We start from the raw sequence: 57,395 nt of genomic DNA on the forward strand, positions 1-57,395 counted from the left end.
ATACAGTTATGCTTCTGCATGGTCTTGCAGTGCGTGCAGCACTCCGGTATGTTCACGCCGCTTTTCTCCTTTCGCCCTTCCTCATTGCCCGAATCTTACAGCGGGCCCTCCTGCGCTCCCGGCGCTCACATATCCAGGCCACAAGGGCCATCAGTGCAAACACCGCAGAGAATATGTACAAGGTGATTAGAAAGTTCATCGCTTGTCCTCTCCTTGATTGAACATTGGGCCTCTGCCGAACATCCCTAAAATTTGCTCATCGGAGAATTTTAGAGCCTCAATGATATGCCGTAAGTCAGCTGTTTTTATGTTGGCTGGATTTGAAAGGTGTTTACTTACAGTTTCTTCTTTAACTCCAAATATGGGGCACAAATCAGCTTTGCGACGGTAGCCGTATAATTCCCGGTTTCCATTAACAGCAGCCCGAAAAATACTGTTGGCAAGCTCGTACTTGTTTTGACGTAGCTTAGGCATTACAATCGCCTCCTCTCAAACAATCATTTTGAAATAAAACGCAATCATGGCGGCAACAAGCGCCAGCAGCAATATGCGGAAGCTCCATTCAAAGACAGCTTCGATGTGTTGTTTCATCGCTTTCCCTCCATCATTCTTCGTATTCCACGCCTTTGCGCGCAAAGTAATCTCTCGCTTGCTGTTTTGTTTTGCATTTCTTTAAGAGCTTACCTCCAACTAGCACTCCTGTTGGAGTGCGCCTTTCATAACTCCTCGCTTCGTAGTGCGATTCCATACTTCCGCCTCCGAATTCACACCTGCGTTCCACTGTATAGATCACTTTTCTCTCACCTCCCTCCTAAAATTTTTTCCCCATTCCTCATAAAGTCCTGTTTAATGGACAGATAGGGTGGTATTATTTAATTGGGGGGTGAACGGTTTTCCGGGTTGATTCAAAATATTCGATATCTCTGTCGCTAACCCTATAATCGCGTCCAATTTTAATAGCTGGTAATTTCTTTTTGCGAATCCAATCCCATACGGTAATGACTTCAACTCTGTATCGCTCTGCAATTTCTTGACAGGTGTATAACTGTAACACTGCCCCACCTCCATTCACGTGATATATCTGGATTTTCTTCCTTATACAATCTGTCTATACATCACCTCTATTCTTTGTGTGGTTTGATAGTTGTGTTTTGTTTGGTATTGTGATATTATCTGATTACAAGACAAACGATCTGTGTGTTCAAGTCCTAATAGTTACACATCTACTCTTTTTGAAATGTGTGTTTTGTTTGGTATATGTATACTATAACACACTAAACACACAAAATCAATAGTTTCAGTTGTGTTTTATTTGATTTGTATGCATGCACAAAAAAGAGGTTATTTTATGGATGAAGTGTTAGAAAGAATTGTAAAGTGTATCGGCCCAAGACATGGAGCTAAAAAAGAACTTGCAGAATATTTGAATATCCACCCCAATGTGATAACCAACTGGCTTAATGGGCGGAATAAATCTTACCGTAAATACCTACCACAAATAGCTTATTATTACAATACTTCTATTGACTATCTTCAATTTGGCAATGAACGAAAAGAAGAGCCCACTGCCGATAGCAGTGAGCTTGATAAAGAATTGAAAGGAATTGATTTTGCGTTATACGGCGAGGTCAAGGAATTAACCGACGGTCAAAAGCAGGATGTTTTGGACTTTATTAGATTTAAGAAAGCGCAGGATCAAAATAGAGGGAAGTAAGATATGACCCTTTTACAGATTTATCAATTTGCAGAAAAACAAGGAATTTCTATTGATGAGCTTAATATGGGACACTCTGTTGCTATATCCCTTCCTCAAGGTTGGATTGCAATAGATCTAAAACGCTTGCCAACACAGGTTGAGAAAAAAGAATGTCTTGCCCACGAACTAGGACACGTGGAAACAGGGGCGTTTTACAACGTCGATAGTCCGTGCGATATAAGGGGAAAACATGAAAATAAGGCTAACAAGTGGGCAATCCAGCATTTAATCTCTGAATCAGAGCTTGATGAAGCAATAGCTAATGGTTATACGGAAATATGGTCCTTAGCCGAATACTTTGATGTCACCGAAGATTTTATGAAAAAGGTGGTGTGCTGGTATACATACGGAAATTTAGATACGGAATTGTATTTTTAGGAAAGTATATGGAGTTGATTTTATGGGTTTTCTCAAAAGAAAAAGGCATGTCAATTCATACAAAGACGGGGACTATTGTTTGCAAATGATTATTGATAACTACGATGTGGGTAATTCTGAAAGACATGCTATTTTAGAAAGAGTGTTAACCGAGGCTCAGAAATACAATGATTCTTTACACATATTGGCTTGTGCTTATGCATGTCATTTTTCAACAGCAGAGTATAGAAAAAAAGCTATAAATTATTTCGAGCTTTATTTGCAAAATCCTCAAGCAGTTAATTTCCCTCAATTTAGCTTAAGTCAGATCTATAGCGATTTAGGAAAGGATTATGAAGCGGAGCATAATTTTATAGATGCGGAAAGAAGTTACAGTCTTTCAATCCAAAATCATGAACCTAGGCATTACAGTTCTCTTACTGAACAATGGGACATATTCCCTCAAGAAATTATGCTCGGAAGATTATATTTAAAAATAAGCACTCAAAAGGCAGTTGATTACTGGAAGGGGCTTATGGAGCGAGAGGAATACAAAACAGGAGATCCGGATAGCGCAGGATTTAGACGGAGTGTAGATGTAGAATATAAAAATGCTTCAGTAAAACATGAAAAAGGCTATGTTTTCAGGCCTCGTAAAACAGCAAAACAGGAGGAAAAACAGTGATTGATTTTCAAAATGCAAGCTTCATGAAATTGAAACCAGTTCCTCAATCAGATTTTGAGGGAATGGTATCTCCGATGTTCGTGGCTGGAGAAACCATTCTTGGAACATTTCGCGGAATCCGTGATGGCGTAGTGTTCACTGACAAAAGGATTATTGCAATCAATGTACAGGGGATGACTGGGAAAAAGAAAGACTTTACGTCTTTACCCTATAGCAAGATTCAAGCTTTTTCAGTTGAGACAGCTGGAGTTCTGGACATGGACAGTGAACTTGAATTATGGTTTAGTGGACTAGGCAAAGTCAAATTCGAGTTCGTTTCACAAGCGAATGTCTCACAGATTTGTAAGATGATCTCCGAAAGAGTTCTTTAATAAAAAGCCGCCCCTCCCGGCTGCAACCAGGAAGGACGGCTCGAAATAAAGCGGCTTACTCCGAAGGAATAGGCACACCCCACACAGTGTGATTATACCACCTTCAGGGCAGGCTTTGCAAGTCATATCTTTAGGAGGTAATAATCATGGCAAAAGCGAAAAAATTACCCAGCGGGAACTGGAACGTCAAGGTATTTTCTCACATTGAGAACGGCAAACGGAAATATGAATCCTTTACCGCCGAAAGCAAAGCTGAGGCCGAGTATTTGGCAAGCCAATTCAAACATGAAAAAGAGGAGCGCCAATCCGGCAACATCACCGTAAAGGAAGCGATGGACCGCTACATAGAAAGCCGCAAAAATATTCTCTCCCCTTCCACATATCGAGAGTATAGTAAATCTGTGGAAAGAGATTTAACAGCCCTTCACAACGTCAGAATACGAGCTTTGACCAAGGAGCAGGTACAAAAAGCAATCGACCAGGAAGCAAAAGAGCACAGCCCAAAAACGGTGCGCAACATGTATGCGCTATTTGCTGCCTCGGTTAAAATGTTTGACAGCAAGGTTGATATAAGCGCAAAGCTGCCCAAAAAGCAGCGAATCTCAAGATATATCCCTACCGACGCAGATATTAAGAAGCTGCTTGAATACGTTGCAGGAAAGCCAATAGAGGCCCCTGTCCTTCTGGCTGCAACCGGGAGCTTACGCCGCTCGGAAATCGCCGCCCTAAAACCTGATGATTTAACAGATTTGGGCGTTATTGTTAATAAGGCGATGGTTGAGGACATTAATAAGCAGTGGGTGATTAAGCCGCCTAAAACAAATGCCGGTTATCGTTTTTCTCCCCTACCGCCGAACGTAGTTGAGCGGGTACGGAAAGGCTTGCCGACCCCTAACCCTACGATCATTTACCATCAGTTTTCAAACGCATTAAAAGCTTGTGGCCTGCCTCATTTTCGTTTTCATGATCTGAGACATTATTACGCCTCGACACTCCATGCATTAAATGTACCCGATAAATACATTATGCAAAACGGCGGATGGGAGTCTGAGCAGGTGCTGCATAATGTTTACCAACACACATTATCCAACCGGGCAGAACAGGAAAACGAGAAGGTTATAAACTACTTCGAGGCGATAGCCGGGAAAGACAAAACGCCAAAAATGCAACACGAAATGCAACACAAAGAGAAATCAATATAGTATTAATGGGCGTTTAACCGTTTTTCTTAAAGGTTCAAGTCCTGTATCGTCCACCAAACCGGAGCAAAGTTCGCTTTGCTTCGGTTTTTTTGTGTATAAAAAACCCCGATTGCTTCAGAAATTCAGAGAAGCAGCCGGGGGAATTTTTATATTGCCGTTTACGGTTTCAAAATTTTTGCCGAGGCTCATTTCGCGGCCTGTTGCAGCACCGCGCCTGCTACGCCTCCGGCAGCCTGAATGCCCGATCCGCCCTCCTCAACGACCACGACAAAGGCATAGGGCGTGTCCTGCCGCTGAGAAAAACCGACTATCCAAGCGCTGGGCTCCTTTTCCCCACCGACCTCCGCGGTACCGGTTTTCGCGCAAATTTCAAGGCCCGGAAAAAGGCTTTCACCATAGTAGCTGGTTACATTGTTGCGCATATACCCCTTCAGCCGTTCGGCGGTCTGCGCCGTCATCAGAGAATCCCCCTGAATAGCATGCCCACTTTGGGTAACCAGGCCGAAGCTGGTGGTAACCGACTTTATAAAATAGGGCTCTACCGGCGTGCCGCCGTTGGCAATTGCCCCCATCAGGCGCGCCATATGGTAGGGGTTCGCCAGGTCCGTGTATTGTCCAATACCGCTCCAGGCCAGCCCGTCGCTTGTGGCGTCCTCCACATCGTAGACACTGGCGGCTGTTGTTATGCCATCGATGCTGTACCGCTTGCCGAAGCCGAGCTGTTCAGCCGTCTTTTGCATAGCCTCGCTGCCCAGCTCCACCGACAGCTCACCAAAGGCTACATTACAGGAACGCGCCAGCGCCGTTTTAAAATCAATCTGGCCATGTGTGCCTGTACAATTGATCTTGTTGCCGTTAATCACTACACTGCCGTTGCAGACAAAGGTCTTTTCATCCAGATTGCTGATGTTTTCAATCGCCGCGGCAGCGGTGACGATTTTAAAGGTAGAACCCGGCGTATAAAGGCCGGAAAGCACATTATTCAAATAGACGCCGTCATACTTTCCCGTCTCATCCGTATCCAGATCCGCCGGCGGGGAAGCGGGATCAAAGGTCGGGGAGCTTACCATACAGACGATCTCTCCGGTCTTGTAATTATAGACCAGCACGGATCCTTTACGCCCATTCATGGCATTATAGGCTGTTTTGCACAGCTCTGCATCCAGCGTGAGCTGGATTTTGCTGCCGTTCCCGCCCCCGGTGGGCGAATACAGCCCGGTTACCAGGTTGTAGCCGGAAAGCGGGGCACGATATACATACTGTACAGAGGTAGAAATATAACCGCGCGTGTCGCCTACCGTCTGAAGCATTGCGCACCGCACCGCCGGGTCCTCGTTATAGATGCGCTCCCCGTTGCTGCTTTGCGCCAGGACGGTATTGTCCCGGTCCGTAATAGTGCCGGACACTCCACCCTGCGTAATATGCTTGTTAAACGGCTGTATCGCCCATTCCCCGCCCTGAAAGGCAAATTCGGCCAAAAAAAAGCCTAAGCCTGCTACAAACAGCGCGATTAAAAAATATAGGACCAGCGAACGCTTTCCTGTCGTCTTCAACGCAACCGCACCCCTTTCATCAGCTTAAAAATATCATCGGTTCTTTTTACTTCTGCGCGCCGCATAGGTCCGCTCATCGCTCGCCTTGATAAACGCGAGCAGCCCCCATACCGCGGCCATGCTGGAGCCGCCGGCGCTAATAAAGGGCAGCGTCACACCCGTAAGCGGCAGCACGTCGGTGGCGCCGAAGATATTCAGGCAGGTCTGGAATAGCAGCAGCCCCGCGGCCGAACACGCCGAGATGGAGTAGAACGTCGAGCGGCTCTTGGTCGCATCCGATCTGGCATAGAAAACCAGCAGCGCAATGGCCGCCACGATGATCACTGCCATCAGCAACCCCAGCTCCTCCCAGGCCATACCAAACACCAGGTCGCTCGTCGCCGCAAAGACAGGTTTTCCGCTTTTTCCGCCGGCCAGGGCGCCCTCGCCCAGGCCCACGCCAAAAAGCCCGCCGCTTGAGCCATAGCTGAGCACGCGCGTCTGCTGGTAGCCCTGGCTGTCGTTGGTATATTCCCAAACATGGCGCCAGCCCTCAAAGCGGCTGACTACATGCGGCCGGAATGTCAAAATTAGAAACAGCCCCAGCACCGCCGCGGCAATTGCCAGCGCCACAGTACGAACACTACCCGAGCGCATAAAAGCCACGAGCAGAAAGGTGACAAAAAAGATACAGGCAGTGCCGAAGTCGTTCATTAAAAACAGGCACCCGAGGCAGGCGGCGGAGAACAGGATAAATCCGGTAAGGTTGCGCGCTGTTTGCAGCCTGTCCAGCGTAGAGGCACCCACAAAAACAAACGCAATTTTAATAAATTCCGACGGCTGAATACTAATAGGCCCGATATAAATCCAGTTTCCCGCACCGTGGCTGGCATTGCCGCGCGCAAGCGCCAGGTTGGCTGCAAAAAGCAGGATTGCGCCGATGGCGATGAAGGTGCGGAACTTCATGACACGTTCCAGGTCGTTCATAAACCAAATCAAAAAGCAAAAGATCAAAACACCCAGCAGCAGCGTAATCACCTGCATATAGGTGGTTTTCATCAGGGAAAAATTAAAAATGTCCATTGGCCCAGGCGCTTCCGCACCCTCGGGCAGCGCCGCCCGCGTTCCGGAAAGCAGCATAATGCCAATGCCAGACAGCAGAAATCCAATGGTTTCCAGCTCAAAGCTGACATGGTTCAGGCCACGCGTGGAGTAAAAAAACATCCCCCACTCAATAACCGTCACCAGCACAAAGGGCAAAACCGGCAGCGCGGAAAATTGGCCTCCAGAAAAACAGGATTGTACCAGCAGCAGCAGGTGGATGAAGGTTGTCAGCAGCAAAAGGCCTGTAGGGTTAGCGGCCCGGCGCACACGGCGCTTAGGGGTACGGATGGGCGCATCGGTAACGCGCTTGAGCATAAGCGATGTAGAACCCATATTCAGCACATCACCGGGAAAAACCGGCGCATCCTTTGTAACCTTTTTGCCATTGATCCGCGTCCCGGATTTGCTGTCGGTATCGGTCACCACCCAGCCGCTCTCCCGGCGCATGAGCACCGCATGGTCCCGGCTGGCGGTATTGTCCGGCAGAACGATATCGCAGCTTTTGCTGCGTCCAAGCGAGTTTTCCCAATACAGGACGGGAATCCGCGTTTTGCTGACGACATCCTCCAGCACAATGACCGGCTCCTCTTTTCTCTGGCCGGCCTTGAACGATAAAAAGCAGCGTGCCACAACAACCAGGGAGAGCAGCGGTGTAATGATACGCAAAATAAACAGGACTCCGGTGATAACACCTTGTACTGCGGGTGAATCCATTTTATTCCGTCCTCCTCTTCTCCACTTATTCTTTCTAAAACAGAGCGCGCCATACTGTACACGGCACGGCTTCTCATAATTAACCGGGTATGCTGAACCATTATTTTAATTATTATAACGTCTTTTCAAAAAGAATGCAAAAGGTCTTTTTCCGTCGCCGAATCCAAATACGCAAGCCTTACAGAATCCTGAGTTTTATTACGATATTGTAAGGTTTTATCTCTTGAAATTCCGGCCGGAAACCATTATGATAAAAGTATTGGAAGATCTTTATTTTATATTAAAAGCAAGGATTATTCCTAAACAAAATGGGTAAAATAGAAAGTGGGGTTATGAATTATGAAAAAATTATTGGCTGTTCTCGTTTGTCTCGCCGGCATTGGCGCTTTGGTATATACCCTGGCCCAGCATTTCCTGCCCTTCACCTGTTACTCCTGGTGCAGTAAAATAACCCCGGCCCTGAAGCCAAAGCAGTCAAAATAAGAAAAGGGGGCCGCGTTCCATATGAAGCGTTTTTTCGCCATAACCGCCGCCTTGGCAGGCGTCATTGCACTGGCCTGCGCCGTTCTTCGCAGGAATGGGGCGCTGCAGCAGCCCGGCCGTTCGGGGGTGGAGCTTGAGGTAAGAACCCCCTCCTCTGTCACCGTAGCAGGGCGCGCTACGCCCTTGTTCCTGCTGGAGCTTTGGAGCAAGCTGTCCGAATCCCTGTGTACATTCGCCACAGCAGCCGCGCTTCTGTGGCGGAATAAAAAGCACGGTTAAACCCTCCGCTATTAATTCTATGCAACGAAAAACGCATTCCGGTTCAGAACAACCCGGAATGCGTTTTTTATTGCCCCTGGGCAATCATTCACCGGCGGGGAGGAGCATGGAAATGCCCTTTTCCAAATTGCTCTGGGTGAGCATCCCCTTGGCCCCAGTGACGATGTAGCCGTCTGCATCAATAAAATAAGTGGTGGGAAAGGCCTGTATGCCGTAAGCCATAACGGCCTCCTGGTCCACGTCAAAGCACGCTGGGAATGTGTACTTCTGCTCCTCAAGATATTGACGGCCGCTTTCCTCGGTTTCGCCAAAGGCGCCGATAGAATTTACCATGACAAAGTGGATCTGATCCCCATATTCTTGGTAGGCCTCCTGAAAGTCCGGCATCTCCTGCCGGCATGGCCCGCATTTGCTGGACCAAAAATTGAGGACTACCGGCTTGCCGCTTAACGCTGAAAGCCGCACGGGATTCCCGTCCAGGCCAACAGCCTCAAAATCAGGCGCCTTTATCCGGCTGGCACTGCTTGCGCTTTCGCTCTTACTGCTCTGAGCCTCCAGCAGCTCCGGCGTATATTGCGCGCTGAACAGCTGATATACAACAGCCGCACCCGCCAACACTACCACCGTCGCCACAAGGGCGAAGACCCATTTCATTTTTGAAGACATATTCGTCCCTCCTCAGCTGAGTAATGCCAGCAGCTGCCCGAGCATGCCGGTCATCATAAAAATTCCTACCACAATCAGCAGCACACCCGAAACCACATTGATTACCCGGTAATGCGCTTTAATCCAAGCAAACGTAGACTTCAGCTTCTGAATCAAAATAGAGCTGAGCAAAAACGGAACGCCCAAGCCCGCTGAATAGCACAGCAGCAGTCCTATTCCCTGCCAAACGGACGCCTGCTGAGAGGCCAGCATTAGGGCGGAACCCAGAAAAGCGCCCACGCATGGGGTCCAGCCGACAGAGAAGACCATGCCGAAGACTACCGCGGACCAAAACCCCATTGCTTTCCCTTGGCTCCAGCGCATGCTGCCCTTGAACAAGGCGAGCTGGAACACCCCAAGAAAATGTAAGCCAAAGAAGATGACAATCAGCCCGCTGACAATATTCACCACAAGCTGATATTGCTGCAAAAGCAGGCCGACCGAGCCCGCGAACGCACCTAGAACCAAAAAGACCAAGGTGAAGCCCAACACAAAGCCCAAAGCGTTTTTCAGCGCTGCATGCTTTTTTTCCGGCTCCTTACCGCCGGCAAAATAAGAGATATAAATGGGCAGCATCGGCAGCAGGCACGGGGATACAAAGGTGATGAGCCCCTCTAAAAAAGTAATCAAATAAGTCATCTGTCGTTTTCGCTCCTTCCATTTCGATACCCCGCACGGCAGCATAGAGCCGTGTTATTACGCCTGTAAAGGCAGCTTAGATGCCTTTGGGGATATTAAGACTTTCGGCACTAAAACTGCCAGGGCAGGCGGTTTATATTTTTCGCCTTCAAAATACCACTTAACTATGTAAAATTTCAAAGCCAAATACTGCCCGCCTGGACGATTTTTTCCTTAAAATCACACAATACTATCCGCGGCAGCGAGAGAGATTTTTGATTGCTGGGCACATCCCAAACCCCCGGCATAGATTAGCGTTCATTTGCTTATAAAGCATATTCAGAATGAAATATAATTTCTTTTCCATTTTCTTTGGCGTATTTTATTTCTTCTCTTGTCATACTTCCTATATGTCCTCCAATATCCACTACATATATAGCATCTGAAAGATCTATTCTTTTTAGGTGCGCCTCCTCAAGGATATCCAAATCAGCCGGTGTTAATTCACTCTTTTTCAATCCGTAAACGCATTGCAATACATTAAATCTGTGCTTTACCTCCAGTTCAAATGCTATCCTCTGCATTTCCTTTTCAAATCTCATACTCCCGCAAATTGTAATCGTTTGCATATCATACCCCGCACATTCATTAATTTCAAATATACTCGTATTATAGCACATCCAGATATAAATTTTCTATTATTGCCCGGTTCATGCGGCGAGCGAAAACAAGCGCTTTCGCGCTTTTATAACAGGTGTCCCCTTATAGCCGGCCGTGTCGTTTTATTTTACCATCGGAAAGCCGGGCGCCATTTAAGCACCAAAGCACCAAAAACGCTGCTATTTTAGGGTCTGTAACAGAGAACGAAGGGAGTCCGTATTTTCAAGGAGCTTCACGGTTTCAGCCTTTGTAGCGCCGTAAATTCAAGTTTTTTATAGTATATCCTCTTTTATACTGGTTTTCTGTGACCATGTTACATTTATTTCCCCGCATATACAAAACAGCGTGCCGGATTGTTTTTCAATCCGGCACGCTGTGCTTAACGCACCTCTGTCCTGTCCCCTACCTTAGACTCCGAACTGGAAGCGCTGCTGATTTTTCCCGCCAAAAAGCTGTCAATCTCTTTATTCCAGCTTTGACGAAGGAGCTCCAGCGCCACTGAGTCCGTGCTTTCTCCCTGTGCCAGCTCCCCGAAGCCGGAGAGGTCATTGGGCGATTGCATGCTGACAACCTCATAATCACGGTCCCACTCGTCCAGATGCCCCGCCAGATAGGAGAGGATTTCGTCCGTACTCATGTCTAAATTATGATACCCGTCGCCAAGCAGGCTCTGTAATACGCCGAACTGGGCGTCCATATCCATGTCCTGGGCTCCCTGGAGTATTTTGCGAATAAACGCCGTGATCGTTTTTTCCTGCTGGCCGCAGAGGATGCGGTAATCATTGAGCTGTTCCTCCAATGTCACCTTTCTGGATGGCGAGATAAAAAGATAGTCCATCAGTTCATAGGGCTCCAGCGTCCCTGAAAAATAGCCGGTGATTTCCGACATCAGGCTGTATTCCTCCTCACTGACCACGATATCAAGCGGATAAAGCATGTTAGCCGTTGCCAGCAAACTGGATTGGGGAATAAGGAAAACGCCGCTTAGCTTTTGCCCCGTATAACTTTCCCATTGCTGCTGGGTTACATCCAGGAACCCTTCTATTTCCTCAGGGGCCCCTTGGCCCCCGAAAGGATACAGCGGGCTAACAGCACTCATCATTACCTCACGGACAAAGGAAATCTCCTTAATCTGCCTATTCTCTTCATCCATAGCAACCAGGCAGGCCGCAGGCAGATATTCCTGCCATACATCTGTATCCGGCACCAAAAGCACCATAAATTTAGGCATATCCTCTGTTTGAGCAGAGGACTGGACCAGGGCCGGATTCCGCTCCGGCTCAACCGGAACCAGCAGCTTATCCAGCAATTTGGGCCCGTACACCACCGCTGCCGCCAGCAGCACCAAGGCTGCGGCAGCCCGCAGCATATGCTTCAGCACCGGATGCCGCCCCTGGGAACGCCCATTCTGCCCGCCGTTCTCCGCGGCCCGCATGACCTTAGCCCTCAATGCAGGCTCCGGCTCTATACGGTTTACTACGTCCTTGAGCATTTTTTCTCTGGGTTTCACCGGGCTCCCTCCTTCTCTTCTTCCAGCTCCAGCTTCAACAATTTTCTTCCTCGGAACAAGTGAACCTTCACATTATTTTCCGACATCTTTGTCATCTGGGCGATTTCCTTAATTTTATACCCCTCTATATAATGGAGATGCAACACAATTTTATATTTATCCGGCAGGCGCAGCAGGCCCTCGAGCAAGTCCCGCTCCTCCGGCGTCTGAGCCACTTTTTCCGCCTCTTCCAGGTCTGCACGCCTTCTCCAGAACAAGGATCTCCGCAGGTCCCTGCTTTTGTTGGTCGCAACCCGAATCAGCCAGGCCTTCTCATGCTCGCCGCTCTCGAACACCGGCTTGGCCCTGAGGTAGGAGCAGAATGTTTCCTGAACCGCATCCTCCGCATCTTCCCGGTTGCACAGGAGCACCATGCAAAGCCGGTACAGCATGGCGCCGTAGCAGCCGTATACCCGGGATAGCTCCTCTTGCGCCCCCTCGTTTACCACTCTTATCCCTCATTTCCCTGATCCTGTTTTTAGGGCGCCGCCGGCGCCCCCGCCAGCTTATCCCCGGAAGAGCCCGCCCCAGGCTCTATACTGACCGCCTGGCAGTATAACGCCTCATAGCGCTGTTCAAATAAAGCGCGGTTATAGACCATTTCCCCCTCAAGGGGGTCGCAGACCGAGACGGTTGCCGGCGTGTAGCCTGTCAGCACATAACAGTGCTCACCAGTAACCCAATGAAACCACTTTCCGCTTTCTTTGTCAATCCATCCATACTGTGTAAGGCTCTCGGGATCTGCCAGGCCAATGGTCGCCCATACCAAAACCGGCTCCCCGCGCGCCACCTTTTCATAGCACGCTTCTATACCGGCGCCGGTTAAGTCAACCGCTTGCAAACCGCTCCCCTGTTCCGCCAAAAAGCGGTTTGCTGTTTTTACAACCACCGGCGCATAGCACCCAAAGCGCTGTGTGTGCGGTTCCCCGACGAAGGTCCGCCATGGGTTTGCCGCATAACGGGTTCCGTTTACATAATAGATATCATTATCATAGGGCAGGTAGTCGCTGGCCAGCACCTCCTTGCTGACGGAGAAGCCCCTGTAATTCAGCAGCATCGTCAACGCTGTAACCTCACAGCCGGAGGGCAGTTCCGGGTTTTGCAGAATAGGATTTACGCCGGAAACGGATGCCGCAGCAGGCAGCGGGTCCATGTCCTCACGGACTCCCGCGGCCGGGGCAGGCGCCTGCTTCGCGGCGGACACCTGGCTGTAATATGCCAGTACACACCAGCCAACGCCGATGAACAGCGCCGCCAGCAACAGGCCGCGCCCCCTTTTTCTGTTTCTTTTTTTCTGCCGTGGCATAACGACTCACTCTCCCTTACCTATTCCGCGCTCATTTCTTACCCGCTTGGCGCCTTTTAGACGGCGCCCGGTTCATCCCGCCAGCCGGCAAGCCTCCACCCGCTGCAGGGCCGGCCCTGCAGCAGATTGCTCCGTTTTTGTCTGCTCCGCCTCAATAGGGCCGGGCGCCGCCGGGCAATGGCGCTCTTCTTCCTGAACCAGCACTACGAGTACTGTTTTGTTTTCCAGGATTGCCTGAAGTGCAACAGCTTGCGTTTCTTCTCTGTTTCTGATTCCCAGCCGCGCCGGCTTCTCCGGGGAGAAAAAATGTTCTCTTCCTATTTCGTCCCGGTTCACCGAGTGGAACTGCTGCACTCCAATAAAAACGGCTAAAAGCAGCAGTCCGCCGGCTGCAACCACCGCTGCCGTAAAGCGGCGCTTAACATGCATATCAACAGCTCCTTTCAAGGAATAACCGTGTTTTTCTGAAATTCATTTCACCAATAAAACGTCCATTAACACAAAAAGGTTACAGCGTTATTTATATTTTTGGGGGACACCCGGCTCTCAGCGCCGGGCAGGCTCTTCTTTTTATGAAAAATCTATTTCGAGCAAAGGCACCTGTCTTTTTGATTCCTCTGTAAAGCCGGTATCCTCTGCTGTAAAGCTGGTACAGTCCGGGCCGGAGCACCAGGTCAAATTCCCCAATATATTCAACCACAAAGCCGCCGAAACCTCTTTTAAATTCATAGACGCCATAGTTGGGAGAATCTTTTCTGAAGTCGCCGCTGATGCCGCCAAAATCGTAAAGGCTCAACTTTTTCTCCATCGAAAACATAATCATATCCATCTGTAGCTTATATTGCGCCATGAGCGGCATATAGTGAGCGTAGGCGCCGCCGTATACATAATTCATTCTGTCCGCATCCAGAATAAACACTCCTGCCGACAGAGGAACCCGCGCGCTGTTTTCCCTTTTTACCTGTTCATAAAGCTTGTCCTGCACATGGCCCTCTAAATACTGTTTTCGGTCAAGATACACCATGACCATCTTTACCCGGTCCCCTAAATGGCGTTTCAGGCTCAGATAATACTGCTTGGAACGATCAAAGCGATTTTGCCGGGCGGCTGTGTGCGCCATAATGGCCTTAAAATCGTCAATATTAGACGCATCCACATCTACCGTCGTCAAGGGGTATTTCTCCGCCTTGCGGATGCACCGCCTGCACCGTTGATCCATTCCAGCCAACACCTCTTCCCGCGATTTTCTAATATCCAGGCAGTAGCTCCACCGGAATTGAGCCTCGGGAGAATAACCGACCGTAAAGCCCTGATGCCTGTAGCCCAGGTTTATCAGCTGAAGGCAGATGCCCTTGCCTGCGCTTTTTTCCGGGCCCATACACTCCCTGTATGCAACCAGGGGATCTATCTTCAGCAGGATTCCCCGCCCCCTGCCCTTTAAAAATTTTCCGAGCTCGCCTGTGAAAAAGGACAGCAGCTCCTCGTCCCAACAATCCAGCAGCGGGCCGCGGGGAGCATAATACATTTTCCTTCCCATAAAAAGTTCCTTTGACAGTATCAAAGCACAGGCCGCCAGCTTTTCACCCCGCAGGACGCCTACATAAAAACAACTCCAGCCGTTTTCTGCCTTGACCCCGGCCCACCCCACCGTTTGGTAAAAAGAGCTGCCCGGCATTCTATCCTGGACGCTCTTAAATTCTTCTTCTGACAGACAAATAAATTTCATAATCCATCCTTCTTCTTTTTTAATTGAATGTTTAGGCAGCAATTACCTGCCGCCATCAGCCGGGCTCGTTTTCTCCTATTGTCTATACGTTCGGACGGGTAAAAAGGTTACAGCGGCCTTTCCGATTTTTTGCAGGCGGATAAAAAAGGCACCCGGCCGTCTGTCACACGCCGGATGCCCTATAAGCGGCTTTTAAAGTAACGCCTTACTTCTGTGCATTTAAATAGTCTATGTACTCCTCCAAGCACATGCCCAGACGATTCATCTCCTTAGCATGCTCTACCCCCACATAGCGGTAATGCCACGGTTCAAAGCGAATACCGGTAACGGACTCCTTATCCGCGGGGAACCGGAGAATAAAACCAAAATCTTCCGCATTTTCTTGCAGCCAGCGGTACTCCGCCGTCGTGTCAAAATCCTCCGTAACGCCGTTCAGATCCACCGCCAGCCCGGTATTGTGCTCACTTCTTCCCGGACGCGCTATAGACTTGGCGGCGGTTGCATCCGCCAGCTCCCAGTCCATACCTTTTGCAAGGTTTTGCTGAACCGCACGGTCAAACAAAGCCCGCTGGCGATCCACACTGCGATAACCTGAAGAAACATAAATGGATACGCCGTCCTGCTCCCCCGCCGCAATCATGTTTTGCAGCGCTCCGGCAATCCGTGTGTCAATGGTTCCTCCGCTCACCTGGGAGCAATCCACGGAAAAGGACTCCGGCAGCGGATGGTCCTCGTTTACAAGAATCAAGTTCCAATCTCCGTCGTCCTGCAGCGGCTGCGAGACGTCCGTTTTCGGCGGCTGAGACTCATAGACGGCCTTTTCCGGCTGCCTGTCGGCCGGTACGCCGCACTGGGTCAAGGCAGCCGTTAACGCCGTGCCTATTAAAAGCCCCGCAAATATCTGAAAAAAGTTTCTTGCCCGCAAGCCCTGTGTCTTTTTCATGGTTGAAGCTCCTCCTGTTAACCTGTGTTAAGCTGTAAATAGCATACTTTATAGATTCGTATATAGAAAAAACGGACAAAAGGGTAAAAAGGTTACAAAGATTCCCTTCCTTTTTCTCGCCCTGTCAAAAGCTTCCCGTGAGGCCTGCCGCTGTCTTTGGCGTCAAGGCGTCCGGGCGTAAAAAAGCATTATCAGCCAGGCAGTAAAATCCGGCATGAAAGAAAAAGGCGCTCCCCATAGGCAACCGGCATGCGATGCAAAAAGGAGGCCTTCCCGGCCTCCCTGCAATGTGTCTTTGATATTACAAGGCTGTCAATACGCTTTTCCCCAATAAACCATTGATTTTGCGGGCCTGCCGCAGCAAACGCAGACATCGCCCACCTTTTCCTGCTCAAACGGGATGCAGCGCGAACTTACGCCGGCAACCTCCTTCAGCTTTTCCTCACAGGCCAGTTCTCCGCACCACATGGCCTTGATAAAGCCCGGCTTTTCATCTGCCGTACGCTTCATCTCCTCCAGGGTCCCCGCCGCATAAGTCATGCTCTCGCGGCGTTCCAGCGCGCGGTCGTACATCTGCTGCCGGACAATATCCAGCTGCTCCGCGATGCGGGCCTCCAGCTGATCAAGCGGAACAAAAATCTTCTCCCGGTCTGTTCTGCGAACCAGCACGCACTGGCCCTTTTCCATATCCTTGGGTCCGATTTCCAGCCGGAGCGGGACGCCCTTCATCTCATATTGAGCGAACTTCCAGCCGGGGCTCTGCTCGCCGTCGTCTACCTTGACCCGGAAAGAACCCTTTAAGCGGTCACGCAGCTCATAGGCCTTATCCAGCACGCCCGGCTTATGCTGGGCAACCGGCAGCACAACCACCTGAACCGGCGCGACCGCCGGCGGCAGCACCAGGCCGTTATTGTCGCCGTGCGTCATGATGATGCCGCCGATAATGCGCGTGCTCATTCCCCACGAGGTCTGGTGAGGATAATTAATGGAGTTGTCGCGGCCCTGGAAGGTCACATTGAAGGCACGCGCAAAGCCATCGCCAAAATAATGGCTGGTACCGCTCTGCAGCGCCTTACCGTCGTGCATCATCGCCTCGATGGTATAGGTTGCCTCTGCGCCTGCGAATTTTTCCTTGTCCGTCTTGCGGCCCTTGATGACCGGGATAGCCAGCTGCTGCTCGCAGAAACCGGCATAGACGTTGAGCATGCGCTCCGTCTCCGCCTTTGCCTCCTCGGCGGTCTCGTGCATGGTGTGGCCCTCCTGCCAGTAAAATTCCACACTGCGCAGGAATGGGCGGGTCGTTTTTTCCCAGCGCACAACGCTGCACCACTGGTTATAGAGCTTGGGCAGGTCCCGCCAGGAATGAATGACCTTGGCGTAGTGGTCACAGAACAATGTCTCCGAGGTAGGGCGTACACAGAGGCGTTCCTCCAGCTGTTCGCTGCCGCCCATCGTCACCCAGGCCACCTCCGGCGCAAAGCCCTCAACGTGGTCCTTCTCCCGCTGAAGCAGGCTTTCCGGGATAAAAAGCGGCATTGCCACATTCTCATGGCCCAGTTCTTTAAAGCGGGTGTCCAGAAAATGCTGAATATTCTCCCAAAGTGCAAAGCCATACGGCTCTATCACCATACAGCCGCGCACACTGCTGTAATCCATCAGCTCTGCCTTTTTAACAATATCCGTGTACCATTGGGCAAAGTCCTCCTCCATGGGGGTAATTGCCTCGACCATCTTTTTTTGTTCTGCCATTTACGCTCACCAGTTTCTTTATAGTTTCATTGGGGATATTCCCTGCAAATTATTCTTCTTTCTTCTTTGTAAAACGGTTCAGAACCACAATGAGCAGAAAGATCAACACCATGACAATGAAGATGCCCAGCATGCCTTTGCCCATCAGCTCTAAAGATTTCCAAATATCCTCGCTCTGTACGTCGCCCAATATGCTGCGAAACGCTGTCGCCAGCGCAAAAAAATTCATCATATCCTTACACCTCCGCCGTTCTTACATCATGCCCCAGAGGCGCGCAAGCGAAAGGATAATCCCGCCCGCTACCACGGAGCCTATCTGACCTGCGACGTTCGCGCCGACCGCGTGCATCAGCAAATGGTTCTGGTTGTCCTCCTTCAGCGCCATTTTCTGAATGACGCGCGCCGACATGGGGAACGCTGAAATTCCGGCGCCGCCGACCATTGGGTTGATTTTCTTATTTTTCGGCAGGAAAATATTAAGCAGCTTGGCAAACAGCACCCCGCCGACCGTGTCGAAAATAAACGCAATCAGCCCCAGGCCCATAATCATCAGCGTGCCCACTGAGAGGAACTTGTCGGCCTGCATCTGGAAGGCGATGGTGACGCCAAGGAATATGGTAATCAGGTTTGCCAGCGGCCCCTGCGCCGTCTGCGACAAATTCTCCAGGCGCCCGCATTCGCGGATCAGGTTACCGAACATCAGGAAGCCCACCAGCGCCAGTGAATCGGGCGCAATCAGGCCGGCGATAATTGTTACAATGATCGGGAAGAGAATCCGCGTGGACTTGCTCACGTGCGAAGGATTATAAGGCATGCGGATGGTGCGTTCCTTATGCGTAGTCACCAGACGGATTGCAAACGGCTGGATGATTGGAACCAGCGCCATGTACGAATAGGCTGCCACCGTAATCGCGCCAAAATACTCGCTGCCCAGCTTTTGGGCCACCATAATGGAGGTCGGGCCGTCCGCCGCGCCGATTACGCCGGCGCTCATTGCATCCTTCAGCGGGAACCCCAGCAGCACCGCCAGCACCACCGTGAAGAAAATGCCAAACTGTGCCGCGCCGCCAAACAACAGCATGCGCGGGTTGCTGAGCAGGGGGCCAAAGTCGATCATCGCGCCGATGCCCACAAACAAAAGCAGCGGAAATGCCTCCGAAGCGGCAATTCCCTTCTCATAAAGCCACTGCACAATGCCGTTTTCTCCCAGCACACCCGGCAGCGGCAGGTTGACCAAAATGGCGCCGAAGCCCATCGGCAGGAGCAGGGCCGGCTCAAAATCCTTTTTGATCGCCAGCCAGATCAGCAGCCCGCCAATCAGCCACATGACAAGGGTTTTCGGGTTGTTGACCACAAAGGTAACGCCGTCGGTTAAAAAACTAAATTCACCCAATGCTTTAACACTCCTTTTTTATTGTGTTGGCTGCCTGATATTGCTGCGGAACGGGAATGGGCGCCTCCCGTCTGGCCAAGCCGGCCGAACCTACATTTTCGCATGGCGCCCAGGCTGCCCTACAAGCGCGCGGCTTTTCAAAGGAATCTCCGGCCCTTTTTCTGCACCCTTCTGCTGGGGCGGCGCAAACCGAGAGACAATGCTCCGGGTAGCAGGGCCAAAAGCTTCAAAGCAATCATTTTCCCGTTTTCAAAAAAATGATCCCCCGAGAAAAAATTTTTCGGTATGCCGAAGCCTAAACCTTCCCTCCCCCAGCTTTTCATCGTCCGGGTAACCGGATGCCAAAAATAACCGGAAATAAAGCTCTTTCATTATATCGGATATACCGGCACATTTCAAGTAAAAAAATCCGCTGTACAAATTGTACAGCGGATTTTTACAGCCCAGCGCCAAGCCGGGCCGCAACCGTATTTTCGCAGGACGGAACCCGGCAGCCGGTTCCCGTTTTAGGCGTGTTCTTCAATATACTTTACAAGCTCACCGACTGTCTTGATGTTGTCAATCTCCTCGTCGGGGATTTCAATCTCGAATTCGTCTTCAATCGACATCAACAGGTCCACGACATCCAGAGAATCCGCTCCCAGGTCATCGGCAATCAGGGTTTCAGGAGTAATGGTATCCTCTTCCACGTCAAACTGCTCGCTTAATATTGCCTTAACTTTCTCCAGTACCATAAGTTTTCCCTCCTTCACCATAAAATTGTAAAAACACACAGAATCCACTGCGCGGGCACAAGCCCATAGACAAAGCTTGTTAGATTTGGTACAATACACTTCTAGAGTTGCCTGTTAAAAAGGCAGCTCAACGCAAGCTGTCTTATCCACATATTATTAGCAAACTCCTTCTTTGTCAATATATATTTTGAAATTAATACTATTTTTATGTGAGGCGATTCATCTTGACAAATCGAAAATTTGCCGTTATAGGCCACCCAATTGAACACTCCATGTCCCCTTTTCTCAACGAGCGCCTTTTTGACCTGTACGGAGCTCCCGCGGCCTATGAAACCATGGACATTGCGCCGGGCGCCCTGGCGGGCGCTTTGCCGAAGCTACGGCTGCTGGACGGCTTTAATGTAACCATTCCCCACAAGCAGGCAATTATCCCCTTACTTGACGTTCTCGATGCAAAAGCCGCCTTCTTCGGCTCTGTCAACACGGTAAAGAAGGAAAACGGGCGTTTGGTGGGCTATACCACCGACGGCGCCGGTTTTCGCTATGCCCTGGAGCATGCTGGCGTTGCGCTGGCGGGCCATATCATGGTTCTGGGCTGCGGCGGCGTTTCCCGTGTGATGGCCTATGAGGCCGCCACGGTTTGCGCCGAGCCGGACATTACCCTCGTCACCCGCGAGAACAGCCTGTGGAAGGCCGAGGCCCTGCGCGACGACCTTGAAAAGGACCTGCGCATCCGCGGAAAAAAAGGCCGTCTTAAAATTACCACCTTTGACCGCCTTGAGCAGGGAAGATGGGCGGCGAACGGCCTGCGTGAAGACGGTTACGACCTGCTTGTAAACGGCACCAGTGCCGGCATGTACCCGCGCAGCGACGACACCCCTGTCAGCGAAACCGTTGTCAGGCACTGCAAAGCCGTATTTGACGCCGTCTATAACCCGCACAACACCCGGCTGCTGCAAATAGCCGGGCAATACGGCATTCCCGCCGTACACGGCATGGACATGCTGGTCGGGCAGGCTGCCGCGTCGCATAAAATATGGGACGGCGCCTCCTATGAGGATGGGGCGCTCGTTCAGCTTGGCAAGGATGCCCTTGCACGCATGGAGCAGCTTTTTGGCCAAAAGAACGGAGCCTCCCAATGAAGAATATTGTCCTGTGCGGTTTTATGGGGTGCGGCAAAAGCACGGTTGGCCGCAGGCTTGCGCAAATCCTGAAAATGGATTTTATTGACATGGATCAATGGATTGAAAAACGGCAGGGGCGGCGGATTTCAGCCATTTTTGCACAGGAGGGAGAAGCTTTTTTCCGGAACCTGGAGCGAGAGGCCTGCCGCCAGCTTTCCGGGCAGCAGGGCCTGGTGCTCTCCACCGGCGGCGGAACCCTGCTTTCAGCAGAAAACGCAGGCGTACTGCGCCGGACCGGCACCATCTTTTTGCTGGACGCGCCGCTTGCCGCTATTCGAGAACGGTTGAAAAACGACAAATCCCGTCCGCTTTTACAGCGCCCCGACCGGGATGAGGCAATCCTCCGGCTTTACACAGAGCGCCTTCCGCTGTACCGTGAAGTGGCCGACCACATTGTCAACGCCGCGCAGCCCATCGGAGCGGTAGCCGGCGAAATCGCCGCTTACTGCTCCGACGCCAAGGACTGCCGCCGCCAAGCCGGTTCTTAATTTTTTCTTGACAAAGGCCGCCGCCCTGTATTATAGTAAAAGTAGTAAACGATGTTTGATAGGAGTATTTTATGCATTTGACAGCTTTGGACACTCGATTTACAGGCTATTTTTATCCCCGCTATTTTGCGCGGGATTTTTCTGCGTGTAAAAAAAGCTGTTCAAACTCCTTGCAAGCCCATTAACAGCAGCACGGTTTTAAAGCCGTAAGCTGAAACAGACGATTATCATCGGGCAACGGAGCTGGCAACAGCCCCGTTGTTTTTTTATAACAATTTTCCGCAAACTGATGATTGAACTGCTTATGAAAAATTGAATGATGGAGGAAAGCACTTATGATTATTGTCTTAAAACCCAACTGCACCAAGGAACAGCTCGTGCATTTTACAGAGGCGCTTAAGCGCGACTACGACGTATCCGTCAATACCTGGGTGGGTACTCAGAGCACGGTTCTGGGCCTTATTGGCGACACCACCGCGATCGATATCGACTATATCTCCGCGCAGGACTTTGTCGAAAGCGTCAAGCGCGTGCAGGAGCCTTACAAAAAGGCCAACCGTAAATTCCACCCGGGGGACACCGTTATCACCCTGCCCGGCGGGCAGAAAATCGGCGGAGGCGGGCTTTCCATCATCGCGGGTCCCTGCTCCGTTGAATGCGAGGAACAGATCTGCGGCATCGCTGAGCGCGTCAAGGCCGCCGGCGCCCAATTCCTTCGCGGCGGCGCCTTTAAGCCCCGCACCTCGCCCTACTCCTTCCAGGGCCTGAAGGCAGAGGGGATTGAACTGCTGCAGGAGGCGCGGGCAAAAACCGGCCTTCCAATCGTCACAGAGATTATGAGCATCAACCACTTACCCCTTTTCGAGGATGTCGATATCATTCAGGTCGGCGCACGCAATATGCAGAACTTCGAGCTGCTGAAAGCGCTTGGAAAAATCAACAAGCCTATTCTGCTCAAGCGCGGCCTGTCCAGCACCATTGAGGAGCTGCTGATGAGCGCCGAATACATCATGGCGGGCGGCAACGAACAGGTTATCCTGTGCGAACGCGGCATTCGCACCTATGAGACCTATACCCGCAACACACTGGATATCTCCGCAGTGCCGATTTTAAAAAGGCTTTCTCATCTGCCCGTGGTTGTAGACCCCAGCCATGCCTCCGGCATCGCCTGGCTGGTCGAGCCGCTGGCGCTGGCCGCCGTAGCCGCCGGGGCAGACGGCCTGATCATCGAGGTGCACAACAACCCCGCCAAGGCACTCTCCGACGGCGCGCAGTCCCTAACGCCGGACCAGTTCGATCATACGGCCGCAAAAATCTTTGCCGCCGCCAAGGCCTTTGGCAAGCAGGTGGACTGAGCCATGAACACCACCGGCTGCAAAACCGTTGCTGTTGTTGGGTTAGGCCTAATTGGCGGCTCTATTGCCAAGGCCTTTCAAAAATACACGCCCCACCGTGTTCTAGGCCTGGACCGCGATACTGCCGTTATGCGCGAGGCGCTTGACTGCGGCGCGATTGACGAGGCTATCACCCCCGCGCAATTGGCGCAGGCCAGCCTGATTTATCTCTGCCTCTACCCCCAGGCCGCCATTGATTTTATTCGGGAATACGGCTGTTTTATCGCTCCCGGCTGCATTGTCACAGATACCTGCGGCATCAAAACGGAAATTTGTGCCCAAATGCCGCAGCTGGCCGCATCCTACGGCTTTACCTTTATCGGGGCCCATCCTATGGCCGGACGGGAACGGAACGGCTTTGTCATGAGCGATGCCGATCTGTTCTTGGGCGCCAGCTTTATCCTGACCCCCTGCGGGGCTGCCGCCGAAGCGGTGGCGGAGCTGAAGCGCACGACCATGCCGCTCGGCTTCTCCGCCTCGGTTGAAACCACGCCGGAGGACCACGACCGCCTCATTGCCTTTACCAGCCAGGTGCCGCACGCGCTCGCCTGCGCCTATGTGATGAGCCCCTGCTGTCCCCGGCATAAGGGCTTTTCAGCGGGCAGCTACCGGGATGTCTCCCGGGTGGCAAATATTAACGAGGAGCTGTGGAGCGAGCTATTCTTGGACAATGCTGCCCCGCTGTCCGCAGAGCTGGAAACCCTGATCCGGCATCTTTCGCTCATCCGGCAAGCGGTTGACAGCCGTGACCGCGACCGGCTGCGGGAGCTGCTCCGGCAAGGCCGGCTGGTCAAGGAAGAGCTCGGCGAATAAAGCCGGCTCGTAATGAGCATTCTGCTCTTGAAAGGAGCTTTTATATGGAACTTCTTGTCAACACCTCCTCCCCCTATAAAATTCTGATTGAACACGGCTGCCTTTCCCATGCGGGGAAGCTCTGCCGTTCCCTCTTTGCCGCAGGGCGCCGGGCCGCCGTAATTGCAGACAGCAACACCGCGCCGCTCTATGCCGCCGCCCTGCAAAAATCCCTGTCCGAAGCCGGCTTTCTGCCCAGCCTTTACACCTTTCCCGCCGGGGAGGGCAGCAAGCAGCTTTCCACCGTTGCGGGGATGTATGCGTTTCTCGCCGGGCAAGGCCTGACGCGCACCGACTTTATTGTGGCCCTGGGCGGCGGCGTGGCCGGAGATATGGCAGGCTTTGCGGCCGCTACCTATCTGAGAGGCGTTCCCTTTGTGCAGGTTCCCACCTCGCTGCTGGCCCAGGTGGATTCTTCCGTCGGCGGAAAAACAGCGGTGGACCTGCCCCAGGGAAAAAACCTCGTCGGCGCCTTTCATCAGCCTGCGCTGGTGCTAATCGACCCGGATACGCTTACCTCTCTGCCGTCCGCCTATTTTGCCGACGGCCTGGGCGAGGTTATTAAATATGGCTGTATCCGCAGCCGTTCACTATTTGAGAAACTGCTTTCCGGCGGTGTCCGCGCGGATTTGCCTTCTGTTTTATATGAATGCGTCGATATCAAACGGCAGATCGTAGAGCACGATGAATTTGACACCGGAGAGCGCATGTTGTTGAATTTCGGCCATACCTTCGGCCATGCGCTTGAAAAATTCTATCATTTTGAAAAGCTTTCACATGGTTTTGCAGTGGGCATCGGCATGGTGCTGATGGCAAGGCTCGGCGAGGCCGCCGGCCTTACCCAGGCCGGCACGGCTAAACAGATTGAAGGTCTTCTGCAAAAATACGGCCTTCCCGTGCGGGATCCCGCGCCGCTGGAGGCCTTACTTAAAGCCACAACCTTGGATAAAAAGAGCACCAGCTCCACAATCCGCATTGTCCTGCTGGAAAAAATCGGTGTGTCGTTCGTCAAGGAGCTTTCCCACGATGAATTTTACCGCCTCGCCGAAAAGGCCCTCGCTTAAACCTGGCAGTAATCTTGCAGAAAGGTCGTTTTTTTATGACAGAGCTAAGCCATGCAGGCCCGGCGGTCTGTTCTCCCGCCCGCCTAGAGGGCATTGTCCCTGCCCCGCCCTCCAAGAGCGTTGCCCACCGGGCCATTCTTTGCGCCGCCCTGGCTGCGCTGAATAAGGAGCCCAGCCGGCTGGCCCCGATTGACCTCTCAAAGGACATCTCGGCCACGCTTGGCGCGGTGTCCGCTCTAGGTGTCAGCAGTGCCGTCAACCAATGGGTTTGTACGATTGCCCCGGAGGTGGGCTTTGTCCGTCAAAGCCGTACCATCGACTGCTGTGAGAGCGGTTCCACGCTCCGTTTTTTGATTCCCATTTTCGCCGCATTGGGGGTAGAGGCCCGCTTTACCGGACAGGGCCGCCTGCCGGAAAGGCCCGTCGGCGTTTATACGGATCTGCTCCCTCTCCACGGGGTTGCCTGCCGCACCCAGGGAGGGCTCCCGCTTTCCATCAGCGGCAAGCTGGAAGCCGGTGATTACCGGCTTCCAGGCAATATCAGCTCTCAATTCATCACGGGGTTACTGTTGGCGCTTCCCCTGCTTGATGGGGAAAGCCGCATTCATTTGAGCACGCCGCTGGAAAGTGCCGCCTACGTCGGCATGACCATTGATGTCATGAAGGATTTCGGCGTCACTGTTGAACCCACGGAGGACGGGTGGCGGATCCCCGCCGGGCAGCACTACCACGGGTGCGTCTACACCGTGGAGGGGGATTGGTCCCAAGCCGCTTTCTTTCTGGCAGCCGGGGCGCTGGGTTCCAAAATCGGCGTTTCCGGGCTGAATCCTGTTTCCCGCCAGGGAGATCGTGCCATTGAGGCGCTGCTGGCGCAGTTCGGCGCACGGCTTCGCTGGGAGGATGGCGCCCTTTTTTGCCTTTCCGGCGAGCTAAACGGCCTCACCATTGACGCCGCTCAAATTCCGGACCTCGTACCGATTCTATCCGTACTCGGCGCCTATTGCCAGGGCCGAACCCATCTTGAAAATGCCGCCCGCGTACGTCTGAAAGAATGCGACCGCCTCGCGGCAATGGCCGAGGGCCTGCAAAGGCTTGGCTGCCCGGTTACACAGACGCCGGACAGCCTGGCGATTGGAGCCCCGGGCCGAAACACCCTGGCAGGCGGTAGTGTGAACGGATATAACGACCACCGCATCGTCATGTCCTTTGCCATTGCCGCCCTGAACGCCGCCGGCCCCATCTCCATCTCGGACCCTGCCAGCATCCAAAAAAGCTACCCCGGTTTTTTCCGGGATTACACATCGTTAGGAGGAAACGCCCATGTCAGCAACGTCGTCCTGGGGAACTAATATCAAGCTATCCATCTTTGGTGAAAGCCATGGGCCGGCCATCGGCGCCGTGCTGGACGGTCTTCCCGCCGGCGTTCCCCTCTGTATGGAGGATATCGAGGCCCAAATGGCCCGCCGGGCTCCCGGGCGGGACAAAAGCTCTACGCCTCGTAAAGAAGCCGATACGCCGCGCTTTGCCAGCGGCGTGCTGGATAATCATACCACCGGCGCACCGCTCTGCATACTGATTGAAAACACGAACACCCGTTCACAGGACTATGCCAACCTTGCCCTTGTCCCTCGCCCCGGGCACGCCGACTACACCGCCTTTTTGCGCTATGGCGGGCACAATGATGTCCGCGGAGGCGGGCATTTTTCCGGGCGCCTGACCGCCTGTCTCTGCGCTGCCGGCGCCGTATGCCGCCAGATTCTGCTGCAGCGCGGTGTGCATATCGGCGGGCATGTGCTTTCCGTCGGCAGCAGCTTTGACGAGGCCTTTCCGGAAGTAGAAATTCCGAGCTCGCTGTTGGACCGTCTCTCTCGGGAGTATTTTCCGGTTATTCGCCCGGATGCCGAAACCCAAATGCGAGCCGTCATTGAGGAGGCCCGCATGGCTCGAAACAGCGTCGGCGGCACGGTTGAAATCGCTGTTTCCGGCTTCCCCGCCGGCATCGGCGGCCCACTATTCGGCGGCGTGGAGCCCGTACTCTCCTCCATCCTGTTTGGGATTCCTGCTGTAAAGGGCATCGAGTTCGGCGCGGGCTTTCAAGTAGCAAAGGCCCGCGGCAGCGAAAACAACGATCCGTTCTATTACCAGGACGGCCAGGTACGCACCAAAACCAACCATGCCGGCGGCATCCTGGGCGGCATTACCACGGGTATGCCCCTGTTGTTCCGCCTAGCCCTGAAGCCGACCTCCTCCATCAGCCTAACACAGGAGAGCATCAACCTCTCCACACAGTCCAACGAGGCCCTGGAGGTTCACGGCCGTCATGACCCCTGCATCGTCCCTCGCGCCGTCCCGGTTGCGGAAGCCGCCGCGGCTGTGGCCCTGCTGGATTTGCTTTTAACCGCCGGCGACCAGCGCACCCTGTAAACAGCGGCGCAGGACCATCAAAAAACCTTGGAGGCATTTATAGATATGGAGCTGAATGAAATTCGTCTGAAAATCGATGAGATAGACAAGGCCCTGCTGCCGCTTTTTTTAGAGCGGATGGCCTGCGCCAGGCAGGTAGCAGCCATTAAAAAGGAGCGGGGGCTGCCGATTTTAAACACCGACCGTGAAAACGAAATTTTAGACCATGTTGCGAAGCAAGCCGGGGATTATGCCGGAGAAGCACGGCTGCTGTACACCCATATCATGGAGCTCAGCCGCGGCCTGCAGCATAACTTACTGGAGGATGGCAGCAGGCTGCGCGGCCTTCTTGAAAGCGCCACGCCGCTGCCAGAAGGCAGCTTTACGGTGGCCTGCCTCGGCGACCCGGGCTCCTTTACCCGTGCCGCGGCCGGGGAGCTTTTTCCGCAAGGGGTCCAGCTTCCCTTTCACACCTTCAGCGAGGTTTTCTCAGCCGTCGCTCAGGGCAATGCTGATTTTGGCGTAGTTGCCGTTGAGAACTCCTCTGCCGGCTCCGTAAGTGAAGTCTATGACAACATCCTGAAGTACCGCTTCTTTATTGTCGGTGCGGAAACCTTTCGCATTCACCAGTGCCTGGCGGCCCCGGCCGTTCCCACCGCACAGCAGCCGCTTACTGCCGTTTATTCGCACCCACAGGCGCTTTCACAGTGCTCGGAGGTCATATCCCAGCTTGGCCTGGAGCCCGTCCCCTGTTCCAGCACCACCGAGGGAGCCTTCGCCGCCAAAGAGCATGGCGCCGGGGCCGCGGCGATTTGCTCGCTACAGGCTGCGGCAGACGCCGGCCTGACCGTCCTGCGCGAAAATGTTCAGAATGCGGAAAACAACCGGACGCGCTTCATCATCATTAGCCGCAGCCTGTATATTTCCAGTGAAGCACAAAAAATAAGCCTCTGCTTTTCCCTGCCCCACCGTACGGGCTCCCTTTACAGCATATTAGCCCGGTTTGCTGCTGCCGGGCTGAACCTTACGAAGATTGAAAGCCGTCCCATTGCCGGACGGGATTTTGAATATGATTTTTACCTGGATTTTACCGGATCCATTCATGAGAAAAGGGTCGCGCAGCTCCTGTGTGCGCTTTCCGCAGAGCTGCCGCGTTTTTCCTTTTTAGGCAATTATTGTGAAAAAGAATAACTATAACCCGCCAAAGAGGCCTCAGCGGAACAAGTTTTTCGCTGAGGCCTCTTTTTGCGTATGCCGCCATTCAGTCTGTTTTTTCTGCAAAGCAGGCCCGCAATTCCTGAATCAAATAGCGCTCTGCGTCTTTACAGAGCAGATCCTGCTCCGGGGAACGGCGTTCGTCGCCCTCATATTCCGGGCGGTTGACCTCAATAAAACCATGCAGCGCCTTTGGATATTCCTTTATCTTTACCGGTACCGCCAAATCAATCAGGCGCTTGGCATAGGCAATCCCCTGAGCCCGCAGCTCATCAATGCCGCAGATGATAAAAATGGCCGGGCTGAGCCCCGCCAACCGCTCGTCCGCCGCAAGCAAAGGGGAATTATACGCCGTTCTGTCCGCACCGTCCGGGAATGCAAACGGGAGCCATTCGTCCGTATCCTTCGCCGTGACGTCTGTCGCCGGGTACACCAGCATCTGGCAAGCCAGCCGGGTTCCCCCGTCCCGGAGCATCAACGCAGCCCCCGCGGCGATCTGTCCGCCTGCGCTGTGTCCGCCGACAGACATTTTCTCAGCCGCAATGTCATATTCCTCCGCATGAGCAGCGAAATACGCCACTGCGTCACAAACCTCCTCCATCGCATATGAAACCGGCTCCACATCTGCCTTGGTGTAATTCACATTGACAATAAACGCAGGAATCTCATTGGCCAGCTTCACGCAAAAGCTATCCATCAACACCGCATCCCCGCCGACCCAGGCCCCGCCGTGCATGTTGAACAGCACTGGAAGCCGCTGCCCTGCCTTGCGCTCCTTCGGTTCATATAAAATAACGTCCACGCCTCGTTTTCCCGCCCTGGGGACAATAAACCGTTCTCCTGTAACTGCCCGCTGGGCATACGCCTCACGCGCTTTTTTTAATGCTTGCAGCATCTTCTGCCTCTCTGTTTCCGCCATCGCGCAACCCCTCCTATTTCAGGAGCTTTCCCACAATGCATGTAAGGAAGCCCCTCTCTTCTGTTAGTTTACCATGCTGTGCGCAGATGTCAATGGGGTAAAATATTCTGGACGGTACGCGCAGATAAAACGCCGGGGAGCCACCTGAACGCGGAAGCAGCCAGCGTTCTATAAGGTTTTGCTGAACAAAGCCGGCCCCTCCGTATGAGCAAATCATACGGAGGGGCCGGCTGTTTTTAGGCATAGCCCTTACGGATAAGAGCCATTATGAGGCGCCGGTGATTATTTCTCGCCGGCATCCAGCAATGCGTAAATATTAACCGCAATATCCCTGGGCGGAATAACCATGCCGCCGTAATTTCCAGTAACCGCATTGTGCGTGTCCGGGAAACAGCCGTCAAAGGCCCCCTGCGCATAGCGTTCATAGGTATCGGGCAGGTTATGCGGCAGCCATTTTTCCTCCCTGTGGTCGAGCATCCAGCGCATACCGGCTTGGGTGATGCCGCGCTGATAGGTACGCCAATCCACTTCCGGGTCAATTTGTGCCCAGTCGTAACCGAGCTCATAGGAGGCGGCAAACACGGTAAGGACCTCCCACTGCACATGGTCGCGTACCCAGTTGGCAAAAAACCAGTCGCTGGAGCAAAGGCAGGGCTTTGTATTATAGAGCATGGGCTTCCCCTTTGGCTCCCATAGATGGGTAAAGGGCAGCAGCGTGCGAATCCAATAACGGGCTTTTTCCAAATAATCCGCGCGGTCCAGCACACGGTAGGCCATATAATAGGCAATCGCCGCGTGGCCCGCTGCCAGCAGGTTCGGCGCATGCAGAGGAGTCTCCCAGAAGTCGCCGGCCTCCGGGCGCTCCATATCCACACAGAAGTCCAGCGCCTTCTCCGAAGCCTTCCGCAGCCTTTCCTGTAGCCCCGTATCCTCTACCTTTTCCGCCAGCTCCAGCATATTCTGTGCGGCAAGCGCGCAAAAATCGATCGCTGTATCCTGGTTCTGCCCCATGGGCTCATGAAACGCACGGGCAACCACAAAATCATCCTTTGTGTAATGGCGGCCATCCGGGTCAAAATAATAGGCGCCGTCTTCCCGCTGCCAGGCAAGCCATTGCTCTGCTTCCTGCACAATATCCGCTTTGGGGCCGGCTGCTTTCTGGCTGTCGCACCAAGCGATTTTCTCCAGCAAGCTCCTGCCGAGCGCCGTCTCCCTGTGCTCTTCAGCATACCGCTTCAAAAAAGCAGGGTAGACAGGCTGCGGGCGGGCCTCCCCCTGACGAACGCCGAAGCCCTCGCCTGCCTCAAAAAGACGTTTGTCATAGGTCTCGGCAATGACGTCCAGCGCCTTCTCAAGCGGCCAGCGCGGCGCACCCGGGTCGGGCAGCCCCTTACGGCTCAGGTCCGCCAGAATTGCATCCATACTCGTTCCGCGCGCTAGGAAAATCTCCGCCTCAAAGTGAATCTTTTCATCCAAATGCAGCTCAAGCGGTACGGAAGAAATCAACTCGTTCTCCTGGGCCTCGATCTCCACATCCGGCAGCTTCAAGCCCATAAGGTGGTTATCCATCCGCTCAATGAAGTTCGGTGAGGCAAAGACTGGCTGACTGTACATTTCACGATAGTTAAACCACCGTGCAGCACGCTTGTTGGGTTCATAGGCCATACCAATAGCCCAGCCGTCATGGCTGACCGCCATCACCGGAATCGCCACCTTGCTGCGGTAGGGGATGGACTTGGAGGCCCAGGGATCTTTAAACCAATCCTGTCCGCTGGACCACTCCCGGCCCACATTCCATTCAACCCCGGGGAAGATGGCATCGTGCTTGTCAACGCCGAAAGAACCTTCGCCCACCTTGAGCCACGGCCCCTTAATATAGCTGGCATATAGGTTTTCATCGGCCTTAAACTGGTAATCCAGCTTTAGGGACGTGTCCGCCAGCTCCAGCGCCACCTCACCGGAAAGGCACTTTTCAAACGGATAGCTCATCCAGTTTTCAAAGCTGGAGCCCCTGAGCATCTGTGGAATATTCTGGCTTTTAACGGCAAAAACCAGCCGGTTTCCATCCTGCTTGTAGCTATCGCTTTCCATGCGCAGCGGGATATCAAAGTCCCTCAGCTTTACCTCGCCGAAATGGTCGAGGACGCCCATCAGCTTACCGTCCGGCGTATAAATTTCAACAAAACCCCAGCCGCTCAGCCTTTTGTAGACAACCGCCTTCATAAAGCTGTTTTCCAGCGTAACCGACTCTCCTGTAAAGCTTGCGTGTTGATAACCAGGCATACAACTCCTCCTTATTTTAACCGCCCATCCTTTGCCTCACAGCAAAGAGCCAAGGACGGCTTATTTGCAGGCCGTCCACACCGGGGCGGCATGCAGGCCGTTGCCGATCAATCCATAGCCCCTGGTAAAATGGTCTCCCGTCGTCATAAAGCTGTCCGGGCCGTAGGCAAAGGCGACAATCGGCAGCTCATGCAGCGGGCCGAAGGTGTTGCGGCGGGTCAGCACAACCTGGACATCCAGCGTACCGTCTTCATTAGCCTTCACACAGGCCTTGTAGGGCATAAAGGAGATGGTCTGCCCCGCGACATTGACACAGGCTCCGCCAAAGCCCTCCAGAGAAATTTCACCCTCTCCGGCGCCCTCCGGCACACGGAATTTATAGGTGACCTTGCCGGAATAGCACGGGAGCCCTTGCTCGACAATTGACCCCAGCTTCAGCACCTTGGGCAGCTCGGTCAGAACAGAGGTGCCGCCCAGCAGGTGGACGCCGCCGTAAAGATGGCGTGCGCCCGGCGCATAGGAGACCTTCTCCACAGCTGGCAGGCTCTCGCCGCGCGTTTCCAGGCGGACGCCGAAGCGGCCCAGCAGATACATGGCCTCCAGGCCGGAGTCACTGCAATAACGGCCCTTCAGCACAACCGTGTTTTTACCGGTTACAATGGCATTGTTCGGAACATGTACCTTCTGGAAGCAGGGATCCACCCACCAGCCGTCCGGCGTCATGTCAAGTTCAACCCCGTTAAAGGCAACGCTGTAACGCTCCGGATGCTCCAGTGCCAGGCAAAGCGGCGACGACGGCACTGTTTCCGCCTCAAAGGCAAAGCGCAGCTCAAAGGCCGTGCCCTCCTCCTTGGGCTTCTCCTTCATGAGCAGCTTGGCGTACCAGGGCTGCAGCATGGAGCCGCCGCGGTACGGCAGGCCCAGAATGTCGCGGATACGCCGGTCCGCCTGGAGAATTTCCATCTCGTCGCTCCAGCCGCCGTTTTCCACACGGTATTGCACCATATCCAGCACACATACGTTGTCCTCGTCCAGCTCATATGCAATGGGATCGCCCAAGCTCACGCCCTGAGCCTGCTGTTTCTCTGTCTCCACGCTCTCTTCACCACACTTACAGCCGCAGTCGGGGCAGGTTTTGGCAGATACCCGGAACAGATGCTCCTGGCCGGGCTGGAAGAACACCTTCATGGTTCCGTCCGCATTGCGGCAGACCGGAGTCTGTTTCCCGGTACGGCAGCACAGCTCTGTAACAGCACCCTCCGGCAGGTTAATGACGGTCTCGACAGGCTCCTCCACCATGTTGAGGAACATGGCATAGTACTCGTCGCCGTCTTTGCGCATCTGCAGATAGATCTTATCAGAATCGCAGCGGGCCGCCGCCATATCCAGCTTTGCCAGCAACGGCTCTCTCTCAAAGGCTACGGAGCTGCCGAAGTCGTAGGTCCCCGCCTCAACCGGGAGCGCATCGAGGTAAGCTGGCTTTTCCCCTGCGAAAATGACCCGGCCGCCGGCATTTTCAAAGGCCTTTAGAAGCTTCAGTGTCTCGGAGCGCATGGTAACCGCACCGCTGACCAACACGGTCTTATAGACAGACTGGCCTACGCGCAGCAACGGGGCGCCGTTTGCAGCCTTTTCTACGGCGCCCATACGTTTGAGGAAGTCCTCATCGCCGTAATCAAAGTCCACATGGCCCTCGCACAGCCAGTAGAACAACTGGGTATACTGGTCCTCAAGCTTTTTAATCTCGGGCGCCTTCGGGCCCAGATTCTCCGCCCAACCAATATGGACCTGGCACCACACGCTCTCAATGGGGTTCAGCACCAGCAAATCGCAAACCGGGTCGCCCTGCTTCATGACCAGGCCGATTCTGGCATAGTAGTCCTCAAGGGATTTATACTCTTTATACCATGGGGACTGGAAGAAGATGCTGGCCGGGTAGTCGCGCTTTGCCTCGCCCTCCATGGTGTACCAGGAAAGATGCGGGCAGCGCAGGTTGATGCCGAACAGCGCCTGCCAGTCGCCGGCAAACTTATAATCCTCCAGGCGCATCTGCCAGCCGCTGCAGCCGTAGAGCTCAGACAGCAGAACCTTTTTACCGGTTTGACGCGCGGCAGATTCAATTTGCTTAGCCACCCAGTAGCATTTGTTATAACCGGAAAGAATGTCGATGCCCGGGTAGGTCATGTGCTCATAATTGCGCATCATCGAGCCATTCATAACCGTTTGTGCGGTGAGGCAGTCCTCATGCAGCACATGGCCGGTAAAAATCATATTGTTTTCATCGCACCACTTATTGAGCGGTTCCATGAAGCTCTCCAGAAACAGCTGCTCGCAGAGCTCGACAAAGTGCTGCTTAACCTGGGCCACGGAACGGCCCTCCGGCTTATAGTAGATCTCTGCCAAATGCGGGATTAAATCATAGCCAAAGCGTTTTTTAAACTCCTCCGGAATCCGGGCGCTCCAGGGAATGCGTGCCAAATCGCCGCCGGTGCCGAACGCATCCATCAGCGTACCGCGGTGCGGCTCATCCGTGAAAATACCGAGGATAGAGTCGCCCAGGCGTTTGCCGCACTTCTCCTTATACTGCTCGTGCGTCAGCTCAATGTAATACTGGGTTGCCTCCGGATTCATGGTGTCCACATAGGTGTAGCCGTTGTAGTTGGGGTCCTTTTCCATTTCAACCGAACGCATCAGAAGCAGCGTCTTATCTGTTTTGTCGCCGGGCTTCAGCTGCTCGCAGTCGTAGAGGTCCACCTCGTTTTCCAGCCGGCAGGCAAAGGCCGCTACCAGGTTTTCCTCACCGGCCGGCACACTGCCGCCCTGCAGAACCTGCATACGCAAAGAGCGCATGCGGTAAGCCGGGTTCTTGGTCACCCGGCCGCCGGCGATGCCGGAGGGCCAGCGGTCCTCATCATAGAGCCAGGCCTCCAGGCCGCGTTTCTTCGCCTCATCCGCGCACTCATTGGTCAGGCGGAACCAGTCTTCCCCCAAATATTCCGTCTGAAGCCCGGTACGGGAATGCATGAAGAAGCCCCCGAAGCCCATATCTTCCAATACGTCGATTTGTCTCATCAATTCCTCGGTCGTCAGCTCACCATTCCAAGACCAAAACGGTTTGGCCCGGTGTTCTACCCCAGGATTTTTAAACTCTTTGTCGATTTGGCGCATCTAATTTTGCCTCCTTAAAAAATTTTGCAATTGACAATGTCAAAGCGCTATGATACTGTTTATCCTGAAAAGCGAGTAGGCGATGGCTCGCTACACGCTGATCATACACAACCAATTTATAAAAAGAAAGCGGGGAACCCTCCATGGCCCTCACGCGAAAGCTGCACAACGGCGCAATACAGATGTGCGCCAGCGCCCATATTTACGGGCAGGAAACCGCTCCGCGCTCCCGCCGCAACATCATGCTCAGCTCGCTGGTCTACAACGTCGTTTTCAATATCATCAACGGCACTTACCTGACAGGCTTTTGCCTGGCCATGGGCGCAGATGCAAACTATGTAAACATCATTGTTGTCATCATGTCCATCTGCAATATGTTCCAATTGGTGTCTCCCTTGATCTTTGAGCGTTTGAAGCAGCGTAAAAAGCTCATTATCCTTCTGCGCGCCGCCGCGCACGCCATCAATCTGCTGGTGATTCCGCTTATTGCGATGAGCGGGCTTGCCGTTGAAACGCTGCTGCCCGTCATTGGCGTGCTGTTCGGCGCCGCACAGCTTATTAACGCGCTGATCGCTCCGGGGCTGCAGGTTTGGCACATCGGCTGTATCCCAGAGGAAAAGCGCTTGGGCTACTTCAGCCTTTTCAGTGTGCTCAACTGCATCATTACCTACGGCAGCCTTTTTCTTGCTGGAATTTTCGCGGATATTCTCGTCCGCTCGCTGGGCGACCATTACGCCCTCCCAACACTGCGGCTGGTTTTTCTAATGCTGGCAGCGCTAGATATTCTTTTCCTCACCAGAATACATGAATACCCCAACCCGCCCAGCGCAAAGCCTTCCCTTCGCCAGATACTGCGCTGCATTCCCGCCTGCCCTGCCTATATGAAGATTATTGGCATCGCCGCGCTGTGGAATTTCGTCGCCAATGTTCCCAGCCAGTACTACACAACCTATCTGCTTGACAACCTGAACCTGAGCTATACCTTCATCAACAGCGTAAACCTGTTCAATATCGTCGCCGTCATCCTGCTGACGCCGCTGTGGAAAAAACTAATCCAGCGCAAAGGGCTGCGCGGCACACTGTTTCTTGCCCTGCTGTTCTACGCCCCCCACGCCTTAGGGCTCTCGCTCGTCGGCACGGAAACGGTGTTTTTATACCCGCTCTCCAGTCTATATGGCATCGTTTTCAGCGTCGGGTTCACCCTGTGTTTTACACTGGTTCCTTACATAGACCTGCCTCACGAAAACCGCACTGTCTACATGGCGCTCTATAACACCTGCTGTGCGCTGGCAGCCCTGCTGGGAGTCCTAGCCGGCAGGCTGATTTACACGCTGTTTGGGAGCATGGCGCCCATTATTCTGTTTGGCACAGAGATCGCTCCCGCACGCCTGCTGGTCATCGGTTTTTCGCTTTTTCTCTTTCTGGCCGCGTTTCTCTCACGGGCCATGCTTAAGAAACAGCCGGAAAGCACGGCCTGATTTTAGCGACGGGCAAATTATAGCATTGACCACCCCGCTTGTCAATAAATTCACCCTGGCCAAAAGATTATCATCGCTTACCACAAATAAACGCCCGTGTTTTTATATAAATATCATAGAAAAGAGAGGACCCCAAAATTATGGATCTGCACACTCTTTACCAGGGCAGATGCCCTGCCGGCGACTATGACCAATACATGAAATTCATCGACCTTGTTTTCCGGTTTGAGCCGGGCCCGGAAAGCGGTTTTCTGCATATATTGCCCAAGCTCTACAAGCCCTGCTACCACCCCTGTGAAAATGCAATTGTCCTGAAGGAAAACGGCAGGATTCTTGCCGCGGCCGGCATCTTTCCCATGGAAGCGCACATCGGCGGCCAATCCTTGAAGGTCTTCGGCATCGGCAACGTCTCGGTGCACCCGGAAGCACGTTCCCGCGGCTATATGAAGCAGGTTATGAACGCGGCCCTTCGGGAAATGATTGCACAGGGCGGCGCATACAGTGCGCTCGGCGGCCTGCGCAGCCGCTACCAGTACTTTTCCTATGAACGCTGCGGGCAATCCTTCCGATTCTTTGTCACACCGAACGGTATCCGGCATCAAATTGGCGGCGTTGCCCCCCTCGCCCTGCGGGAGGTGCTGGAGCCAGGGCCGGCGCTGGATGAAATCAGCCGCCTGCAAAGCGCGGCGCCCCTCCATTTCTGCCGGGGAGAAGGAACGGAAACACTGGATGTGCTCCATTCCTGGGGCTCCGTTCCCTATGCCGCCTACAGCGGCGGCGAAATCGCCGGTTATATCGTCTATCAAAAAAATCCAGCGCAGATTTCTGAATTTCGTGTAAAGCCCGGCTATGAGGATGCCCTTTTATCCGCATGTGTCGGCGCCTTTGGAAAAGAGGACGGCCTCTCCTTCCTTTTTCATCCTTACGACACCGGCTACCTGCCCTACTTTTTCAGCCGTTGCGAGTCCTACACTGTCGGCGACAATGAAAATTTTTCCGTCTTTTGCTTTGAGGCCGTACTGCGTGCTTTTCTTGCCCTGGAAAGCCGTTTCCATCCGCTGGCGGATGGGACTCTCTCCGTTCTGATTCACGGGATTGCCGGTGATGAGGCGCTGACACTGCGGGTTACACATGGCATCGCCGAGGTAAGCAAGGGCCTTTCCCAAGAAGCAGGCGCCCCTTTTATGGAGCTTGACCACCTGGCTGCCATGCGGTTTTTCTTCCGGGGCCACGCGGCGGAACGCAGTGCGCTGCCGCTGCAAATTGCCGCCTGGTTTCCACTGCCGCTGGCGCAACCGCATTTAGACGAGGTATGACCCTGGCCCCCCCTTCTCGTTGTGATAAGGCTTTTTAAAGTACAGCATAAAAGCGCTGCCGCCGTGTATGGCGACAGCGCTTTTGTTTTATGGCATATGCCTTGATTCGCTCAAATATCTTCCAGGTCAACGACAGTTTTATCCTCTGTTGATGCATATTCCAGCTTTTCAACAATCGTCTTCGTGTCCCGTGCAATGACAAGTTCCTCGTTTGTGTTGATGACGTAAACCGGGACATGGGAGTCGAACGCAGAGATTTTCCCCTCTTTGCCGCTGACCATCTGGTCGTTGAGCTCGCCGTCGATTCGGACGCCCAGGTACTTCAGCCCACGGCAGACGCTATAGCGCAGATGCGGCTGGTTTTCACCCAGGCCGGCGGTAAAGACGATGCAGTCCAGGCCGCCCATCGCCGCCGTATAAGCGCCGATGTACTTTATAATCTGGTAAGTCAGCATCTCATGCGCCAAAATCGCCTTGGGGTCCCCCTCAATTTCCGCCTTGGTCACATCGCGGTCGTCGCTGTACCCGCAGATGCCCAGCATGCCGGACTTCTTGTTCAGAATATCATCCATTTGCTCCGGCGTAAGGCCCTCTTTTTCCATGATAAAGGTAACGATGGACGGGTCCAGCGAGCCGCTGCGGGTGCCCATCATAAAGCCGTCAAGCGGCGTGAGGCCCATGGTCGTGTCAATGACCTTGCCGTCACGAATAGCGGCAATGGAAGAGCCGTTGCCGATGTGGCAGGTAATCATCTTGATATCCTCAAGGGGCTGGTGCATAAGATGCGCGCAGTGTGTGCTGACATAGCGGTGAGAAGTGCCGTGGAAGCCATAGCGGCGAATCTGATACTTTTCATAATATTCATAGGGGATCGCATACATATAGGCCTTGCGCGGCATAGTGGAATGGAAGGAGGTGTCGAATACAACGCACTGAGGGAGGTTCTTCCCAAACACCTGCTGGCAAGCCAGAATCCCCTGCAATTCCGGCCCGTTGTGCAACGGAGCGAGCGGAATCAGGCTTTCAATGCCCTTCAGTACCTCATCATTCACCAGCAGGGATTTGCGGAACATCGCACCGCCCTGCGCCACACGGTGGCCGACTGCTGCAATCTCGGACAAATTTTTAATAACGCCGTACTCTTTGTTGGTCAGCGCCTCCGTCACCAGCTGGAAGGCCTCTGTGTGGTCCTTCATGGGTGCATCGTGCTTTGTTCCGCGGCCATCCGATGTCTTATGGCTGAAGCTTCCGACTTCCTGCCCAATTCTTTCACAGTTTCCCTTTGCAAGCATCTCTTCGTTGTCCATATCAATCAACTGATATTTCAGCGAGGAGCTGCCGGCATTAATAACCAATACCTTCATGTCGATCCTCCTGTTTTCAATAAATCCCGTCTTGCATGATAATCTGTTCGTACTATATAATAATACAAAAGTACAATGATTTCAAGGAGTTTCGAGAAATGCTTATCGCCGGAATCGTCGCGGAATACAATCCCTTCCATAAGGGGCACGGCGCCCTTCTGCAATATTGCCGCGAGTGCGGCGCCAGCCACGTTGTTGCCGTAATGAGCGGCAATTTTGTCCAGCGCGGGGAACCGGCATTGCTGAGCAAGCACGCCAGGGCTGAAATGGCCGTGCGCAACGGTGTGGACCTCGTCATTGAGCTGCCCGTCTACTGGGCCCTGTCCGGTGCAGAAAATTTTGCGCTCGGCGCCGTTTCCCTGCTGGCGGCTGCCGGCTGCCAGCGCCTTTGCTTTGGCAGCGAGTGCGGCGATGCCGGCCTGCTGCAAGAGGCGGCCGCCGCCCTTTTGCAGCAGGATTTTATAACCGAAACCCGCGAGCGGTTGAAAACGGGCCTCTCCTTTGCCGCCGCCCGAAACCAGGTTTGGGCGGAACGCTTCGGCGGCCCGTTGGCAGGGCTGCTGCAAGCCCCCAACAATATTTTGGGCGTCGAGTACTGCAAGGCGCTTATCCGTCTCGGAACGGCCATGCAGCCCTGTTCCATGCGGCGCGCAGGCCCCGGCCATCACGACAGGGCGCCGCTGGCCGGTATTGCAAGCGGGACTCTTTTGCGAAGGATGATTACAGCCAATGAAAATTGGGAAAACTATCTTTCAGCCGAGAGCGGCATGATTGTGCACCGGGAAATTTCCCTTCTGCACGCGCCTGCCGCAACCGGGCGTATAGAAAACGCTATTTTAGCGGCTCTACGCAAAATGTCCCCCGCCGGTTTTTCCCGTCTGCCGGATATCAGCGAGGGGCTGGAAAACCGTCTTTACCAGGCCGCGCAGGCCGCCGTTTCTCTGAACGGCTTTTACCGGCTGGTAAAATCAAAGCGGTACGCGCTTTCCAGAATCAGACGCCTGGCGATGTGCGCTTTTCTCGGCATAGAGGCCCAGGCGCCTTTTACCCTGCCCCCCTACCTGCGCGTGCTCGCTATGAACCCGCAGGGCGCGGCTTTGCTGCGCGCCGTAAAGCTGCGGGGAGAGCTGCCCATCCTCACGCGGGCGGCGCAAGCAAGCCAGCTTTCACCTGCTGCCCGCGCTCTTTGGCTGCAGGAACAGCAGAGCTGTAACCTGTATAATTTATGCTTGCCGCAACCGCTGCCCTGCGGAACAGATCTGACGCAAAAATTATTTTATCTGCCAAAAATTCAGCCTTAAGAAAGGAGCCGGTGCCGCCCGTGGCCATCCAAATAAACGAAACGGATGATCCCATCTTGGGAAAATGCGTCTATATTCAAAACAGCCTCCTCCGCATCGTGGTATCCATCTCCTATGGACCGCGCATCTTATCCCTTGGCTTTACCGGGGAGGAAAATATTTTTTGGTATGATTCTGGACTCACACGTAAAACTGCTGCCGCGGAAATGGCTGAGGCCTATGGCCCCGGCGCATGCTTCTACGAGTACGGTGGACACCGGCTCTGGGCCGCGCCGCCGCGAATGCCGGAAACCTACTACCCGGACAACGACCCCGTCACCTATACCATCCGCCCGGAGGGGGTGCTTTTTACTCCGCCGCCCCAGCGCCGCAACGGCCTGCAAACAAGCCTGGAGCTTGTGCTTTCCCCGGAAGCGCCTAACCTGATGGTTATTCACAGCGCGGAAAACCTGGGAAAAGAAAAGAGCCATCTTGCCCTGTGGCCGATTACCATGCTGCGCCCGGGAGGCACTGTGGTGCTCCCGCAAAACAACGAGGAAACAGACGGGAACCTGCCCGACCGGGTGCTCACGCTATGGCCCGGCAGCAATATCTGCGACCCCCGGCTTACTCTTGGCAACCGTTATATTTTAATCCGCCATGCCGCCATGCCGGGTGAGCATCCGCTTATTTTAGGCACCAATAATACTTCGGGCTGGTTGGCCTATGCGCTGGAGGGTACGGTTCTCGTGAAACGTTACGTACACAACCCCAATATCAGCTACCCCAACCACAATTGTTCCTGCCGTGTATACGCCGGCGACAGCTTTGTTCAGCTTGAAAGCATCAGCCCCATGTATGGACTTGAGCCCGGCCAGGCAATCCGCCATGTGGAAAACTTCACCCTGTACCATTCAGACGCATTGCCGCAAAGTCCGAAAGAGTCAGCAATTCAAAGTTTTATTGATAATCTGCGTTAAAAATATTTTTATTTCGCTTAAAAATCCGTTTTTATCATTAATTCTGCCGGATCTTCCCGCATAGCGCCAATAGCGCCAAACGAATAAGGCTGCTTTAAGTACACAGGCCCCGGTCCTTTTACGGCAAAATTCCCGGAGCGGACCGGCGGCTAATCCTCCGGACGGGCCAGGAGCAATTCAAAGCTCTGCGCATACGTCTTCATCGCCCGGCATGCCGAATCGCCATCCCATAGCCATCCGCGCAGCTCCTGGGGAAGGCTCAGCTCAACGCTCCAACCAGGCGGTACCGTACAGGCCAGGCGGAAGGCTCTGCCGTCCGGGCTATAATTCCATGAGACTGCAAGAGGCCCGCAGGGTGTCTGCTCGCTGCCCTTGGCCCATTGCAGCCCACAGGGGTGCGGCGCGACGCGAACCCGCTTTTCCTGAAGATGAACCTCGCCCAGTCCCAGAATGTCGCGGGTCAGGTGAACGCCCACATGCGCGTTGAAGCCATGTGACAAGCTGCCGGAGGTGTTGACATTTTCATAAAGCGTTCCCGGTCCCCTGTTCAGCTGGGGCAGAAAAATAGCCCTCAGCTCCTCCAGCAGGCGCCCGTATTCACCCAGCTTAGCCAGCATGTCAAGCCGGATGCAGAGGCCAATAAATAAATTTGCACGGCCGACACTCGGAGAGGTCAGCGTTTTAGGCGCCGGGCCCATTGTGTTGACAACTGCCTGTATCATGCCTGGCTCACTATTCCGGTCGAACAGCTCGGACCAAATATCTGTATACAACGCGGCCTCGGTGATGTACTCCTTGGTTTTCAGCGCGCCGTTTTCCAGGTAGGCGGTGTCAGGGTAAAGCTTTTCCTCCGTAATAAAGGTTACCGCGCCCATTGAGCGAAGTACACCGCGAATGGCTTCGCCCCATTTCACCCATTCCTCACGCCCATACAGCTTGCCGATCTCGTAGAGCATATAGGCGTAAAGCGCATTGGCAGGCAAGCAGATCGGCTGGGTGTGGTCCGCCTGGTTGGACTGGGACCAATCCAGGAAAATGGCGGGCATATTCTCCAGCAGGCCGCTCTCCCCAATAAAGTCCCGCGTTCCCCGAATGAACGCCTCCACGCGCGGAAGAGATTGCTCCAGCAGCTCCCGGTCACCGGTACGGCGGTAATACTCACAGAACTCCAATATCAGCCAGAACGACCAGGTGGTAATACCGGCCATTTCTTCGTAGGAGTCATGATGCGAGGGAAAAACCTCCGGGAAAAAAGCATGGCCGTACTTCGCCGGGTCGGTGAGCATAAAGTTCTGTAAAAATGCCTTTTCTACAGACACATCCCCCAGCATTTGCCAGGCTGCGCGGGCAGTCCACAGTGAGTCGCACAGCCAGCCGCCGCGCTCGCGCTCGGCGCAATCCATAAAGATGTCCAGCGTATTCATCAGCAGCGTCCGCCGCGAAGCGTCATAGATGCGGTTGACGTCGCCGTCGCTGCAAAGAAATGAGCCCCTGCGGCTGTCGGGATACCAGTAGGTCACCAGGGCGGCACTGTTCAGGCATACGGTTCCCTGTGTACGGAAAACCAGCTTCAGATGGCGCAGCACATAGGGTTCAAAGGTAAGCAGCCGGTACCGGCCCGGTTCCAGGCAGTAACGGACCATGTTATTGGTCTGGGTGATCCTTCCTTCATCCTCCAATCCTTCCTGGTGGAAGATATCGAAAACACAGGCCTTCTCCACCTCCAGGTCAAAGCCGAGGAAGCCGACATAATTGTTGCCGAGGTCAAACTGCAGGTAACACGCTGGCTGCTTACCGGGCTCTATACGCCACCCCTCGCCCATGCACTCCAGCTTGCCCTGGAAGGGGACGTTTTCATCGCGCCGGGCTTGCTTGACAACACGCTCTGTCAGCTGCCCGTACCAGTGGGTGTGCAGCGTTTCGTTCAAGTGGTCTGCCATATCCGGACCCCTCTTCTCCTCACCGGCAGCAATCCCGCCAAGCTCCACCAAATTGAGCACTGGCAGCGTCTCCATTGCTGGCAGGCGGCTCCCCCGCGGCAGCAGCAGCGGCTGTTCATCGAGAACCCGGCAAGGCTGATAAGTGTTCAAATCCTCCGTCACCCAAGACAGCGTATCGGGCCCCAGGTCATAAACCTCGATTACCTCCCGGCAATGAGAGAGCATCTCCGCACGGCTGCGGCGGTGTGTCAGCTGCCGGCACAGCCAAGGCGATTCCGCCTTGGCGCCCGTAGCCGCCAGCACCTTTCCTGCACACTGAACCTCACACCAGAACAGTCCCGGTTCCAGTGTAATGTCATTGGAAACATGGTCCGGCGTGTCATAGGCGGCCACCTCTGCCGCCAGCCTAACCACGCCGGCCTTTTCCACCGGAATTTCCAGCTCATCCACGCGCACATAGCCATGCGCCGTACGAGCCGGGCCGTGCGCCGCCATTTTCCCATCCACATAAAGACGGTAAAAGCTGCGTGCCGTTACCGCGATTTTCAGTACGCCGGGCGCTTCAACCCATACATCCGAGCGAAAACCGGCAAATTGATTGTACGGCTCCGCGGCCCCCTCTATAAAAACCGGCTTTGCCTTCTGAAAAAAATGGTTCATACAACAATCCCCCTATATCATTTTTATAATTGCGGATGCGCAATGCTCCGCAAGCCTGTATAAAAGAAAAGAGCGCCTGTGCGCTCGTCCGCTTCAGAAGCCCCTTCAGGCCTCCTGCTTTTGAAATACCTTGCCCTTGGGAACGGGGCCACCCTTCGACAAATAAGCCAATATTTCATCAACCCCCTCCCGTGAGCGGGAGTTGACCCAAAAAACGGTTTTACAGCCAGCCAGCCGCAGCCAGTTTTCCGCACGCTCCGGGTTACCCCCTTCACAGTCCACATGAGTTACAATGCCAATAACATCGCGGTTCGCCATGCAGGTGATATTCGGGCTGTAGAGGGAATAGGGTTCCGTCGCGCTTAACAAAAGGCCCACTACGTCGGCCTCATAGGCGTAAAGCGCAAGCGCCCTCCCCAGCTCCTTGCTCTCGATATATTCGCCTGGCGTGTCAATCACCACGTCGTGGTAATTGACATATTGCGTTTTATGATAATGGATATTCTCTCCGCGCAGCGCCTGGGTTAAGGTGGTTTTTCCGCAGCCGGTGCGCCCCATCAGAATAATTTTCTTCATTGCTCGCCCCGCCGGGCCCTCAGGTTCTGGTAATGTCACAAACCGTAAAGCCCAACGCAGCAGCGGCGTAATCCACCAACGCGCGCAATGCGGCCTCTACGTCGGAAACCGTTCCGGTGACAATCAGCGTCCCGCTGAAGCGGTCGACAAAGCCCAGCTCTATGCCGGAGGCCTTCGTGGCAATATCCCCGGCTATAATCGCCGTCTCACTGGGGCTCATGGTTACAATACCGATGGCGGACTGCGAATAATCCACCGCCGGGTCAAGCCCCAGCTTTTGGTACAATATTTCATCCGGATTGGCAATGATGTGCGCAATGGTGATCTGCTTACCGGGAACAATTTCCTGAATAATCCGCATCTTGCCATCCTGCTGCTGATTGGGCAGCTGCTCATATAAATTCAAAAAAGGCCCTTCTTTCAACGCTTCATTCATTATAATGCGGCGCTCAGACTCGCCGGTGTATTCGCCGGCCCTGCATGGCCCGCATAATTATTTAATTATTATTAGTATAGCATTATTTCGGCAAAAAATAAAGAATAAAATTGCGGATTGGAGACACCGCACCAGCAGAAATGCAGCAAAAAGCCACCGGGCGGCAGAACCTCCCCGGCGGCTTTGGCGGCTATTATTTTGTGTTTGTAAAGCCCTTAAAGCTTTTAATAAAGGCTCTCCAGCCAATTCTCAAATTCATAATAGAAATAAGGAGAGCTATTGGCGGCCACAAGCACGATAATCAGCATAATAACGATAATCGCAAGTGTGATTGCGCTGGTAACAATGCCGGCAACGGCCATACCCTTACCATTGGCATTGCGCTTCATGCCAATAATGCTGAAAATCAAGCCGAGAACTGCCAGCGGAAGGCCTATGTAATAGAAGCAGCAGGTCAGCAGGGAAAGAATACCGCAGATCATACCGGCAATGGAGAGGCCGGGTGTGCTCGACTGCGGCGGATAGGGCTCCGCCGAATAGGTGGGCTGGTTATAGCTGTTCTGCTGATAATCCGGGTAATAGGACGGAGCAGAAGCAGGCGGAATCTGCTGGTAAGCGCCATTGCCCTGCGGCGGCTGGTAGGGCTGCTGATTCTGTGGCGCCGCATAGGGTTGCTGGTCGACAGGCTGCGGCTGCGGTTGTTGCGGCGGCTGTTCCGGCTGCGGCGGATAATTTGGAATTTGAGGATCGTAGTCCATAACGAATTCTCCTTTATTTCAGTTTACATTCAGTCGTTTTTATTATTATATCCTAACGTTTGCTTGTCTGTCAATTTGATTTGTCAAAATAACAGGATTTTCCCGTACTGAATTTGCGGGGGCTTTTTTGGCCAATTTGATGGAGAAACAAGCGGCCTGTATCTCCTTATAAAAGATGAAAATTGTGCGTATCTTCCTGCTCATAAGGAGCGAACGCCTCATTATGCCCTTCCTCTAAAAACATGGGCAAATACTGCTCAAAGTGATTTTCACTGTGAATCTCTCGGAGCTTTTCAATCGGCAGCCAATAAACGCGCCCCTCCTCTGTCTCTGGAAGCAGGTTCCCTTTAAAGTCAGCGGTTTTATACAAAAAAACAAGGTAACGCTCGTTGGTACGGGTATTGCACCAATGAATGACCCCGCAGCTTTTTAGGTTCCAAACATCCAGGCCGGTTTCCTCCTTAACCTCCCGGACAGCGGAAGCCACAAAGCTTTCGCAGGGCTCCACATGCCCGCCGGGAAATGAAAGCCCCTTCCAGCTGACGACACGCTCCTGCACCAATGCGCAGCCAGTGTCCTTGTCCTCCACCATCACCATGTTTGTCAGCTCAACGCCGGCCATACTTTCACTGCCCTTCTTTCCTATTCCCACAGGGCATCCTGCTTTTTCTTGAGGGCAGCGCGGCGTTGTTTGGTTTCATCCAGATCCACGGAGATCCTGCCCTCGTCGTCAATCAACAGAATGGTTCCCTCAGCGGCATCGCCCGGCAGCTCCTTTGTCTCGATGCCGAAAAGGCGCACTTCCTTATTTTTTGCCCTTGTTTTTTTTACCCCCGCATCCTGGTCCGCCAACTCCTCACAAATGGCAAAATTTCCCTCGAAACGGTCAATTGAAAGCTTTCTCATTGTTCTTTCCCCTTTCCTTTATTCTGCTGGCGGCGCCTTTTCTCCCGACGGACATCCGGTTTCCTTCCCCCCCGGGGCTTTGGCGTCTTGGGCGGCCGGGCGGCGTTAACCAGCTGGTGTGTCCCGCCGCCAATCAGGTCCGGCCGGCCGGCATCGATCAACGCCTGAACCACCTGTTCCTTCTTTTTCGGGTCATAATATTGAAGCAGCGCGCGCTGCTGTGCTTTCTCACGGTTTGTGCGCGGGACATAGACCTCCTTCAGGGTATAAGGATCCAGCCCGGTATAAAACATACAGGTTGAAATCGTCCCCGGTGTCGGGTAAAAATCCTGTACCTGATCGGGGTGGAGATGTTCCCGTTTCAGGAAAAGCGCCAGCTCCACCGCATCCTTAAGCGTGCTGCCGGGGTGGGAGGACATCAAGTATGGCACCAGGTACTGCTCCTTACCCAACCGGCGGGTAAGCTGGGCAAAACGCCGCTGAAACTCCACGTAGGCCTCTATATGCGGTTTTCCCATGCAGTCAAGCACCCCGGCGGCGCAGTGCTCCGGTGCAACCCGCAGCTGCCCGCTCACATGATATTCTACCAGCTCCCTTAAAAAGTCTGGGTTTTTGTCCTCCAATAAATAATCATAACGAATACCCGAGCGAATAAACACTTTTTTTACGCCGGGAACCGCCCGGATTTTCCGCAGCAGTTCCAGATAATCGCTGTGGCTGACCTGAAGGGCGGGGCAGGGCTTCGGCGCTAAGCATTTCCGGTCCGGGCAAAGCCCCTGGGTCTGCTGCTTTTTGCAAGAGGGGAGGCGAAAGTTTGCCGTTGGGCCCCCAACATCATGAATATACCCCTTGAAATTCGGCTGTTTTGTCAGGAGGCGCACCTCGCGCAAAATACTCTCCTCGCTCCGCGCCGTAATGGCCCGGCCCTGATGAAAGGAAATAGAACAAAAATTGCAGGCGCCAAAACAGCCGCGGTTGTGGGTAATGGAAAACTCCACCTCCCGAATTGCGGGCACCCCGCCCATTGGCTCATAGCAGGGGTGGTAGGTCCGCATATAGGGCAGCTCGTAGACCCAGTCCAGTTCCTGCTGGCTGAGCGGCGGCATAGGCGGATTCTGTACCAGCAGCAGCTTGCCGTGCTTTTGAATAACCTTTTTACCGCGTACCGCATCCTGTTCCATCTGCTGTTTGCGGCAGGAAACGGCATATTCTTTTTTGGACGCGCAGACCTGCTCGTAGCTGGGGCAATCCACGGCTGGCCCAGGCTGATACCGGGCCGCGGGGATCAGGTAGCAGGTACCCCGAATGTCCGTCATTTCGGAAATATTTTCCCCGCTGTCCAGGCGCCGGGCAATTTCTACCGCCTGTTTTTCTCCCATCCCGTAGGAGATCAGATCCGCCTGTGAATCCAGCAGAATAGAGGGCAGCACCTTGTCCGCCCAATAATCATAGTGAGCAAAGCGCCGCAGGGAAGCCTCCAGGCCGCCGATGATGATGGGAGAATCCGGATACAGCTTTCGGATCAGCCTGGAGTAGACCGTGACCGCACGGTCCGGACGAAGGCCGGCCCGGTTGCCCGGCGAATAGGCGTCGGCCTCCCGCCGCCGGCGCGCTACCGTATAATGCGCCACCATACTGTCAATGTTTCCGGCACTGACCATAAAGCCCAGCCGCGGCTTGCCAAACCGGGTAAAATCCTTTTCTGTCCGCCAATCCGGCTGTGCGAGAACGGCTACCCGGAACCCCTTCGCCTCCAAAACACGGGAAATAATAGCGGGGCCAAAGGTGGAATGGTCCACATAGGCATCGCCGGTGACAATGATAAAGTCCGGGCACTCCCAGCCCAAGCTCTGTATTTCTTCTTTCGTAATTGGTAAAAACGGCATGGTTTTGTCCTTATCTCAACTGACCTTTATTCCGGCTTAACCGATGGTTCGTCCGGCTTCTGCATATTCATTTCCAGCCACTGCTGGTAGGTAATCAGCACCTGGCGGGGCTTGCTCCCCTCATGCGGGCCGACAATCCCCATCTGCTCCATTTCGTCGATCAGCCGCCCAGCACGGGCATAGCCCACGTGCAGCCGCCTTTGCAGCAGAGAGGTGGAGGCCTGCCCCGATTCGACCACGCATTTCACCGCATCGGGGATCATCGGGTCCGTGTCTTCAGAGGCTATGCCGCCTTCTGCCTTCCCCTTATCTTCCACCGCATTCTTTTCAATTTCCTCAATGATTCCGGCATCGTACTCGTGATTTCCCTCGCTCTTCATAAAGCCGGCGATGCTCTCAATTTCATTGTCGCTGACAAAGCAGCCCTGTACCCGGATGGGCTTTTGGCTGCCGATGGGGGCAAACAGCATATCACCGCGCCCCAACAGCTTCTCAGCGCCGCCCATATCCAGAATCGTCCGCGAATCCACCTGCGACGAGACGGTCAGGGCAATCCGGCTTGGAATATTCGCCTTAATCAGCCCGGTAATAACATCCACAGAGGGCCGCTGCGTGGCAATCACCAGATGCATTCCAGCGGCACGGGCCATCTGGGCGAGGCGGCAGATGGAATCCTCCACTTCATTCGGCGCCGCCATCATCAGGTCCGCCAGCTCGTCCACAATAATGACTATCTGCGGCATATGCAGCATGGGCTGCCCCTGGTCATCCGTATAATTGCACGAGGCCGCCAGCGCATTGTAGCCGGACAGGTCCCTTACATTGCAGTCGGCAAAAATTTTATAGCGCTTGAGCATCTCGGTAACGGCCCAGTTCAGCGCCCCTGCCGCTTTACGCGGATCGGTGACAACGGGCACCAGCAAATGCGGAAGGCCGTTATATACCCCCAGTTCAACCACCTTGGGGTCAATCATCAGAAAACGTACGTCCTCCGGCGTGCTCTTATAGAGCAGGCTGATAATCATCGCATTGATGCAGACGGATTTACCGGAGCCCGTGGTGCCCGCAATCAGCAAATGCGGCATTTTGGCAAGATCCGCCACGGTGACGCTGCCGGCTATATCGCGCCCGAGCACCACCGTCAACGGGCTCTTAGCTGTCTGGAAGCTGTTGCTTTCAATCAGCTCGCGCATACGCACAGTCGTGACACGCTGATTGGGCACCTCAATGCCGACGGCAGCCTTTCCGGGGATGGGGGCCTCGATGCGCACACCGGTGGCGGCAAGGTTCATGGCAATATCATCCGCCAGATTAGTAATCTTGCTAATTTTAACACCCGGTGCCGGCTGAAGCTCATAGCGGGTAACGGACGGGCCGCGCGAAATGTCAATAATCTTAGTCTGTACGCCGAAGCTCTTCAGCGTCTCCGTCAGCATCCGCCCGCTTGTCTGCAACTCATTAGTCACGTCCCCTTCGTCTGCTTCCTTGGTAGCCTCCAGCATGGAAACCGGCGGAAAATGAGGGGACGAGGTCGGCGCCTGGGAAGCCGGCTCGTTGAGCAGCTCCTCCGGAACCGGCGTGCCGATTACGCCCTTTTCCTTTTTCTTTGCCGCCTCTTTTTCCTCCTTGGAGGCCCGGCGGCTCAAAAAGCTGCCGGCAGCGGCGTCCTCGCCGTTCTCTCTGGCCACGGCGGGCGCCTGCTCTGCCCGGGCCTCCTGAACGCCTGGCTGAATTTCCCGCTGGGGCTCTGCCGCCGGCGCTCCGGACGGCTTGTTGATGTCAAAGACCTTTTCCAGCTTCTCCAGCTTTTCATTTTTTGTCTTAGGGGACTGCACCGGATGCATGGGCAGCTCATCCTTATCGAGCGCGATGTCAATATTGGTCTGCCTGCGATGGATTTCCTGGCGGCGTTCCCGCGCAGTCCCCACAGCCGTACCAACCATTGCCGCCGGTTTGGCAACAGCGCGGAACAGTTTAACCATGCTGGTGCCTGTTAGAATCATCACCGCTACGAAAAGCAGCAGAATAATTACAATTTTGCCGCCGATTGCCCCCAGGCCCAACACCACCGGGTAACCGATCAGCCCCCCGAAGAACCCGGCGCCGCGCCGGGCGGAGCCGTCCGTGTACAATTTGACAATCAGCTCGCCGAAGCCCAGCTCACCGGGCTCATAGGAGAAAATATAGACAGCCCCGCACAACAGCAAAATGATAACAACCATCAAAACAATCTTTGCACTCATCTTATTGCTGTAGCGCTCAAAGGCCGTCACGATAGATATGTATAAAAGCAGAACCGGCCACATGATTGCGCAGACTCCAAAGAGCCCCATGATCTGCACATGAAGCCAGTTCCAGATGTTCTCACCCGGAATTAGTACAACGCACGCCATTAGAACCGCGGCGGCAAAGATGACCACCGCCATAATCTGGTTACGCTGTTTAATGAGCTCCAGCTCCCGCATTTTTTTCTGCATGGCCTCTTCCTTCGTCATGCGGGGCTGCTGCTGTTTAGGCCTCCGCGCCGCGCCGCCGGACTTCGGCGTCCGTTTTGCGGGCGGACTCTTCGGGGCTGAACCGCTTTTTTTTCGTTGCGCCATATTCTTTCCCTCTTTTTCACATCCTCAAGCCGGTAAGACCGGGCCGCCTTTATTCGTTATGCTCATATTTCTCCTGCCGCCGGGGCATTTACCGGGGCAGCATTACCGCAAGTGTGTCCCCCGTAAAGAGGTTGCTGCCGGTGCCCTGTTCAATAAAGCTGATGACCAATACAGCGATGCCCAAAACGGCGGTATAAATGATGAACGGAAGCAGCTTGTTGCTGGCAACCATCCAGCGCAGCAGCTTAATGGCAAAAAAACCTACAACCGCCGCTACCACAACACCGATTATCATCGGCAGCACCGGAACCTCGGCACCCTCTATCAGCGCATCCTTAAGCTCCAGCACCGCCGCAGCCAGGATAGAGGGAATCCCGATGACGAAGGAATAGTCCAGCGCCGCCTGGCGGTTGATGCCGCGCAGCAGGCCGGCCGAAAGTGTGGATCCGGAACGGGAAAGGCCGGGCAGTATGGCCGCAAAACACTGTGCAAGCCCCACGCTGAGCGCATCAATTACATTAAACCTACGGCGTCCAACCGGATGATGCTTGCCCTGTTTGGGCTCCGCCTCAAAGCGGGCGACCATTTTTTTACTCTTCATCAGGCCGAGCGTCAGCAAAATGCTGGTCAGCAGCAGCGAGAACCCGACAATCATGATGGATTGGCCGTTGGCGAAGCTCTCGCCGATGTCCTTGAGATTCATGCCGGTTCCGGGAATGGGAATGAACAGTAAAAACAGCGGCAGAAGGCCGATAATCAGCATCATAACCAGGTTCCTGTCCCCGTTCATTTCACTCCATTTGAATTTGCCGGTAAAGAGGTCGCGGACCATGCGGCAGAACTCCTTAACCAACCGCCAGATCAGCTTGTGGTAAACGAGCAGTACGGCCGCCAGGGTGCCCAGGTGCAGCATAACGTCGAACAGCAGGCCCGAAAGCCCCGAGGTGTGGCTGCCCATTAAATGCTGTGACAAAGCCAGATGGCCGCTGCTGGAAACGGGCAGAAACTCCGTTGCCCCCTGAAGAATGCCTTGGATGATGGCCTGAAAAATTTCATTCATAAGCTATGTAAACCTCCAAAATCTGTGTAAGCCTAAATACGGCCGCAAAATACGCCGGTATGTAATCCCCGCCGCCGGGGATTGGTAAAGGGTGCGCCGTAAGGCTCAGGGTGTTTTTTTCTTTTTTCTGTTTGTCTGCTTTCTGCGCTTGTCAATCATGCCGTAAAGGCAGTCAATGGCCTCGGAAAGCGTGCCCAGGGAGTCGATCAGCCCCTCCTCAACAGCGTCGGCCCCATCTAAAACCGTGCCGACATCCATAACAAGTTCCTGTGTGTTCATTGCCAGCTCGTAAAACCGCTCGGAAGAGATGTGGGAATTGGAGGTGACAAAACGGGTGATGCGCTCCTGCATGCGCTGAAAATAGTCCAGCGTCTGCGGCACCCCCAGCATCAGGCCGCTCATCCGTACAGGGTGAACCGTCATGGTAGCGCTCGCGGCAATAAAGCTGTGCTTTGCCGCAACCGCCAGCGGTACGCCAATGGAATGCCCGCCGCCCAGCACCAGGCTCACCGTCGGCTTCTTCATACCGGCAATCAGCTCGGCAAGCGCCAGCCCAGCCTCAACGTCACCGCCCACCGTGTTTAAAATCATCAGCAGGCCGTCGATTTTCTCGTCTTCCTCAATGGATACCAGCTGCGGGATAACATGCTCATACTTCGTTGTTTTATTTTGCGAGGGCAGCACATTATGCCCTTCGATTTGGCCGATGATGGTCAGGCAATGAATCGAATGCTCATTGTCCCCGGTAATAATGGACCCCGTGTCAACAATCTGCTGCACCTGAAGCTCATCCTTTTCCTGCTTTTCCATATCGGCAGAATCGCCCGTGTAGTTTTTCATTATTACACCGCCTCCTGGCTTTAGTTTGTCTCAGCCGGAGGAAAATCATACACAGCCGGACGGAGAAAATTGGAGGCCGCCCTGTTCTCTACTGGCATGATTATGTGCGTTATTTTATTATTATAACATTGTAAATTTAATCCATCAAGGTCTCAGCGTTTTTTCCCGCTGCCCGCGCTGAAAAAAACAGCCTCATCAGCCGCCGGCAGGCCTTGCCGCTCCCCGTAAGCGGCGGTTTCATGTGGTTTTTTTCAGAGAGGCCTCGGCTTTGGGCGGGTTTCTTCGGTTTAAATATCTAAAACAGCGGGCCAAAAAAGAAGAATTATTTTACGAATAATCATTGTCAATAGATTGACAATCTTTCATTTTTGGCCCATAATAATTTATATTTCATCTTATACCTATTTAAAATATCTCTGTATCAGGAGGAATCTGCTTTATGGGACTTACCATTGCCCAGAAAATCATTCAAAATCATTTGGTGTCCGGTGAAATGAAGCCGGGCTGCGACATCGGGTTAAAGATTGACCAGACCTTAACGCAGGACGCAACGGGAACAATGGCTTACCTTGAGTTTGAGGCGATGGGCGTCCCCCGCGTAAAAACGGAGAAAAGCGTCGCCTATATTGACCATAACACCCTTCAGACCGGTTTTGAAAATGCCGACGACCACCGCTTTATCCAAAGCGTGGCCAAAAAACATGGCATTTGGTTCTCCCGCCCTGGAAACGGAATCTGCCACCAAGTGCATCTGGAGCGCTTCGGTGTGCCCGGTAAGACCCTAATCGGCTCCGACAGCCATACACCCACCGGCGGCGGCATCGGCATGCTGGCAATGGGTGCGGGCGGCCTGGACGTAGCGGTCGCAATGGGCGGCGGCCCTTACTACATCTCCATGCCGAAGATGCTGCGGGTAAACCTGACCGGCAAGCTCAGCCCCTGGGTTTCCGCCAAGGACGTTATCCTGAAGGTGCTGCAGCTGCTCTCCGTCAAGGGCGGCGTGGGTAAGATTGTGGAATACAGCGGCGAGGGCGTCAAGAGCCTTTCCGTACCGGAGCGCGCCACCATCACCAATATGGGCGCGGAGTTGGGCGCAACCACCTCCATTTTCCCCTCCGATGAAGTGACGCGCAGCTTTTTACAGGCGCAGGGGCGCGGCCAGGATTGGGTAGAGCTTTCCTCCGATCCAGACGCCGTCTACGACGAGGAGGTCTCCATTGACCTCTCCGCGCTGGAGCCGCTGGCCGCCTGCCCGCACAGCCCCGACAATGTCAAGAGCTTAAAGGAGATCGGCGCCATCAAGGTCGACCAGGTCTGCATCGGCTCCTGCACCAATTCCTCTTATCTCGACCTCATGCGCGTGGCGTCCATCCTGAAGGGAAAAACCGTACATCCGGACGTGAGCCTCGCCATCGCCCCAGGCAGCAAGCAGGTTTACAACATGCTTGCCATGAACGGAGCGCTGGCAGACATTATCGCGGCGGGCGCCCGTGTGCTTGAGTGTGCCTGCGGCCCCTGCATCGGGATGGGCCAATCGCCCAACTCCAAGGGCATCAGCCTGCGTACCTTTAACCGCAACTTTGAGGGCCGCTCCGGTACGGCGGACGGGCAGATCTACCTGGTCAGCCCGGAGACCGCGGCAGCTTCCGCCCTTGCCGGCGTGTTGACCGACCCCAGAACGCTGGGCGAGGAAGCCCCCATCGCGCTGCCGGAGCATTTCCTGATTAACGACAACATGGTCGAGGCGCCGGCCTCCGAGGCTGAGATGGACTCCGTGGAGATTCTCCGCGGCCCCAACATCAAGGAGTTCCCGGTTACCGGCCCGCTGGAAGAAACCATCGCCGCCAAGGCGCTGCTGAAGGTCGGCGACAATATTACAACCGATCACATCATGCCTGCCGGCGCTAAAATTCTGCCCTACCGCTCCAACATCCCCTACCTGTCCAATTTCTGCTTCGGCGTCTGTGATAAGGAGTTCCCGGCACGCTGCCGTGAGTACGGCCCCAGCGTCGTCGTCGGCGGCCAGAACTACGGGCAGGGCTCCTCCCGCGAGCACGCGGCGCTGGTTCCGCTCTACCTTGGGGTCAAGGCCGTTCTGGTCAAGAGCTTTGCCCGCATCCACTGTGCCAACCTCGCCAACGCCGGCATCTTGCCGCTGATCTTCAAAAATGAGGCCGATTACGACAAAATCGACCAGATGGACGAGCTGGAGCTGAAGAATGTCCGCAAAGCCATTGAGGACAACGCGCCGGTTATTGTAAGCGACAAGACAAAGGGCATCGAAATTGAAACCGAGGCCGTGCTCTCCCAGCGCCAGCGCGAGATGGTGCTGGCCGGCGGCCTGCTGAATTATACGCGTGAGCAGAACTGAAACGGATGGAGGCGAAAGGAATGGATAAAATACAGATGAAAACCCCGCTCGTCGAAATGGACGGCGACGAGATGACCCGGGTGCTCTGGCAGCAAATTAAGGACACCCTGCTGACGCCCTACATCGACCTGAAAACAGAGTATTACGACCTGGGCCTAAAGCACCGGGATGAAACCGGCGACCAGGTCACCATAGACAGCGCCGAGGCAACCAAAAAATATGGCGTCGCGGTTAAATGCGCGACCATTACCCCAAATGCCGCCCGCATGGAAGAATACAACCTGCATGAGATGTGGAAATCCCCGAACGGAACCATCCGCGCCATTCTGGACGGCACCGTATTCCGCGCGCCGATTCTGGTCAAGGGCATTAACCCCTATATCCCCACCTGGGAGAAGCCCATCACGCTAGCCCGCCACGCCTATGGCGACGTTTACCGCAACACCGAGCTGCAGGTTGCCGCCGGCTCTAAGGCAGAGCTGGTAGTAACTGATGCCCAGGGCAACGAAACCCGGGCGCTGATTCACCAATTCAAAGGTGGCGGCGTCGTTCAGGGGATGCACAACCTTGACGGCAGCATCACGAGCTTTGCGCGGGTATGCTTCGACTATGCGCTGGACACCAAGCAGGATCTTTGGTTTGCCACCAAGGACACCATCTCTAAAAAATACGACCACCGCTTCAAGGATATTTTCCAGGAGATTTTTGACGAAGAGTACAAGGAGCGCTTTGAAGCGGCAGGGCTCGAATATTTCTACACACTAATAGACGATGCTGTATCGAGGGTTATCCGTTCCAGAGGCGGTTTCATCTGGGCCTGCAAGAATTATGACGGCGATGTTATGAGCGACATGGTGGCCACAGCGTTCGGCAGCCTGGGAATGATGACCAGCGTGCTGGTTTCTCCGGATGGTGCTTACGAATACGAGGCGGCCCACGGCACGGTAACCCGCCATTATTATAAATATCTGAAGGGTGAAAAAACCTCAACCAACCCCATTGCGACTATTTTTGCCTGGAGCGGCGCCCTGAGAAAGCGCGGCGAGCTGGACGGCCTGCCGGATCTCTGCCGCTTCGCCGGTATTTTGGAACAGGCTTGCAAGGACACCATTGAGGCTGGCGTAATGACCGGGGATTTGGCAGCCCTCTCTACCCTGGCGGAAAAACGCGTGGTTGATTCTGAAGTCTTTCTGGCAGAAATTAACCGCCGTTTGGCTGAAAAGCTGTAAGCCGTTCTCTCAGCACGTGAACAAAACCGGCTTTATTCCCCTTGCCCAGCGCCCTTTTCGGTTCCGGGCGCAAAGCAAGCCGTTTCCGAGCCCCGCTACTGCGGAGGCCTGTGGATGTTCCGGGTTGAACCGATGACGATTGAACGAAAGATTTGATGCACGGTATTTTGGGGAACCCGATGCGGTATATGATGGAGAATGAATGGAGGAACACAACACTATGGCAAAACGAGAAAATATTTCCATGTCGGTCATCCGCAGACTTCCTCGTTATTACCGCTTTCTGCGCCAGCTGAGAGAAACAGGTGTGACAAGGATTTCTTCCACCGAGCTTTCGGTCAAGCTGGGTCTCACCGCTTCGCAAATCCGGCAGGACCTCAACTGCTTCGGCGGATTCGGCCAACAGGGCTACGGATATATTGTAGATCAGCTCTGCCTGGAAATTGGAAATATTCTAGGCCTGAAGGGCGGGTATAAGGCAATATTGGTCGGCGCCGGGAATTTAGGCCAGGCCATCGCCTCCCATATGAACTTTACCGAGGACGGCTTCGAGCTGGCCGGCATCTTTGACAGCTCCCCGTTTAAAATCGGAAACCGCATCGGCAATTTAGAGGTCTCCGACACATCCGAGCTGGAGGCCTTCTGCGCTGAGCAAAAACCGACCATGGCGGCGCTCTGCGTCCCCAGAGAGGCAGTCGAAAAGCTGAGTGACCAGCTTTATCAGCTCGGTATCCGCAGCTTTTGGAACTTCAGCCACTATGACATCTCTGTAAAATACCCTGATGTAATTGTTGAAAATGTTCATCTCAACGACAGTCTGATGACACTGTGCTACCGTATACACAACGCTAAGGAAAGCTGAGGACCTCAGGTATTAAA

At 54.0% G+C, this 57,395-nt stretch carries 53 protein-coding genes; 22 read left to right on the top strand and 31 right to left on the bottom strand.

The genetic code is table 11. The annotated features are described in order from the left end of the window. Positions 1-195 precede the first annotated feature (195 nt). Both DPQ25_RS11740 and DPQ25_RS11745 read right to left on the bottom strand, forming a co-directional pair. On the bottom strand, positions 196-474 hold the full coding sequence (locus tag DPQ25_RS11740; RefSeq protein ID WP_112333372.1) for a hypothetical protein: 279 nt from the start codon (positions 472-474) through the stop codon (positions 196-198). A gap of 394 nt (positions 475-868) precedes the next feature. Beyond that, positions 869-1,072 carry a helix-turn-helix domain-containing protein gene (locus tag DPQ25_RS11745; RefSeq protein ID WP_330409873.1) on the bottom strand — a complete coding sequence of 68 codons (204 nt, stop codon included), beginning with the start codon at positions 1,070-1,072 and terminating at the stop codon, positions 869-871. Positions 1,073-1,348: 276 nt separating this feature from the next. Here DPQ25_RS11745 and DPQ25_RS11750 point away from each other — a divergent pair, with 276 nt between their 5' ends. The 5 genes from DPQ25_RS11750 to DPQ25_RS11770 all read left to right on the top strand — a co-directional run bounded on the left by DPQ25_RS11750 (position 1,349) and on the right by DPQ25_RS11770 (position 4,371). Beyond that, complete coding sequence (locus DPQ25_RS11750) at positions 1,349-1,714, top strand: helix-turn-helix domain-containing protein (RefSeq protein WP_177577039.1); 366 nt, start codon at positions 1,349-1,351, stop codon at positions 1,712-1,714. A 3-nt stretch (positions 1,715-1,717) separates the two neighbouring features. After that, positions 1,718-2,134, top strand: a complete 417-nt coding sequence (locus DPQ25_RS11755) for an ImmA/IrrE family metallo-endopeptidase (RefSeq protein WP_112333375.1) — start codon at positions 1,718-1,720, stop codon at positions 2,132-2,134. A 22-nt stretch (positions 2,135-2,156) separates the two neighbouring features. Further along, positions 2,157-2,798 (top strand): hypothetical protein, encoded by a 642-nt coding sequence (locus DPQ25_RS11760; protein WP_112333376.1) that lies wholly within the window; start codon positions 2,157-2,159, stop codon positions 2,796-2,798. Beyond that, positions 2,795-3,169, top strand: coding sequence for a PH domain-containing protein (locus DPQ25_RS11765; RefSeq protein ID WP_112333377.1), 375 nt, complete (start codon positions 2,795-2,797; stop codon positions 3,167-3,169). Before DPQ25_RS11760 ends, DPQ25_RS11765 begins: the two co-directional genes overlap by 4 nt. A 146-nt stretch (positions 3,170-3,315) precedes the next feature. Then, the gene (locus DPQ25_RS11770; RefSeq protein ID WP_112333378.1) at positions 3,316-4,371 is read left to right on the top strand and encodes a site-specific integrase; all 1,056 of its coding nucleotides are present in this window, start codon (positions 3,316-3,318) and stop codon (positions 4,369-4,371) included. 185 nt (positions 4,372-4,556) lie between these two features. On the opposite strand, the gene DPQ25_RS11775 is transcribed toward DPQ25_RS11770, so the two are convergent. Both DPQ25_RS11775 and DPQ25_RS11780 read right to left on the bottom strand, forming a co-directional pair. Beyond that, positions 4,557-5,924, bottom strand: coding sequence for a penicillin-binding transpeptidase domain-containing protein (locus tag DPQ25_RS11775; RefSeq protein ID WP_112333379.1), 1,368 nt, complete (start codon positions 5,922-5,924; stop codon positions 4,557-4,559). 33 nt (positions 5,925-5,957) lie between these two features. Next, a complete protein-coding gene (locus DPQ25_RS11780; RefSeq protein ID WP_112333380.1) occupies positions 5,958-7,721 on the bottom strand; it encodes an FtsW/RodA/SpoVE family cell cycle protein in 1,764 nt (587 codons plus the stop codon). Positions 7,722-8,060: 339 nt separating this feature from the next. On the opposite strand from DPQ25_RS11780, the gene DPQ25_RS14745 reads away from it, so the two are divergent. Together DPQ25_RS14745 and DPQ25_RS11785 are read left to right on the top strand one after the other, a co-directional pair. Next, positions 8,061-8,204 carry a hypothetical protein gene (locus DPQ25_RS14745; RefSeq protein ID WP_177577041.1) on the top strand — a complete coding sequence of 48 codons (144 nt, stop codon included), beginning with the start codon at positions 8,061-8,063 and terminating at the stop codon, positions 8,202-8,204. A gap of 21 nt (positions 8,205-8,225) precedes the next feature. Then, positions 8,226-8,483, top strand: a complete 258-nt coding sequence (locus tag DPQ25_RS11785) for a hypothetical protein (RefSeq protein WP_112333381.1) — start codon at positions 8,226-8,228, stop codon at positions 8,481-8,483. An 84-nt stretch (positions 8,484-8,567) separates the two neighbouring features. On the opposite strand, the gene DPQ25_RS11790 is transcribed toward DPQ25_RS11785, so the two are convergent. The 13 genes from DPQ25_RS11790 to acpP form a co-directional block, all read right to left on the bottom strand. Then, positions 8,568-9,149, bottom strand: a complete 582-nt coding sequence (locus DPQ25_RS11790; protein WP_112333382.1) for a TlpA family protein disulfide reductase — start codon at positions 9,147-9,149, stop codon at positions 8,568-8,570. Positions 9,150-9,161: 12 nt separating this feature from the next. Next, the gene (locus DPQ25_RS11795; protein WP_112333383.1) at positions 9,162-9,827 is read right to left on the bottom strand and encodes a cytochrome c biogenesis CcdA family protein; all 666 of its coding nucleotides are present in this window, start codon (positions 9,825-9,827) and stop codon (positions 9,162-9,164) included. 305 nt (positions 9,828-10,132) lie between these two features. Continuing rightward, on the bottom strand, positions 10,133-10,408 hold the full coding sequence (locus DPQ25_RS11800) for a hypothetical protein (RefSeq protein WP_242978327.1): 276 nt from the start codon (positions 10,406-10,408) through the stop codon (positions 10,133-10,135). Between the two features lie 437 nt (positions 10,409-10,845). Beyond that, a complete protein-coding gene (locus DPQ25_RS11805; RefSeq protein WP_112333384.1) occupies positions 10,846-11,976 on the bottom strand; it encodes a hypothetical protein in 1,131 nt (376 codons plus the stop codon). Next, positions 11,973-12,464, bottom strand: coding sequence for an RNA polymerase sigma factor (locus DPQ25_RS11810; RefSeq protein WP_242978329.1), 492 nt, complete (start codon positions 12,462-12,464; stop codon positions 11,973-11,975). The genes DPQ25_RS11805 and DPQ25_RS11810 overlap by 4 nt, the downstream gene beginning before the upstream one ends. Positions 12,465-12,493: 29 nt before the next feature. Next, a complete protein-coding gene (locus DPQ25_RS11815; protein ID WP_112333385.1) occupies positions 12,494-13,321 on the bottom strand; it encodes a C39 family peptidase in 828 nt (275 codons plus the stop codon). Positions 13,322-13,393: 72 nt separating this feature from the next. After that, positions 13,394-13,750 (bottom strand): hypothetical protein, encoded by a 357-nt coding sequence (locus tag DPQ25_RS11820; RefSeq protein ID WP_112333386.1) that lies wholly within the window; start codon positions 13,748-13,750, stop codon positions 13,394-13,396. 91 nt (positions 13,751-13,841) lie between these two features. After that, positions 13,842-15,047, bottom strand: a complete 1,206-nt coding sequence (locus tag DPQ25_RS11825) for a lipid II:glycine glycyltransferase FemX (RefSeq protein WP_112333387.1) — start codon at positions 15,045-15,047, stop codon at positions 13,842-13,844. A 205-nt stretch (positions 15,048-15,252) separates the two neighbouring features. Next, positions 15,253-15,990, bottom strand: coding sequence for a M15 family metallopeptidase (locus DPQ25_RS11830; protein WP_112333388.1), 738 nt, complete (start codon positions 15,988-15,990; stop codon positions 15,253-15,255). 312 nt (positions 15,991-16,302) lie between these two features. Beyond that, a complete protein-coding gene (proS, locus tag DPQ25_RS11835) occupies positions 16,303-17,739 on the bottom strand; it encodes a proline--tRNA ligase (protein WP_112333389.1) in 1,437 nt (478 codons plus the stop codon). A gap of 49 nt (positions 17,740-17,788) precedes the next feature. Next, positions 17,789-17,971 carry an OadG-related small transporter subunit gene (locus tag DPQ25_RS11840; RefSeq protein WP_112333390.1) on the bottom strand — a complete coding sequence of 61 codons (183 nt, stop codon included), beginning with the start codon at positions 17,969-17,971 and terminating at the stop codon, positions 17,789-17,791. A gap of 21 nt (positions 17,972-17,992) precedes the next feature. Then, positions 17,993-19,132, bottom strand: a complete 1,140-nt coding sequence (locus DPQ25_RS11845) for a sodium ion-translocating decarboxylase subunit beta (RefSeq protein WP_407928166.1) — start codon at positions 19,130-19,132, stop codon at positions 17,993-17,995. Between the two features lie 506 nt (positions 19,133-19,638). Beyond that, positions 19,639-19,866, bottom strand: coding sequence for an acyl carrier protein (gene acpP / locus DPQ25_RS11855; protein WP_112333392.1), 228 nt, complete (start codon positions 19,864-19,866; stop codon positions 19,639-19,641). 224 nt (positions 19,867-20,090) lie between these two features. Between acpP and DPQ25_RS11860 the strand changes: the two genes are divergently transcribed. From DPQ25_RS11860 to DPQ25_RS11895, 8 genes are all read left to right on the top strand, one after another. After that, positions 20,091-21,008 (top strand): shikimate dehydrogenase family protein, encoded by a 918-nt coding sequence (locus DPQ25_RS11860; RefSeq protein WP_112333393.1) that lies wholly within the window; start codon positions 20,091-20,093, stop codon positions 21,006-21,008. Next, a complete protein-coding gene (locus DPQ25_RS11865) occupies positions 21,005-21,538 on the top strand; it encodes a shikimate kinase (RefSeq protein ID WP_112333394.1) in 534 nt (177 codons plus the stop codon). The genes DPQ25_RS11860 and DPQ25_RS11865 overlap by 4 nt, the downstream gene beginning before the upstream one ends. A 335-nt stretch (positions 21,539-21,873) precedes the next feature. Next, positions 21,874-22,893, top strand: a complete 1,020-nt coding sequence (gene aroF, locus DPQ25_RS11870) for a 3-deoxy-7-phosphoheptulonate synthase (RefSeq protein WP_112333395.1) — start codon at positions 21,874-21,876, stop codon at positions 22,891-22,893. A 3-nt stretch (positions 22,894-22,896) separates the two neighbouring features. Next, positions 22,897-23,745, top strand: a complete 849-nt coding sequence (locus DPQ25_RS11875) for a prephenate dehydrogenase (RefSeq protein ID WP_112333396.1) — start codon at positions 22,897-22,899, stop codon at positions 23,743-23,745. Positions 23,746-23,789: 44 nt separating this feature from the next. Next, positions 23,790-24,848, top strand: a complete 1,059-nt coding sequence (aroB, locus tag DPQ25_RS11880) for a 3-dehydroquinate synthase (RefSeq protein WP_112333397.1) — start codon at positions 23,790-23,792, stop codon at positions 24,846-24,848. Between the two features lie 35 nt (positions 24,849-24,883). Then, the gene (gene aroA, locus DPQ25_RS11885; protein WP_112333398.1) at positions 24,884-26,197 is read left to right on the top strand and encodes a 3-phosphoshikimate 1-carboxyvinyltransferase; all 1,314 of its coding nucleotides are present in this window, start codon (positions 24,884-24,886) and stop codon (positions 26,195-26,197) included. Then, positions 26,169-27,272 carry a chorismate synthase gene (gene aroC, locus DPQ25_RS11890; RefSeq protein WP_112333399.1) on the top strand — a complete coding sequence of 368 codons (1,104 nt, stop codon included), beginning with the start codon at positions 26,169-26,171 and terminating at the stop codon, positions 27,270-27,272. Before aroA ends, aroC begins: the two co-directional genes overlap by 29 nt. Before the next feature lie 45 nt (positions 27,273-27,317). Continuing rightward, positions 27,318-28,442 carry a bifunctional chorismate mutase/prephenate dehydratase gene (locus DPQ25_RS11895; RefSeq protein WP_112333400.1) on the top strand — a complete coding sequence of 375 codons (1,125 nt, stop codon included), beginning with the start codon at positions 27,318-27,320 and terminating at the stop codon, positions 28,440-28,442. A 70-nt stretch (positions 28,443-28,512) separates the two neighbouring features. Here DPQ25_RS11895 and DPQ25_RS11900 read toward each other — a convergent pair whose 3' ends face one another. From DPQ25_RS11900 to DPQ25_RS11915, 3 genes are all read right to left on the bottom strand, one after another. After that, the gene (locus DPQ25_RS11900) at positions 28,513-29,385 is read right to left on the bottom strand and encodes an alpha/beta hydrolase (protein WP_112333401.1); all 873 of its coding nucleotides are present in this window, start codon (positions 29,383-29,385) and stop codon (positions 28,513-28,515) included. Between the two features lie 282 nt (positions 29,386-29,667). Continuing rightward, positions 29,668-31,668 (bottom strand): hypothetical protein, encoded by a 2,001-nt coding sequence (locus tag DPQ25_RS11910; protein WP_112333403.1) that lies wholly within the window; start codon positions 31,666-31,668, stop codon positions 29,668-29,670. Between the two features lie 60 nt (positions 31,669-31,728). Beyond that, positions 31,729-34,836, bottom strand: a complete 3,108-nt coding sequence (locus DPQ25_RS11915) for a glycosyl hydrolase family 2 protein (protein WP_112333404.1) — start codon at positions 34,834-34,836, stop codon at positions 31,729-31,731. 143 nt (positions 34,837-34,979) lie between these two features. On the opposite strand from DPQ25_RS11915, the gene DPQ25_RS11920 reads away from it, so the two are divergent. Together DPQ25_RS11920 and DPQ25_RS11925 are read left to right on the top strand one after the other, a co-directional pair. After that, positions 34,980-36,314, top strand: coding sequence for an MFS transporter (locus DPQ25_RS11920; protein WP_112333405.1), 1,335 nt, complete (start codon positions 34,980-34,982; stop codon positions 36,312-36,314). Between the two features lie 140 nt (positions 36,315-36,454). Continuing rightward, on the top strand, positions 36,455-37,630 hold the full coding sequence (locus DPQ25_RS11925; protein WP_112333406.1) for a GNAT family N-acetyltransferase: 1,176 nt from the start codon (positions 36,455-36,457) through the stop codon (positions 37,628-37,630). A gap of 110 nt (positions 37,631-37,740) precedes the next feature. Here DPQ25_RS11925 and DPQ25_RS11930 read toward each other — a convergent pair whose 3' ends face one another. Continuing rightward, complete coding sequence (locus tag DPQ25_RS11930; RefSeq protein WP_112333407.1) at positions 37,741-38,994, bottom strand: acetate/propionate family kinase; 1,254 nt, start codon at positions 38,992-38,994, stop codon at positions 37,741-37,743. A 98-nt stretch (positions 38,995-39,092) separates the two neighbouring features. Between DPQ25_RS11930 and DPQ25_RS11935 the strand changes: the two genes are divergently transcribed. Both DPQ25_RS11935 and DPQ25_RS11940 read left to right on the top strand, forming a co-directional pair. Further along, on the top strand, positions 39,093-40,295 hold the full coding sequence (locus DPQ25_RS11935; protein WP_177577043.1) for a tRNA(Met) cytidine acetate ligase: 1,203 nt from the start codon (positions 39,093-39,095) through the stop codon (positions 40,293-40,295). 20 nt (positions 40,296-40,315) lie between these two features. Further along, the gene (locus DPQ25_RS11940) at positions 40,316-41,254 is read left to right on the top strand and encodes a hypothetical protein (RefSeq protein WP_112333409.1); all 939 of its coding nucleotides are present in this window, start codon (positions 40,316-40,318) and stop codon (positions 41,252-41,254) included. 149 nt (positions 41,255-41,403) lie between these two features. Here the strand turns inward: DPQ25_RS11940 and DPQ25_RS11945 are convergent, their stop codons facing one another. From DPQ25_RS11945 to DPQ25_RS11990, 10 genes are all read right to left on the bottom strand, one after another. Continuing rightward, complete coding sequence (locus tag DPQ25_RS11945) at positions 41,404-43,854, bottom strand: alpha-L-rhamnosidase-related protein (protein ID WP_112333410.1); 2,451 nt, start codon at positions 43,852-43,854, stop codon at positions 41,404-41,406. A 105-nt stretch (positions 43,855-43,959) separates the two neighbouring features. Then, a complete protein-coding gene (locus DPQ25_RS11950) occupies positions 43,960-44,430 on the bottom strand; it encodes a EutP/PduV family microcompartment system protein (protein ID WP_112333411.1) in 471 nt (156 codons plus the stop codon). 19 nt (positions 44,431-44,449) lie between these two features. Further along, positions 44,450-44,791, bottom strand: coding sequence for a BMC domain-containing protein (locus DPQ25_RS11955; RefSeq protein WP_177577057.1), 342 nt, complete (start codon positions 44,789-44,791; stop codon positions 44,450-44,452). A 299-nt stretch (positions 44,792-45,090) separates the two neighbouring features. Beyond that, a complete protein-coding gene (locus DPQ25_RS11960) occupies positions 45,091-45,624 on the bottom strand; it encodes a DUF4190 domain-containing protein (RefSeq protein ID WP_112333413.1) in 534 nt (177 codons plus the stop codon). A gap of 166 nt (positions 45,625-45,790) precedes the next feature. Beyond that, positions 45,791-46,276 (bottom strand): 8-oxo-dGTP diphosphatase, encoded by a 486-nt coding sequence (locus tag DPQ25_RS11965; protein WP_242978331.1) that lies wholly within the window; start codon positions 46,274-46,276, stop codon positions 45,791-45,793. Then, positions 46,267-46,530 carry a DUF3006 domain-containing protein gene (locus DPQ25_RS11970; RefSeq protein ID WP_112333415.1) on the bottom strand — a complete coding sequence of 88 codons (264 nt, stop codon included), beginning with the start codon at positions 46,528-46,530 and terminating at the stop codon, positions 46,267-46,269. The genes DPQ25_RS11965 and DPQ25_RS11970 overlap by 10 nt, the downstream gene beginning before the upstream one ends. Continuing rightward, positions 46,527-48,416: a YgiQ family radical SAM protein gene (locus DPQ25_RS11975; RefSeq protein WP_112333416.1), complete on the bottom strand. Its 1,890-nt coding sequence runs from the start codon at positions 48,414-48,416 to the stop codon at positions 46,527-46,529. Before DPQ25_RS11975 ends, DPQ25_RS11970 begins: the two co-directional genes overlap by 4 nt. Before the next feature lie 26 nt (positions 48,417-48,442). Further along, a complete protein-coding gene (locus DPQ25_RS11980; RefSeq protein ID WP_242978333.1) occupies positions 48,443-51,016 on the bottom strand; it encodes an FtsK/SpoIIIE family DNA translocase in 2,574 nt (857 codons plus the stop codon). Positions 51,017-51,104: 88 nt separating this feature from the next. Further along, positions 51,105-52,076 (bottom strand): undecaprenyl-diphosphate phosphatase, encoded by a 972-nt coding sequence (locus tag DPQ25_RS11985; RefSeq protein ID WP_112333417.1) that lies wholly within the window; start codon positions 52,074-52,076, stop codon positions 51,105-51,107. Between the two features lie 105 nt (positions 52,077-52,181). Then, on the bottom strand, positions 52,182-52,886 hold the full coding sequence (locus DPQ25_RS11990; protein WP_276527372.1) for a ClpP family protease: 705 nt from the start codon (positions 52,884-52,886) through the stop codon (positions 52,182-52,184). Positions 52,887-53,355: 469 nt separating this feature from the next. Between DPQ25_RS11990 and DPQ25_RS11995 the strand changes: the two genes are divergently transcribed. From DPQ25_RS11995 to DPQ25_RS12005, 3 genes are all read left to right on the top strand, one after another. Further along, complete coding sequence (locus DPQ25_RS11995; RefSeq protein WP_112333419.1) at positions 53,356-55,287, top strand: aconitate hydratase; 1,932 nt, start codon at positions 53,356-53,358, stop codon at positions 55,285-55,287. Between the two features lie 20 nt (positions 55,288-55,307). Next, positions 55,308-56,516 carry an NADP-dependent isocitrate dehydrogenase gene (locus tag DPQ25_RS12000; protein WP_112333420.1) on the top strand — a complete coding sequence of 403 codons (1,209 nt, stop codon included), beginning with the start codon at positions 55,308-55,310 and terminating at the stop codon, positions 56,514-56,516. Between the two features lie 220 nt (positions 56,517-56,736). Further along, the gene (locus DPQ25_RS12005; protein WP_112333421.1) at positions 56,737-57,378 is read left to right on the top strand and encodes a redox-sensing transcriptional repressor Rex; all 642 of its coding nucleotides are present in this window, start codon (positions 56,737-56,739) and stop codon (positions 57,376-57,378) included. The last annotated feature ends 17 nt before the right edge of the window (positions 57,379-57,395 follow it).

Origin of the sequence: Hydrogeniiclostridium mannosilyticum (assembly GCF_003268275.1) — a bacterium.
Classification (GTDB): domain Bacteria; phylum Bacillota; class Clostridia; order Oscillospirales; family Acutalibacteraceae; genus Hydrogeniiclostridium; species Hydrogeniiclostridium mannosilyticum.

Bases quoted from the DNA above. Each gene is read 5' to 3' on its own strand.
- DPQ25_RS11740 (WP_112333372.1), bottom strand. From the start codon at position 474: ATGCCTAAGCTACGTCAAAACAAGTACGAGCTTGCCAACAGTATTTTT.
- DPQ25_RS11750 (WP_177577039.1), top strand. From the start codon at position 1,349: ATGGATGAAGTGTTAGAAAGAATTGTAAAGTGTATCGGCCCAAGACAT.
- DPQ25_RS11755 (WP_112333375.1), top strand. From the start codon at position 1,718: ATGACCCTTTTACAGATTTATCAATTTGCAGAAAAACAAGGAATTTCT.
- DPQ25_RS11760 (WP_112333376.1), top strand. From the start codon at position 2,157: ATGGGTTTTCTCAAAAGAAAAAGGCATGTCAATTCATACAAAGACGGG.
- DPQ25_RS11770 (WP_112333378.1), top strand. From the start codon at position 3,316: ATGGCAAAAGCGAAAAAATTACCCAGCGGGAACTGGAACGTCAAGGTA.
- DPQ25_RS11780 (WP_112333380.1), bottom strand. From the start codon at position 7,721: ATGGATTCACCCGCAGTACAAGGTGTTATCACCGGAGTCCTGTTTATT.
- DPQ25_RS14745 (WP_177577041.1), top strand. From the start codon at position 8,061: ATGAAAAAATTATTGGCTGTTCTCGTTTGTCTCGCCGGCATTGGCGCT.
- DPQ25_RS11785 (WP_112333381.1), top strand. From the start codon at position 8,226: ATGAAGCGTTTTTTCGCCATAACCGCCGCCTTGGCAGGCGTCATTGCA.
- DPQ25_RS11790 (WP_112333382.1), bottom strand. From the start codon at position 9,149: ATGTCTTCAAAAATGAAATGGGTCTTCGCCCTTGTGGCGACGGTGGTA.
- DPQ25_RS11795 (WP_112333383.1), bottom strand. From the start codon at position 9,827: ATGACTTATTTGATTACTTTTTTAGAGGGGCTCATCACCTTTGTATCC.
- DPQ25_RS11800 (WP_242978327.1), bottom strand. From the start codon at position 10,408: ATGAGATTTGAAAAGGAAATGCAGAGGATAGCATTTGAACTGGAGGTA.
- DPQ25_RS11815 (WP_112333385.1), bottom strand. From the start codon at position 13,321: ATGCCACGGCAGAAAAAAAGAAACAGAAAAAGGGGGCGCGGCCTGTTG.
- DPQ25_RS11820 (WP_112333386.1), bottom strand. From the start codon at position 13,750: ATGCATGTTAAGCGCCGCTTTACGGCAGCGGTGGTTGCAGCCGGCGGA.
- DPQ25_RS11825 (WP_112333387.1), bottom strand. From the start codon at position 15,047: ATGAAATTTATTTGTCTGTCAGAAGAAGAATTTAAGAGCGTCCAGGAT.
- DPQ25_RS11830 (WP_112333388.1), bottom strand. From the start codon at position 15,990: ATGAAAAAGACACAGGGCTTGCGGGCAAGAAACTTTTTTCAGATATTT.
- proS (WP_112333389.1), bottom strand. From the start codon at position 17,739: ATGGCAGAACAAAAAAAGATGGTCGAGGCAATTACCCCCATGGAGGAG.
- DPQ25_RS11840 (WP_112333390.1), bottom strand. From the start codon at position 17,971: ATGATGAATTTTTTTGCGCTGGCGACAGCGTTTCGCAGCATATTGGGC.
- acpP (WP_112333392.1), bottom strand. From the start codon at position 19,866: ATGGTACTGGAGAAAGTTAAGGCAATATTAAGCGAGCAGTTTGACGTG.
- DPQ25_RS11865 (WP_112333394.1), top strand. From the start codon at position 21,005: ATGAAGAATATTGTCCTGTGCGGTTTTATGGGGTGCGGCAAAAGCACG.
- aroF (WP_112333395.1), top strand. From the start codon at position 21,874: ATGATTATTGTCTTAAAACCCAACTGCACCAAGGAACAGCTCGTGCAT.
- DPQ25_RS11875 (WP_112333396.1), top strand. From the start codon at position 22,897: ATGAACACCACCGGCTGCAAAACCGTTGCTGTTGTTGGGTTAGGCCTA.
- aroB (WP_112333397.1), top strand. From the start codon at position 23,790: ATGGAACTTCTTGTCAACACCTCCTCCCCCTATAAAATTCTGATTGAA.
- aroA (WP_112333398.1), top strand. From the start codon at position 24,884: ATGACAGAGCTAAGCCATGCAGGCCCGGCGGTCTGTTCTCCCGCCCGC.
- aroC (WP_112333399.1), top strand. From the start codon at position 26,169: ATGTCAGCAACGTCGTCCTGGGGAACTAATATCAAGCTATCCATCTTT.
- DPQ25_RS11895 (WP_112333400.1), top strand. From the start codon at position 27,318: ATGGAGCTGAATGAAATTCGTCTGAAAATCGATGAGATAGACAAGGCC.
- DPQ25_RS11900 (WP_112333401.1), bottom strand. From the start codon at position 29,385: ATGGCGGAAACAGAGAGGCAGAAGATGCTGCAAGCATTAAAAAAAGCG.
- DPQ25_RS11910 (WP_112333403.1), bottom strand. From the start codon at position 31,668: ATGCCTGGTTATCAACACGCAAGCTTTACAGGAGAGTCGGTTACGCTG.
- DPQ25_RS11915 (WP_112333404.1), bottom strand. From the start codon at position 34,836: ATGCGCCAAATCGACAAAGAGTTTAAAAATCCTGGGGTAGAACACCGG.
- DPQ25_RS11920 (WP_112333405.1), top strand. From the start codon at position 34,980: ATGGCCCTCACGCGAAAGCTGCACAACGGCGCAATACAGATGTGCGCC.
- DPQ25_RS11925 (WP_112333406.1), top strand. From the start codon at position 36,455: ATGGATCTGCACACTCTTTACCAGGGCAGATGCCCTGCCGGCGACTAT.
- DPQ25_RS11930 (WP_112333407.1), bottom strand. From the start codon at position 38,994: ATGAAGGTATTGGTTATTAATGCCGGCAGCTCCTCGCTGAAATATCAG.
- DPQ25_RS11935 (WP_177577043.1), top strand. From the start codon at position 39,093: ATGCTTATCGCCGGAATCGTCGCGGAATACAATCCCTTCCATAAGGGG.
- DPQ25_RS11945 (WP_112333410.1), bottom strand. From the start codon at position 43,854: ATGAACCATTTTTTTCAGAAGGCAAAGCCGGTTTTTATAGAGGGGGCC.
- DPQ25_RS11950 (WP_112333411.1), bottom strand. From the start codon at position 44,430: ATGAAGAAAATTATTCTGATGGGGCGCACCGGCTGCGGAAAAACCACC.
- DPQ25_RS11955 (WP_177577057.1), bottom strand. From the start codon at position 44,791: ATGCGGATTATTCAGGAAATTGTTCCCGGTAAGCAGATCACCATTGCG.
- DPQ25_RS11960 (WP_112333413.1), bottom strand. From the start codon at position 45,624: ATGGACTACGATCCTCAAATTCCAAATTATCCGCCGCAGCCGGAACAG.
- DPQ25_RS11970 (WP_112333415.1), bottom strand. From the start codon at position 46,530: ATGAGAAAGCTTTCAATTGACCGTTTCGAGGGAAATTTTGCCATTTGT.
- DPQ25_RS11975 (WP_112333416.1), bottom strand. From the start codon at position 48,416: ATGCCGTTTTTACCAATTACGAAAGAAGAAATACAGAGCTTGGGCTGG.
- DPQ25_RS11980 (WP_242978333.1), bottom strand. From the start codon at position 51,016: ATGGCGCAACGAAAAAAAAGCGGTTCAGCCCCGAAGAGTCCGCCCGCA.
- DPQ25_RS11985 (WP_112333417.1), bottom strand. From the start codon at position 52,076: ATGAATGAAATTTTTCAGGCCATCATCCAAGGCATTCTTCAGGGGGCA.
- DPQ25_RS11990 (WP_276527372.1), bottom strand. From the start codon at position 52,886: ATGGAAAAGCAGGAAAAGGATGAGCTTCAGGTGCAGCAGATTGTTGAC.
- DPQ25_RS11995 (WP_112333419.1), top strand. From the start codon at position 53,356: ATGGGACTTACCATTGCCCAGAAAATCATTCAAAATCATTTGGTGTCC.
- DPQ25_RS12000 (WP_112333420.1), top strand. From the start codon at position 55,308: ATGGATAAAATACAGATGAAAACCCCGCTCGTCGAAATGGACGGCGAC.
- DPQ25_RS12005 (WP_112333421.1), top strand. From the start codon at position 56,737: ATGGCAAAACGAGAAAATATTTCCATGTCGGTCATCCGCAGACTTCCT.